This is a genomic window from Trueperaceae bacterium, assembly GCA_019454765.1.
Classification (GTDB): domain Bacteria; phylum Deinococcota; class Deinococci; order Deinococcales; family Trueperaceae; genus JAAYYF01.
The window spans coordinates 20,027-74,815 of the sequence record JACFNR010000009.1 but is presented as its reverse complement, the minus strand read 5'-3'; the positions used below and the strand labels follow the sequence as shown (position 1 = coordinate 74,815).

Sequence of the window (54,789 nt, the reverse complement as noted above, 5' to 3'; positions counted from 1 at the left end):
CTGGGCGCGGCCCAGGCGGACCCGAGCGGCGCCATCCGCGCCCTCAAGGACGAGATCGCCGCGCTCGCGGAGGCGGCGAACATGGCGAGCGCCGCGGCCGAACGCGCCGCCCACGAGGCGGAGCGAGCGGCGGACGCCCTGGCGGCCAAGAGGCTCGCGGCGGAGGAGGCGCGGGTCGCCGCCGACGCGGCCGCGAGCGCCGTGGCCGCGGCCACCGCCGCCGGCGGCTTCGCCGACGCCGCCGAGGCGCGCGCGGCGCTGCGCGACCAGCGGGCGCTGGAGGCGTTGGCCGCCCGCGTGGCGGAGCACGAGCGGGAGAGCGAGGCGGTGGCGCGCGGTGAGCGCGACGCCCGCGCCGAGCAGGCGGCCCTGCCGCCCCTGGTCGACGCCGAGGGGAGCGGCGCGCCCGCCGCCGTGACGCGCCTGGAGGCCGAACTCGCCGCGGCCCGCGCCCGGCAGGGCGAGGTGGCGGGCGAGCTCGGGTCGGCGCTCCACCGCCTCGCGAGCGTCACGGAGCGGCTGGAGCGGAAGGGCGAGCTGCGCCGCGAGCTCGAGGCGGCCCGCGCCAAGCACGAGTTGCACCGCCAACTGGCGCTCGACCTCCGCGGCGACCGCTTCCAGGAGTACCTGATGACCCAGGTGCAGCAGCGGTTGGCGCGCCGCGCCTCGGCCACCCTGAGGCTCGTGACCGACGGCCGCTTCGACCTGCACCTGCTGGACGGCGACTACCTGGTGGCCGACGCCTGGGCGGGCGGGGAGCTGCGCAGCGCCCGCACCCTGTCGGGCGGCGAGAGCTTCGTGGCCAGCCTGGCGCTGGCGCTGGCGCTGTCCGACACGCTCGCCGGCAACGCGTCACTGGGCGCGCTCTTCCTCGACGAGGGCTTCGGGACGCTGGACCGCGCCACCCTCGACAGCGTAACGGCCGTGCTGGAGGCGTTGACGAAGGAGGGGCGCATGGTGGGTGTCATCACGCACGTGCCGGAGCTGAGCGAGAGGCTGCCCGCCCGGCTGGTCGTCAGCAAGGGTCCGGACGGCTCGACTGTCGCGTGGGACGCCTGAAGCGCGCCGCGCGCGAGCCGCCGCGCCGTCACTCCTTGGCGCCCTCCTTGTCGTTGAGCTGCTTGATCTCCTCGATGAAGCGCCCCACCGACTCGAAGTCGCCGTACACGCTCAGGAAGCGTATGTACGCCACGCTGTCGGTCTCCTGCAGGAACTCGAGCACGCGACGCCCGATCTCCTCGCTGGCGATCTCCGGCGTGCCCGTCTCGTCCTCGAACGAGTAGGCGAACTCCCGCAACTGCTTCTCGCCCACCGGCCGCTTGTTGCAGGCGATGCGGAGCTTGCCGAGCAGCTTGTCGGGGTTGAACGCCTCGAGCCTACCCGAGCGCTTCCGCACCAGCAGCGCCTCGAACTGCGCCCGCTCGTAGGTGGTGAAGCGCCGCGAGCACGCAACGCACTCGCGCCGGCGCCTTATGGCGGCGCCCTCGTCGGACGGCCGCGAGTTGATCACGCGCGTGTCCTCGGCGGAACAGTACGGGCAGCGCACGGGGGCTCAGGGCTGGCGGCGCGGCCCGGGCGGCCACGCCCCGTCGTCGCGCGGCGCCGGGCCGTCGCCGTCGGCGACGGCCAGCCCCTCGAGGCGGCGCAGGTCGCCGTACAGTTCGTCGGCCGGCTCCACCCCCGAGGCGTACGCCTGATCCCAGCCGGCGCCCTCCTCGTCGGCCACCAGGTGACGCAGGGCCGGACCCTCCGGCAGGCCCAGGTCGGCGGCCCACAGCTCCGAGTCGTCGTCGTAGTCGCCCGAGTCATCCAGGTCGTCGTCCGCCTCGGGCAGCGAGCCGCCGGCCCCACGCAGGTCGACCGCGCCGGCGCCCAAGGCGGCGAGGCGATCGTCGGCGCCGCGCCGGCCCGCGCCGTTGGCACCGTAACCCTCGCTCGGGGCGTCCTCCCAGCGGACTTCGCCGCCCGCCCGGCGCCTGCCCGGCCGCCGCAGGCCCGGCGCGCCCACCAGCGCGGCGTCGTCGAGCTCCTCCTCGTCCGCCCACTCGGCCCAACCGTCCTCGGTCTGCCTGACGCTGAGATCGAGCGCGGCGCGCACCTCGGGCAGCAGGTTCTCGGCGATGCGGGGCGGCTGCGGCAGCTCCACGTCGAGCACCTGACCGCTGACGCCGGTGGAGTCTGGCGAACCCAGGTAACGCACCGCCCGCACCAACGCCTGGTCGTGGCGCGGGTCCGACGGCGACCGGGAGGGAAGCACCAGGTTCACGCGCGGGTGGGCGAAGCGGTCGCGGAAACCGTGGACCATCTCCCTGAGGGCGCCGCGGACGGCGTGCATCTGCACCGCCCCCAGCGTGGGCGGCGCCACCACGACCACCCAACCGCCCGGCAGGAGCCGCGCGGCGGCCTTGAGCGCCAGGTAGGTCGAGCGGACGTTCTCCGCGACGAGCTCGAGGAACTCGCCCTCGGCCAGGTCCTCGAACGGGGTTGTGCTGACCTGCGACGCCAGGTGGACGACGCCGCCGAGGGCGCCGAAGATCTCCATGACCTTGTGGTACGCGCCGAGCACGTCCATCTGCGTGGTCATGTCGGTCTGGATGGGGATGGCCTGGCCCCCCAGCTCCTCGACCTCGGCGGCCGTCTTGGCCGCGAGGTCCACGTCGCGGTCGGCGCACACGACGTGGTACTGCGACCGACCGTACGCCAACGCCACGGCCCTGCCATAACCCCCGCCGACGTTCGTGACGAGGACGACCTTGGCGCTCTCCATTCCCGTAGGATACGACGCACCGGGGGTACCCTCAACAGGTGCGGGCGACAGCGCACCGCCGTGGAAGGAGGCCCGATGTTCAAGAGACGAGACGCCAAGCCGCCGGAGACCCGGGAGCTGTTCACGTACATCCACCAGGGCACCGTGGTGGAAGGGAAGCTCACCGCCGAGGGGCGGGTGCGCGTCCACGGCACGGTGCGCGGCGACGTGACGGTGAGGGGCGTCCTCGAGGTCGCCGAGTCGGGGGTCGTCGAGTGCGACGACCTCAGGGCCGACCACGTCAAGATCATCGGCCGGGTCACGGCCGGCCACCTCGAGGCGACGGGCAAGGTGGAGATCTGGAAGGGCGGCGAGCTGGTGGGCGACGTGCGCGCCGCCGCCCTCGACATCGAGGACGGGGCGCGCTTCACGGGCCGCAGCGAGATGACCGCGGCGCCCGCCACCCCGGCCGCCGCGCCGGCGGGCCGGGCGCCGACCGACCCGCCGAGCGACCCCACGCCCGTGGACGCGGCCACCGCGAGCACCTCGGCGGATCGGCCCACGGGCGCCGCCACGGCCGCGACCACTCCTAGGGCCGACGCGCCGGCGGCGCACACGCCGGCCGAGCTGGCCGCCCTCATCGTCGAGCCGTGAGGCCCGCCGGGGCGCGCTGACGCGCTCGGACAAGCGCATCCGCTCGGGGGGCGCGACCTGGCTGCTATCATGCGGCGTGCCCGTCCGTTGTCTCACCACTGCAACCCGTCGCGGCGCGAAGGGCGCGCGGCCCTGGAGCGGCGATGGCGCTTGAGCGTTGGTTCCGTAGGAGCCGCCCCACCAAGACCGAGGACGACAACAGCCCCGCGGGCCTGTGGCTCAAGTGCGAGAACTGCCACGCCCAGATCTACCGCAAGGACCTGGTAGCCAACACCTACATCTGCCCCGAGTGCGGGCACCATTACCGCATGCCGGTCGAGGCGCGCACGGCGCTGCTCATCGACGAGGGGACCTTCGAGCAGTGGTCGGGCGGCATCGTGCCCGAGAACCCGCTCGACTTCGAGGACGCCCAGCCGTACGTGGAGCGCCTCGAGAAGGCTCAGCAGAAGCAGGGGCGGCCCGACGCCATCGTCACCGGCTCGGGCGAGATGGGCGGCCGGCCGGTGGCGCTGGTGGTGATGGACTTCTTCTTCATGGCCGGCTCGATGGGCTCGGTGGTTGGCGAGGAGATCGCCCGGGCGGCCGAGCGGGCGGCGGCCGAGGAGCGCGCCCTCGTGGCGGTGACCGCCTCGGGCGGGGCGCGCATGCAGGAGGGCGCCCTGTCGCTCATGCAGATGGCCAAGACGACCATGGCCCTGCAGGCGCTCGCCAAGCGCCGCCTACCCTACGTCAGCGTCCTCAGCGACCCCACCACCGGGGGCGTGACGGCGTCGTTCGCCACGCTGGGCGACGTCATCTTCGCCGAGCCCGGCGCGCTCATCTCGTTCGCGGGCCCGCGCGTCATCCAGCAGACCATCAGGCAGGACCTCCCCGACGGCTTCCAGCGCGCCGAGTTCCTGCTTCAGAAGGGGATGGTCGACGACGTCGTCGACCGCCGCGCCTTGAAGGGGCGCCTGGTCGAGGTCCTGACGCTCCTCGCGGGCGGCCTGCCGCTGCCCGCCCAAGAGGTGAGCCGTGTCGCTGCCGTTTGAGAAGCCGATCGACGACCTGGAGCTCAAGATCCGCGACATGCGGACCTACGCCGAGGAGCAGCAGCTCGACCTCGGCAGCGAGATCGAGGCGTTGCAGAGCCGGCTCGACCGCCTGAAGCGCGATACCTACGCCGGCCTGTCGCGCTGGCAGCGGGTGCAGGTCGCGCGGGCGCCCGGCCGACCGACGGGCCTCGACTACCTCCAGCACGCCTTCGAGGGCTTCACGGAGCTGCACGGCGACCGGACCCTGGGCGACGACCCCGCCATCGTGGCCGGCCTGGCGCGGCTCGGGGGCGTGAGCGTGGCGGTGATAGCCCAGCAGAAGGGGCGCGACACCAAGGAGAACATCCACCGCAACTTCGGCATGAGCCACCCGAGCGGCTACCGCAAGGCCATGCGCATCTTCGACCTGGCCGACAAGTTCCGCCTGCCGGTCGTGACGCTCATCGACACGCCCGGCGCCTACCCCGGGTTGGCGGCGGAGGAGCAGGGGCAGGCGTGGGTGATCGCCGAGAGCATCCGGCGCATGAGCCTCCTGACCGTGCCGGCCGTCAGCGTGGTCATCGGTGAGGGGGGCTCCGGCGGCGCGCTCGCCATAGGCGTGGCCAACCGCGTCCTCATCCTCGAGAACGCCATCTACTCGGTGATCAGCCCGGAGTCGTGCGCCGCCATCCTGTGGCGCGACGCGGGTGAGGCCGAGAAGGCCGCCGAGGCGCTGCGCCTGACCGCGCGCGACCTGGTGGGGCTGGGCGTGGTGGACCGCGTGATAGACGAGCCGCTCGGGGCGGCCCACAACGACCGCGAGGCCGCCATCGGCCTCGTGAAGGACGCGCTGCTGGAGGAGCTGGAGCGGCTCGCGCCCCTCACCCCCGAGGAGCTGCTGGCCTCGCGCTACGAGCGCTTCCGGAGCCTCGGCCGCTTCCACGCCGCCTGAGCGGCCCCCGTCAGCCGACTCTCACTCTGGTTCGGGGTTGGCCGCAACGCGCAGCGCGGCCATGTTCTCGGCGACCGTGCCGTGGCCGCCGAACACGGCGCTGCCCGCCACCAGCACGTCGGCGCCCGCCGCCGCCAGGGCCGGCGCGGTCTTCACGCTCACGCCGCCGTCCACCTCGATGAGGCAGTTCGGGTTCATGCGGTCGCGCATGCGCTTGACCGTCTCGACGCGCCCGACGGAGGCGGGGATGAACGCCTGGCCCCCGAAGCCGGGGTTGACGCTCATGATCAGGGCCTGGTCGAGGTAGGGGAGCGCCAGCTCCAGCACGGCGAGGGGCGTGAGCGGGTTGAGGGCCAGGCCGACCTTGGCGCCCGTGTCGCGGACCTGGGCGAGGAGGCGGTGCAAGTGAACGCTCGCCTCCGCGTGGACCGTCACCCAGTCGGCGCCGGCGTCGACGAAGCTCGTAACGTACCGCTCCGGCGCCTCGATCATCAGGTGGACGTCGAGCGGCAGGTCGGTGTTGCGCTTGAGGGCCGCCACCACGGCGGGCCCGATGGTGATGTTGGGGACGAAGTGACCGTCCATGACGTCGACGTGAACGCGGTCGGCGCCGGCGGCGCCCACCGCCGCCACCGCCTCCGCCAGCCGCCCGAAGTCGGCGGAGAGGATGGAGGGGGCGAGTCTCACCTTGGGCACCCGGTGAGTATAGCCCCGCCGCTGCGCAAGGCGGAACGCGCAGCTGGCCGCGGGGCGCGGGTAGCATGCGGGGAACGGAGGAAGGCATGGACGACTCCGCAGCACGAACCTACGCCCACCCCGAGGTGCTGGTCGACACCGACTGGGTGGCGGCGAACCTGACCAGACCCGACCTGCGCGTCTTCGAGGTCGACGAGGACGTGCTCCTCTACCACCAGGGCCACGTGCCTGGCGCCCTCAAGCTCGACTGGCTGACCGAACTGCAGCGCGCCGACGTGCGCGACTTCGTGGGGCCCGCGGGCTTCGCCGCCCTGATGGAGGCCAAGGGCGTCGGCAACGACACCACCGTGATCCTGTACGGCGACAAGTCGAACTGGTGGGCCGCCTACGCCTTCTGGTTCTTCAAGTACTGCGGCCACCGAGACGTGCGGCTCATGAACGGCGGCCGCCAGAAGTGGGTGGCGGAGGGGCGGCCGCTGGAGACGGCGGTGCCGCCCGTGGCGCGCGGCAGCTACGCGCCGTCGTACCAGGACGCGTCGATCCGGGCGTTCGCGCCCGACGTGATGAAGCACCTCTTGAGCGTCGCCCGGGGGCGCGGCGCCCTCGTCGACGTGCGCTCCGAGGCCGAGTACACGGGGGAGCGGCTGCACATGCCGGACTACCCCCAGGAGGGCGCGCTGCGCGGCGGGCACATCCCCGGGGCGGTGAGCGTGCCGTGGTCGCTGGCCGCCAACGCCGACGGCACCTTCAAGAGCGCCGCCGAGCTGGCCGCCGTCTACGAGGGCGCCGGCGTCTCGCGTCACCACGACGTCGTGGCGTACTGCCGCATCGCGGAGCGCTCGAGCCACACCTGGTTCGTGCTCCGCTACCTGCTGGGCTACCCGCGGGTGCGCAACTACGACGGCTCGTGGACGGAGTGGGGCAACCTGGTCGGGGCGCCCATCACGCGGGGCCGCGAACCGTGAGGCGCGGGGGCCGACCTCGGCCCGCGCGCCCGCTCACGCCCTGTGACCTGCGCCTCGGGTCAGGCGACGACCGCCCGATCCGAGAGCACCTGCGCCACGACGCGCTCCAGGATGGCGAGCCCCTCGAGCAGCTCGTCCTCGCTGATGTTGAGCGGCGGCAGGAGGCGGATGACGTTGCCGTACGTCCCGGTTGACAGGAGGATGAGGCCCGCGGCGCGGGCGGCCTCCACCACGGCCGTCACGGTGCCCGCGTCCGGCGTGCGCCCGTCCGCGCCCACGAACTCGAGGCCGAGCATTATTCCCTGGCCGCGGACCTCGCCGATGGCCGGGTGCTTGCCCTGTAGGGCCACGAGGCGCCGCCGCGCCACCTCGCCGAGGCGCGCGGAGTGGGCGATGACGCCCTCGGCCTCCAGCGCGTCGAGGGTGGCGATGGCGGCCGCGCAGCTCGTCGGGTTCCCGCCGAAGGTCGTGCCCAGCATGCCCGGTTCGAGGGCGTCCATGATGTGGGCCTTGCCGATGGCGGCCGCGATCGGGAAGCCCGAGCCGAGCCCCTTGGCGGTGGCCACCAGGTCGGGCTCGAGGCCGTAGTGGTCGACCGCCCACATCTTGCCGGTGCGGCCGATGCCGGCCTGGACCTCGTCGTCTATCCACAGCGCGCCGATCTTGGTGGCGTAGTCGCGCAGCCCGGCCAGGAAGCTGCGCGGCGCGGGGATGAAGCCGCCCTCGCCGGCAACCGGCTCGATGAGGAAGGCGGCCACCTCGGACTCGCCGATCGAGTACTTGACCTGGTCCTTGAGGGCCCGCAGGGCGGCCTCGCCCGTCTCCTCCGGCGTGGCGGCGCCCCACGGGTTCCTGAAGTGGTAGGGGTACTCGGCGCGGTACACCTCGGCCGCCCGCAGCACGAAGCCCGTCTTGTAGGGGTTCGCCTTGTTGGTTAGCGACATGGCCATGTAGGTGCGGCCGTGGAACGCGTGGGTGAAGGCGACGATGCCGGCGCGCTTGGTGTAGGCGCGCGCGATCTTGACGGTGTTCTCGACCGCCTCCGCGCCGGAGTTCACGAGGAACGTCTTCTTGGGGGTGGGGCCGGGCGCGAGGCGGTTGAGTCGCTCGGCGAGCTCGACGTACGACGGGTGCATGCCGACGGCGAAGCACAGGTGTTGGAACTCGTCCACCGACTGCTTGACGGCAGCCAGCACCTTCGGGTGCGAGTGGCCGAGGTTCATGACGGCTATGCCGCTCGAGAAGTCGAGGTACTTCTTGCCGTCTGCGTCCCACACGTGGCTGCCCTTGGCGCGGACCGGGTAGATCGGGTGAACGCTCTGCGCGGCGGGGGTGACGGCCGCCTTGCGCCGTCTCGCCAGTTCCTGGTTGCTCCGTGTGTTGCTCACGTTCCGCCCTCCCTTGGGCTCGACTTGCGATGCGTAGGCGTAGTGGTTGGTGCCCCTCCGCATCGAAGGCCGGCGGGCCACGAACGCTTCGATTCGTAGCCATAACCGCCGTGTGTCCGAGGAATCGTAGCACGAAGCGAGCCTCGGCCCGGTCGCCGGCGGGCGCCGGCGCCCGCCCGCGGCCTGGCGCGCGCCGGGGGGCGGTAGCATCTGAGCCGTGACCGACCAGCCTCCACGCCGCCGCGGCCCGCTGGTGGTGCGGGCCGTGACGTCGGCCGACGCCGCGGCGGCCGAGCGCTGGGCGGCACGGCTCGACGCCCGCCTCGTGAGCGCGGCCCCCGGTGCGGCCCCCGGCACGGCCCCCGGCGCGGCCGGCCCACCCCCAGGGGCGAACGTGCTCGAGGTCGGCGCTGCCGGCCTGACGCTCGTGACGGCCGCCGGGCGGCGCGTCTCGGCGGCGGCCGGTCGCCTCGCCGGTGGTGCGCTGCCGGGCCGCGACCTGCTGGCGCGGGCCGCGCTGACCAACCGTCAGGGCGGACCCCCCACCGTGGTGGACGCCACCGCCGGGCTCGGAGCCGACGGCTTCCACCTCGCCGCGCTGGGGCACGCCGTGACGATGCTCGAGCGCGAGCCGCTCTTCGCCGCCCTGCTCGAGGACGCCCTCGACCGTGCGCGCGGCGGCGCCCTGGGTGCCGCCGCGCGCGCGGCCGCCGAGCGCGTGAGCCTCGTGCTCGTCGACGCCCGCGCCCACCTATCCGCCGCCCGCGGCGCCGAGGTCGTCTACCTCGACCCGATGTTCCCCGCCACCGGCGGCACGGCGCTGCCTCCCAAGGAGATGGCGGCCCTGCGGGCCGTGCTGGTGGCGCCCGCCGCGGTCGCCGCCGGCGAAGGAGCCGAGCTGCTGAGGGCGGCGCGCGCCGCCGCCACCCGGCGCGTGGTCGTCAAGCGCGCGCTGAGGGCGCCGCCGCTCGGGGAGGTGGCGCCCAGCGGTAGCCTTACGGGGCGGACCGTCCGCTACGACCTCTACGCCCCCGCCCCGGCCTGACCGGCGCGGGCGCCACCCGGAAGGGGAACGCATGCCAACCACCCGACCCGACGCACCAGGCGACCAGCAGGCGGCGCGAACCGTCGCCGTTGCGGGCGCCGGCACCATGGGCAGCGGCATCGCCACCATGCTGCTCGTGGCCGGCCACGCCGTGAGGCTCTTCGACACGAGCGACGCGGCCCTCGCCGCCGCTCGTGAACGCGCGCACAAGCGGGCGGCGGAGGCGGTGGCGGCGGGACGGCTGACGACCACGACGGACCTGGCCACCGCCGTCACGGGCGCCGACTTCGTGATCGAGGCGGTGCCGGAGCTCCTCGACCTCAAGCGCCGCCTGTTCGGCGAGCTCGACGACCTCGCGCCGCCCCACGCCGTCCTCGCCAGCAACACGAGCGAGCTGTCGATCACCGCCATCGCCGGCGCCACCAAGCGACCGGACCGCGTCATCGGCATGCACTGGTTCAACCCGCCCGAGCGCATGACGCTCGTCGAGGTCGTGCGCGCCGTGCAGACGAGCGACGAGACCGTGGCGACCACGCTGGCGTTGGCGGCCGGGTGCGGCAAGGAGACCGTCACCGTCAAGGACGGCCCAGGCTTCGTCACCACCCGCGCCCTCGCCGCGCTCCTCCTCGAGGCCATGCGGATGCTGGAGGAGGGCGTGGCCACGGCCGAGGACATCGACCGCGCCGTGAAGCTCGGCCTCAACCACCCCATGGGGCCGCTCGAGCTGGCCGACTACGTCGGGCTCGACACCATGCTCCTGATCGCGGAGTCCTTGCAGGGGGCGTTGGGGGAGCGCTTCCTGGCGACGCCGCGCCTGCGCAAGCTCGTCGAGGCGGGCCGCCTCGGCCGCAAGACGGGCCGCGGGTTCTACGACTACCCCGGCAGGGGGTGAAGGGCGCCGCCACCGGCCCCGGCCTGGCACCGCCAGAAGGGCACTCCCGTCGGCCGCCCGCTGGAAGCGGTGACCGACGGGAGGGTGACTGGCTGGCCCACAGAGACTCGAACTCCGACCGACCGGACCAAAACCGGGTGTCCTGCCATTAGACGATGGGCCAACGTGGCGCTAGGGGCGCCGCCCGTGACGTGCCGCCCTCGCCACCCCGCTGCTGGTCGGCGACCGCGCGTGGCGCGGGTGACGCGTTTGGCTGGCCCACTAGGACTCGAACCTAGACCGACGGAACCAGAATCCGTTGTCCTGCCATTAGACGATGGGCCACCGGGAGAGGCGGGCGGTCGCGCGTGGGCGGCGACCCGCAGCGCACCTGGGAGTGTATGAAACCCAGCGGGGCGCGTCAAGGGAGCATGGCCGCGCGCCACTCGTCAGCCGGGCGCCCGTACGGTATACTCCTCGGGCCTGCGGTGCCCGGGACTGTCGCCCGGCCCCGCGCCAGTCCGGAGAGGTGCCAGAGTGGTTGAATGGGACGGTCTCGAAAACCGTTGTGTGGCTCCGCTGCACCGTGGGTTCGAATCCCACCCTCTCCGCCAGACCGAGGGCCGCTGCTAAGCGGCCCTCTTCTCATGCCCGCGCCTGCGTGAGCTTCGCCGCCGCGCGGGCGCGCCTTGGCGCCACGAAAGGAACGACGCGATGGCCGTCACGATAGTCGATCACCCGCTCGTGCAGCACAAGCTCTCCATCCTGCGCGACAAGGAGACGAGCGTGCGCGAGTTCCGCGCCCTGTGCCAGGAGCTCACCATGCTGATGGCCTTCGACGCCATGCGCGACCTCGAGCTGGAGGACGCCACCGTCGAGACGCCGGTCGCCCTCGCCAAGGTCAAGCGGCTCGCCGGCAAGAAGCTGGCGCTCATCGGCATCCTCCGCGCCGGCCTCGTGATGGTCGACGGCATCCTCAGCCTCGTGCCCACGGCGCGCGTCGGGCACATCGGCCTCTACCGCGACCCGGAGACGCTCAAGCCCGTGCAGTACTACTCGAAGCTCCCCAGCGACGTGGGGGAGCGCGACGTGTTCGTCCTCGACCCGATGCTCGCCACCGGGGGCAGCGCGGCGGCGGCCATCCAGCTCCTGAAGGACAAGGGGGCCACGCGCGTGCGGCTCCTCTGCATCATCGCCGCCCCCGAGGGGGTCAAGACGGTCGAGGACGCCCACCCCGACGTCGACATCATCGTCGCGGCGCTCGACGAGCGCCTGAACGAGCACGGCTACATCGTTCCCGGCCTCGGAGACGCGGGCGACAGGCTCTACGGCACGCGCTGACCGGCGCGGCGTGGCGCTCAGCGGCACGTACCCCACGCTCATGAGCGCCATGCGGACGTGGGTAGACTGAGCGGCGTGCGACCCACCCTCCTCGTCTTCCTGCCCCTGGCCGCCGCCTCCTTCACGGTCGCGCTCGCGAGCGTGCTCTGGTTGGTGCCGCGCGTCCGCGACTTCGCCGCTCGCATTGGGGCGGTCCAGGCGGGCGGCGGCGCTCACGGCAGCGGCGTGAGGCAGCACGCCGGGGCGCTCCCCAACATCGGCGGCATCGCCATCCTCGGCGGCTTCCTCCTCGCCGTGCTCGCGGGCAGCCTCGTGGCGCCGCAGCTCATCGACGAGTACCGCGTCGAGCTGCTCGCCATCGCCCTCGGCGGCGCCCTCATGACCCTCGTCGGCTTCATCGACGACATGTGGGAGGTGCCGCCGGCGCTGCGCCTGGCCACCCAGGTCGTGGCGGCCGGCATCCTCGTGGCGAACGGGGTGCGCATCGGCTTCGTGACCGACTACTTCGGGAGCGCCTCGTTCCTGTTCATCCCCGAGACGCTCGCCGTGGCCGTGACCGTCCTGTGGGTGGTGGGCTTCACGAACGCCTTCAACTTCATCGACGGCCTGGACGGCCTGTCGAGCGGCATCGCGGCCATCTCCAGCATGAGCCTGCTGGCGGTGGCGCTCCAGTTCGACGACCGGGGCGCCGCCGTCCTCATACTGGCGGCGCTGGCGGGTTCCGCGCTCGGCTTCCTGCGCTACAACTTCGGGCCGGCCACCATCATCATGGGCGACTCCGGCGCCTACCTCCTCGGCTACGTTCTCGCCGCGGTGAGCGTGCTTGGCGCGCTAAAGGTCACGGCCGCCATCTCGGTGGTGGCGCCCATCCTCGTGCTGGCGTTGCCCGTCGTCAACATCACCCAGGTCACCCTCAGGCGGCTGCGGCGCGGCTCGTCCCCGGCGCTCGCCTCCAACGACCACATCCACGACCTCATCCGCGTCCGTTCCGGCTCCAAGCGCCTCACCGTCGTCCTGCTGTGGGGCGCCACCCTCGTCCTCGGCGTGCTCGGCATGCTGCTCTCCAGCACGCCACCGGTGCTTACGCTCCTCACCCTGGTCGTCACGGTCGTGGCGATCGCCGTCGTGTCGCTCGTGCGGCTGGCGGAGGTGCGGCACGCCGGGAACCCCGTGTGACGGGGCGGCACCCCGCGCCGTTGCCGGCCAGTGGCGGCGCGCGGCCCCGCGTGGTGGCAGCGTTCGGCACGCGGCCTGAGGCCAACAAGATGGCGCCGGTGGTGGCCGCCCTGCGCGACCTCCCGGAGCTGACGCCGCTCACCCTCGTCACCGGCCAGCACCGCGAGCAGCTCGCGGACTCGCTGCGCACCTTCGGCCTGGCGCCCGACGCCGACCTTGGCGTGATGGCCGACCGCCAGACCCCGGCGGACCTCGTCGGCCGCATCGTGCCCGCCGCCGCCGCTGCCCTGCGCGCCCTAGCGGCCGACTACGTGCTCGTGCACGGCGACACGACCACCACGTTCGCCGTCGCCCTCGCCGCCTTCCTCGAGGGGATCCCGGTGGCCCACGTCGAGGCGGGGCTGCGCTCGTTCGACCTGACGCAACCGTTCCCCGAGGAGGCGAACCGGCGCCTCACCGACGTCGTCACGGACCTCGACCTGCCGCCGACGGCCCTCGCCAAGAGCCACCTCCTCGCCGAGGGCAAGGGCGAGGGCGCCATGGTGGTTACGGGCAACACGGCCGTCGACGCCGTGCGGTTCATGCGCCCCCTGGCCACGCTGCCGCCGCACCTGGGCCCCGGGCCGTTCGTGGCGGTGACGATGCACCGCCGCGAGAACCTCCCCGTCATGGCCGGCCTGGCGGCGGCCCTGGCGGACGTGGCCCGCGCCCACCCCCAGCTCACGTTCGTCTACCCGGTCCACCTCAACCCCGCGGTGCGGGAGGCGGTCACGCCCGCGCTGGCGCGGGTGCCCAACGTGCGCCTCGACGACCCGTACGACTACCTGAGCATGCTCGCGCTGCTCGCGGCCTCGGAACTGGTGATCACCGATTCCGGCGGGCTCCAGGAGGAGGGTGCGGCGCTCGGCGTGCCGGTCGCCGTGCTGCGCAACGTGACGGAGCGCCCGGAGGGCGTCGATGCCGGCGTGCTCAGGCTCCTCGGCAACGACCCGGCGGAGGTCCGGGCGGGACTCGACGCCCTGCTGGCGGACCCGGGAGCGCTGGCCGCCATGCGCGCCAGGCCCAACCCGTACGGCGACGGCCGCGCCGCCCAGCGGGTGGCGCAGGCGGTGGCCTGGCGCTTCGGCCTGGCGCCCCGCCCGGCCGACTGGGTCTACGGGGGCGACACGTGACCGCCGCCCATCACACGCTGCCGCTCCCGCGCGGCGCGCTCAGCTGGCGCGGGGCGGGCCTCGTCGGGGTGCTGAACGTCACCCCGGACAGCTTCTCGGAGAGCGGCCGGCAGCCGACCACCGCCGAGGCAGTGGCGGCCGGACTGCGCCTGCGCGACGAGGGCGCCCTCATCGTCGACGTGGGCGGCGAGTCCACCCGGCCCGGCGCGGCGAGCGTCCCGCTGGGCGAGGAGCTGGCCCGCGTCGTGGACGTGATCGAGGGGTTGACCGCCGCCGGCGTCGTCGTGAGCGTCGACACCCGCAAGCCCGAGGTCGCGGCGGCCGCGCTCGAAGCGGGGGCGCAGCTGGTGAACGACGTGGGCGGGCTCCGCGACGCGGCCATGCTGGAGGCGTGCGCCGCCGCCGGCGCCCCCGCCGTGGCCATGCACATGCAGGGCGAGCCCGCCACCATGCAGCGCGCGCCGCGCTACGCGGACGTCGTGAGCGAGGTCGAGGCCTTCCTGCTCGAGCGGGCCGCCGCGGCGCTGGCGGCCGGTGTCCCCGCCGTCGTCATCGACCCCGGCCTGGGGTTCGGCAAGGAGCTCGGGCACAACCTGGCGCTCGTCCGCGCGACGGGCAGGCTGGCGGCCCACGGCCACCCGGTCATGGTGGGCGCGTCGCGCAAGTCGTTCATCGGGCGCGTGACGGGCGTCGCCGAGCCGGCCGCGCGCCTGCCAGGCACGCTGGCCGTCCACCTGTGGGCCGCGGCTGCGGGCGCCGCCCTGCTCCGCGTGCACGACGTCGCGGCGCACGCGCAGGCGCTGGCGGCCTGGGCGGCCGTTCTCGGCGAGGGGGAGGCGGCGTGACGGCGAGGCGCGACCGCGACTCGGGGCGCGACCCCGACTCGGGGCGCGACCGCGCCTCGGGGCGCGACCGGATCGTCCTCGCCGGCATGGAGTTCTTCGGCGTCCACGGGGTGTACGACGAGGAGGAGCGGCTGGGCGCCCGCTTCGTGGTCGACGTCGAGTGCGAGCTCACCCTCACCGGCGACGACAGCATCAGGCGCACCGTCGACTACGGCCGCGTCTACCGGCTGGTCGAGCGCGCCGTGACCGGCCCGCGCTTCAAGCTGATCGAGGCGTTGGCGCACGCCATCGCCCTCGAGGTCCTCGGGACCGAGCCACTCGTCGACGTCGTGCGCGTGACCGTCCACAAGCCGCACGCCCCCCTGCCAGGCGTGTTCCGCGACGTGTACGTGCAGGTGGTCAGAGGCCGAGCCGCGACGTCGACCCCGCGACCGGGCGGCGAGCGGTGAGTTTACCTTCGGAGCCCACCGCGTACGTGGCGCTCGGCGCCAACCTTGGCGACAGGGCGGCGCAACTCCGCGCGGCCGCCGAGGAGCTCGAGCGCCTCGCGCCGGTGGCCGCGCGTTCCCGCATCTACGCCTGCCCCGCGGTCGGCGGGCCGCCCGGGCAACCCGACTACCTGAACGCGGTGGTTGCCCTCCGCGCCGGGGCGTGGCTGGGGCGCGAGGAGGCGCTGCTCGCCGAGCTCCTCGGCATCGAGGCGCGGCTCGGTCGGCTGCGGCGCGAACGGTGGGGGCCGCGGCTCATCGACCTCGACCTGCTCGACGTGGCCGGCGCCGTCCGCCTCGGCGGGCCCCTGCGCCTGCCGCACCCCCGCCTCGAGGAGCGCGCGTTCGTGCTCGCCCCCCTGCTCGACGTCGCGCCCGCCTGGCGCCACCCCCTCACGGGGCGGCGCGCCGTCGACGCCCTGCGCCGCCTGGACGACGCGCCGGAGCGGAGCGCCGAGTCGTGGTGAGCCCGGCGCCGGCACCGCCCCGCCGCCGCGCCCTCGCCGCCACCCCCGACCGCGGTCGCGCCCGGCCCGGGTAGACTGTTAGGTCGATGCGGCTGTTCGCCATCGCCGACCCCCACCTGCCCGGAGCTCAAGCCAAGACCATGGACGTGTTCGGGCCCCGCTGGGCCGGCCACCCCCAAGCGTTCTTCGACGGCTGGCGCGCCACCGTCGGCGAAGACGACCTGGTCCTGGTGCCGGGCGACATCTCGTGGGCCATGCGGTTCGAGGAGGCACTCGTCGACCTGGAGGCCCTCGCGGACCTGCCCGGTCGGAAGGTGCTGCTCCGCGGCAACCACGACTACTGGTGGCCGTCCATAAGCCGGCTGAGGCGCGCCCTGCCAGGGGGCATGTGGGCCTTGCAGAACGACGCCGTGGCCATCGACGGCGTGGTCGTCGCCGGCACGCGCGGCTGGGTCTGCCCCGGCAGCCACGGCTTCACGGAGCAGGACCTGAAGATCTACCAACGCGAGGTCGAGCGGCTCCGCCTGTCGCTGGAGCACGCCGCGAAGCTGGAGGGCGGTTACCGCGTGGTCATGCTCCACTTCCCACCCACCAACTCCCGCCTCGAACCCAACGAGTTGACGCGGCTGATAGGGGAGGCCGCGCCCGACGCCCTCGTGTTCGGGCACGTGCACGGCGACGAGCCCGACGGCATCCTCACGCGCCTCGACGACGTGGCGGTGCACTTCGTGGCCGCCGACGCCCTCGGGTTCAGGCCGCGCCTCGTGGCCGACCTGGGAGCCCGAGTGCGCCCGGGGGCCGAGTCGGGCGCCGGGAACGCCGCGTGAACCCCACCGCCTCCCCCCAGGTGCTCGTCGTCAACGCGGGCAGCTCGAGCCTCAAGACCAAGCTGCTGCCGGGCGGCGAGTCGCTCCTCGTGGAGCGCATCGGCGGGTCGAGCAGCGCCACCGCCTCCTTCGCGCTGCTCGAGCGGCCGCGCCTCGAGGACCACGCTGCCGCCTTCGAGTTCGCGCTGGCGGCGTTCGAGCGGCACGTGCCCGGTTTCGCGCCCGACGCCGTGGGCCACCGCGTGGTGCACGGCGGCACGCGCTTCGTGAGCGCCACCGCCGTGACACCCGAGGTCGAGCGCGGCATCGAGGAACTGGCGGCCCTGGCGCCCCTCCACAACCCCGGCAACCTCGCCGCGCTGCGCGCCGCGCTGCGCGCCATGCCCGACGTCAGGCACGTGGCCGTCTTCGACACGGCCTTCCACGCCACCTTGCCGCGCCGCGCCTACCTCTACGGCCTCCCGCTCGAGTACGCCACCAGCCACGGCGTGCGGCGCTACGGCTTCCACGGCCCGAGCCACGACTACGTCTCGCGCAAGGCGGCCCAGGCCCTCGGGCGCCGGCGCGAGGACCTCAGGCTCGTGACCCTCCACCTCGGCAACGGCGCCAGCGCCGCCGCCGTGGCCGGCGGCAGGTCCGTCGACACCACCATGGGCTTCACGCCCATGGAGGGGCTGTTGATGGGGACGCGCAGCGGCGACGTCGACCCCGGCGTGATCCTGCACCTGTTGCGGGGCGGGGCGTCCGTCGACGAGGTCGACGACCTGCTCAACAAGGGCTCGGGCCTGAAGGGCATGTCGGGCGTCTCCAACGACCTGCGCGACGTGAGCGCGGCCGCGGCGGCGGGCGCCGAGGGGGCCGCGGCCGCCCTCGAGGTGTTCGCCTACCGCGTGCGCAAGACGGTGGGCGCGTACGCCGCCGCCATGGGCGGGCTCGACGCGGTGGTGTTCACCGGCGGCATAGGCGAGAACTCCGCCTGGGCGCGCGCCGCGTGCCTGGCCGGGCTCGAGTTCCTGGGGGTCCTAGTGGACGCGGGTCGCAACGCGCGCGGCGAGACCTTGATCTCGCCACCCGGAGGCAAGGTCGCCGTCCTGACCATCAGGACGGACGAGGAAGCGATGATCGCGAGCGCAACGGTGGCGGTGCTGAACGGCGCGCCCACGGAACCCGGCGCTGAGGAGAACTGAATGATGACGTTAGGGCTCGACCTGGGAGGCACCAAGATCCTGGCGGCGGTCGTGCGCGAGGGCACGGTGGTCGACTCCGTGAGGGTCGACACGCCGCAGACCGGCTTCGCGGACGTGGTCCGGGCGCTGGCGGGCACCGCCGAGCAACTGCTGGCGCGGGGCCACGAGGTGGCCGGCATCGGCGTCGGCTCGCCCGGTCCACTCGACAAGGAGCGGCGCAAGGTGGTGTTCGCGCCCAACATCGCCGGGATGCACGACGCGCCACTGGTGGCGGAACTCGAGCGCCTCCTCGACCTCCCCATCGTCCTCGAGAACGACGCCAACGCCGCCGGCTACGCCGAGCACCTGTACGGGGCGGCGCGCGAGTTCTCGTCGAGCATCTACGTGACGGTCTCCACCGGCATCGGCGGCGGCATATTCGTGGGTGAGCAGGTTCTCAGGGGGGCCAACGGCATGGCCGGCGAGATCGGCCACATGACCATGCTGGTGGGCGGACCCATGGGCGGGGACGGGCACACGGGGAGCCTCGAGGCCATCGCTGCCGGGCGCTCCATGGCGCGCGACGCCGGCTACGCCTACGGCGTCGAGATGGACACGCGCGAGGTGTTCGCGCGGGCGCGGGCGGGCGAGCCGAAGGCCCTCGGCATCGTCGAGAACAGCGCGCTCTTCGTGGGGATAGGCCTCGCGAACCTCGTGAAGATCATCGACCCCGAGGCGTTCGTGATCGGCGGCGGCGTGGCGGAGGTCGGCCCCTTCTACCTCGGCAAGGTCCAGGCCGCCGCCGAGCACTACCTGGAGGGGTACCCCGTGCCGCGCTTCCTGGTCGCGAAACTGGGCGGCAACGCCGGCGTCATCGGGGCGGCCGCGGTGGCCGCGCGGGAACTCGAGGCGCGGAAGTGAGCGAGGTCCTGGAGCTGACGCTCGCCGCGCTGCTCATCTTCGGGCTGCGCATCGTCGACGTGTCGCTCGGCACCCTCCGCATCGGCTTCCTGGTGCGCGGCCAGCGACGCCTGGCGGGCCTCTTCGGCTTCTTCGAGTCGCTCGTGTGGCTGGTGGCGGCGGCGCAGGTGCTTGCCAACCTCGACTCGCCCGTCAAGTTCGTCGCCTACGCCGCCGGGTACGCCACGGGCACCATGCTCGGGGTGAGCATCGAGCGCTGGCTCGCTCTGGGCGACTCGATGATGCGGGTCGTGACGCCGGTGGGCTCCGCTCCCGTGGAGGAGGCGCTGCGCGCCGCGGGCTACTACGTCACCGAGCTGAACGCTCGCGGCCGCGACGGCGACGTCAGGGTGCTCTTCTCCGTCATCCCCCGCCGGCGGGTCCCCGCCGCCCTCAAGCTGCTGGCCGAGACGAACCCGAGCGCCTTCGTGACCTTCGAGAACACGACCCAGGCCAAGGCGGCGGTGACGCCCCAGAGCGTCAGGAAGTGAACGCGCCCACCGGGCGCCATGGGCCCTCTCAGGCGGGCGCCAGCCGGACGAGCGCGCCCTCCTCGTCGACCCAGGCCCGCACGGCCTGGCCGAGCAGGGCACCCAACCGGGTCGCCAAGGCGGGGTCGACCCGCTCCGGCGCCGGCGTGATCAGGACGGGCCGCGCCTCCAGGCCGAGCCTGGCGGTAGCTGCCAGCCGCTCCATGACCGCCGCCGTCGTCCAGTCGTCGCGGTAGAGGCGCTTGACCGCCAGCAACACTGCCCGGCGGCCGGTCGCGGCGTGACCGCCCGCGCGGCCGGCCCGCCGCACCGTGGTCGGGCCGTCGCCATCGAGCGAGTCGTAGAGGAGGTCGACGCTCTCGTCGAGCAGGTAGTGCTGCGTCACCATGGCGGTGGCGGCAGGCTCCGCCTCCTCGACGATGTCCTCGTCGGGGTCCGTCGGGTCGAGGCCGCGGTACAGGGCGAGGAGCTGGTGCGGCAGGCTGTTGAGGCGGTAGAACCGCTCCTCGAACCCGGCCGGGACCGCCAGCCCGCGCCAGCGCTCGCCGAGCTCGAGCAGGCGCGATAGCGCCGTCAGCTCCCACGCGGCGTCTACCTCCGCGCGGGTCAGGTGGCCGAGGGTGCCGCTGGGGATGGTGGCGTGACCGCGCTGCATGCCCCATGCTAGCCCCGCTCCGCCCCACCTCGGGCACCAGGGCCCGGGGCGGCGCGCGCGCCCCTCCGCCCGGGTCCGGGCGCCGCGCGAGTTTGCGCGTCTGCCACGTGTTTCGGCGCTCATCGGGCGCGTGGCTCGCGTGATAGAGTGCCCGGATGGCAGCGCGCCACACCCCCATAGACCAGGCGCATCGCCCCCGCGCCGTGGGCTGGTTGCTCGCCTCGGCCGTCGGCCTCGTGGCGTTGACGGTGATCGTCGCGTTCGACGCGGCACGGTACTTCTCCGTGCCGGAGCAGGCCTTGCCCAACCTCGTCGGCACGCCGTTCGACCAGGCCGCCAGGCAGCTGCGCGCACTCGGCTTCGAGCCCGTCACGTTCGTCGAACACGTCGAGGGCGTCGAGGCGGGAACCGTCACGTCCCAGTCGCCGCAACCCGGCGCCGTCGTGAAACGCCTCAGGACCGTCCACCTGGGCGTGAACACCCCACCCGCGGCCGCGGTGCTGCCCGACCTCGTCGGCGTGGCGGAGGCGGCCGCCGTGGCGCGCGCCGCCGAGCTGAACGTGCCGCTGGGCACGACCACTTACGCTCCCAGCGCCCACCCGGCCGGCACGGTCGTCGCCCAGTCCCCCGGCGGCGGGCAGCGCCTCGGCGAGGGGGGCTCGCTCGACCTGACCGTCAGCTCGGGTCCCGGGCGGGAGCCGGTGATCGTCCCCGACCTGGTCGGGACCGACCTCGACAAGGCCGTGCAGGAGCTGACGAAGCTCGGCTTCGGGCGCGTCGAGACGATCGCGTCCAGCGTCTCCTTCGCGCGGCCGGGCACCGTCGTGGCGACCGCGCCCGCGCCCGGCGCGGCGGTGCCGCCCGGCACGCCCGTGATGGTCCAGTACTCCCTGTCGACCTCCAGCGCCGTGAAGGTCCCGGAGGTGATCGGCATGCCCCAGTGGCGCGCCCAGCTCGCGCTGAGCGCGGCGCAGCTCGTCGTCGGCACCGTCACCTACGTGACCGACGCCGGACTGCCAGAGGGCGTCGTCGCCGCCGTGCCCGACGGCTACACGCTGCCGGGCACGCCGGTCTTCCTCACCGTCAACGGAGCGCCCCCGGCGGAGCCGTTCGACCTCTTCGGCGGCGGCAGGGGTGGCGTGGCGGGCCAGGGTTCTTCGCAAGGCTCGGCGTCCGGCCAGGGCCCGACGGGGACCGGCGGTGGCACGGCCGGCACGCCCTCCGACGGCAGCCGCCTCGTGCCGTTCACGTTCGACCCCACCAACATGGGGGTCAAGCGGCTGCTGGAGCAGCCCTACCAGCTCCGCCTCGTGGTCACCGACGACCAGGGGGAACGCGTGGCGCTCGACAGGCGTGTGGCCGCCGGCCAGAGCGTGACCACCAGCATCCTCGTCTACGGCGAGGGCGCGATGCTGCAGACCTACATCGACGACGTCTTCTTCCAGGCCTGGCGTCCCTGACGGCGAGGCAGCGGCACGCGGGCGCGGCGCGGCGCCGGAAGTTGTGGGATTTGCCGGAAGCGCCGGAGCGTCCTGCGCGCTATACTCCACAACATCTTGCGCCATTCGGGTGACGGCACGGAGCGCCAAGTGCAGGTCGCCGGATTCAGCCAACCCGCCCTGGAGGAGCGCCCGTGAGCGAACCCGAGATCTCCCACCTGGCCCGCCGCCTGGCCGAGCAGAACAACGTTGATTGGCAGCGCCTCACCGGTTCCGGCCCCAACGGCTCGGTGGTCGAGCGTGACGTGCTCGACTACCTCGCGCGCGTCATGGCCGGCGAGGAGGCGCTCGACCCGACCCCCGAGCCGCTCCCCGAGGGCATGGAGTCCTGGACCGAGGTCGGCGTCGACTCCGTTGGCAACTACTCGCGGGCGCCCGGCTCCGGGGACGCCGCCCGCGAGGCGAGCGGCGCCGCGCGGCTCGACCCCGGCAGGGTGACGGACCCGGGCACCGCCCCGGAGATCGGCGAGGACCTCTTCCTGCTCGACGACGATGACGAGCTGGCCGCCGTGCCCGCGACGGGCGCCGCGGGCGAAGGCGGCCACGGCCTCGCGGACGGCGTCGAGCCAGGTGGCGGCGAGGGCGGTCCCCTGGCCGACGGCGCCTGGGCCGCCCACTCCCATGCCGCCGACCCCCACGCCCTCGCCCACGAGCCCGGTGCGCACGAGCCCGGCGCTCACGACGGCGCCGCCCACGCGGCCGGCGCGTTCTCGGACGGTCGCGCCTTCGTGGCGCCCGACGACGACGATCTCCTGCTCGTCTCCGACGACGAGGCGTGGCACGCGCCGGAACCGGCGGTCCCCGCCGAGACGGAGGGCGCCGGCGCGTGGCAGGCCGAGCCGGCCGCGCCCGCCGCCTCGCAGGGCGAGGCGGGCGACCCCTGGCTCGGGGGCGACCTGCGGCTCGATGACGAACCCTACGCCCCAGCCGCGACGAGCGCGCCCGACCTCTGGGAGACAGACGACGAGGGCGACGCGACCACCGACCCTCACCCCGCCGGCGACGCACGGGACGCCCTCTGGGACGAGGCTCCGGCGCCAGCGAGCGCCGCCTCGGACGCCCCCCACGCCGCTGGTCTCGGGGGGCACGGGGACGAGACGGCCGTGGACGGCACGGACCTCGCGGGCCAGGGGGACGAAGCTGCCGCCGACGCCGCGGGTCTCGCGGGTCAGTGGGACGAGACTGCCGCCGACGCCGCGGGTCTCGCGGGTCAGTGGGACGAGACTGCCGCCGACGCCGCGGGCCTCGCGGGCCAGGGGGACGAAGCTGCCGCTAACGCCCGCGCGGTCGACCCCGATTCCGTGTGGCAGGCGGCGCCCGAGGAGGCCGACGCCCCGGTGGTGGGCGCGTCCTCCGGGTGGCGGGGAGCCGAGGCGGCGCCGGAGGAGAGCCTAGCTGGGGTGTCGGACGAGGCGGGGTTCGACCGCGCCGACATCGAGGCCGTCGATGGGCCCGAGCTCGACGCCATGGAGGAGACCGAGTTCGTGGCGGACGTCAGCGCCTTGGACGGTCACGACGCGGACGCCTTGGCCGAGGTCGACCCTGACGACGCCGGGCCGGCTCCCGTCGGCGCCGCGCCCGAGACGCTCGTCGCCGGCGCCCTGCCAGTCGTGAGGACGCCCACGCTCCTCAGGCGCAACCTCGACGTCAGCCCGCTCGCCGCGGCGCAACTGGCGTGCGGCCTCGAGCTGGGCAGGGAGGAGCCGCTGCCCGTGGCGCCGTTCCTGCTGCGGGCCGTGGCCAAGGCGGCTCGCGACGTGGGCCTCACGGGCGGCCACGTCGCACTGGCTGAGCTCGACGGCGAACTCAGGCTGCGCCGCGTCGACGACGCCGCGGCGCGCTCGTTCGTGGCCGTCGCCGAGGAGCTCGAGGCGCCCGGCACGGAGGAGGACGAGGTCGCGCTCGTGGCGGTCGACCTGAGCGCGTTCGAGCTCGACGAGGCCTTCCTCGACGTGGACGCCCCCACGGTGACGTTCGGGCGGATCCTCTACGATTCGGACGTCGGCGGCTACCGCAGCACCCTGGCGCTCACGGGTTCCATCCCGCTGACCCAGGGGAGCCGCCTGCTCGCGCGGGTGGCGGAGCTGCTGGCGGAGCCGGTCCGGCTGCTCGTCTGAGGCGGGGCGCCGCGCCCCGCGGCCCTGCATGACGGACGGGGAGTCCGCCCGGCTCGGCGCCGGCCTGGCGGCCGGTCCGCGCCTCGGCCTACCTCTAGCGTCAGTCGGCCGCGCCGGCGGTGACGGGCCCGGTCGGGATCAGCAGCCAGAGCAGCAGGTAGCCCAGGAACGTGGTGCCGAGCGACGGCGGCGCCGACAGCACGAAGAGCACGCGCACCGTGCGGACGTCGGCGCCGACGAGCTCGGCGATGCCGCCGCACACCCCACCGAGCACGCGCCCCTCGAGCCGTCGGCGGAGGCGCACGCCGTCGGCGGGGCCGCGCGCGCTCCGGCCGCGCCCATTCACCCTCGATCGCTCCGTCACCCTCGGACCACCTCCGCCCCCAGCGCGAGTATACGAGCGCGCGGGTTAGCCTGGTGCTCGTGACGTTCGGCATCCCGATTAGGCGCGCACCCTCGTGGTGAGCCTCCGCCGCCCCCGCCTGGCGGCGCTGCTGCCGGCCGCCGGCAGCGGCGTGCGCTTGGGGCTGGGCCCCAAGGCGTACGTGCAGCTGGGCGGGGTCACGCTGCTCGAGCACGCCGTGACCGCACTTGTGGACCTCGTCGACGAGGTGATCGTGGCCGTGCCGGCGGGCACGGAGGCGACGGCGCGGGAGCTGCTGGGCGACACCGCCACGGTGGTCGTCGGCGGGAGCAGCCGCCAGGCGACGGTGCGGGCGCTGCTGGCGGCCACGACCGCCGACGTGGTGCTCGTGCACGACGCCGCCAGGCCGTTCGTGCCCGCTGTGGTCGTGGAGCGCGTGGTGGCGGCCGTGGCGCGCGTGGGCGCTGCCACCGCCGCCCTGCCGGTCGCGGACACCATCGTCTCCGTCGCCGACGGCGCGGTGGTGCCGCGGGACGCCTTGAGGGCCGTGCAGACGCCGCAGGGGTTCCGGCGCGAGCTCCTGGCGCGGGCGCACGACGCGGCCATGACGGCGGGCGCCGAGGCCACCGACGACGCCGCCCTCGTGCGACTGCTCGGCGCGCCCGTCGCCCTGGTCGAGGGCAGCCCGCTCCTGCACAAGATCACGACCGAGGCCGACCTGGCGTTGGGGGAGGCGCTGCTGACGCTCTGGCGCGCACGGCGGGGCGCGCCCGGATGACCGCCAAGGTCTTTAGCGCCCGCGCGTCGGCTCACGCCAAGGTCAACCTGGGTCTCGCCGTGCTGGCGCGGCGCGGCGACGGCTTCCACGAGATCGAGACTGCCATGGCGCGCGTCGGGCTGGCCGACGACGTGACGGTGGCCGTGGCCGACGCCTCGCAGGACGTGGTGACGCTGCGGTTGAGCGTCGAGGGCGGCACGCCCGCCGCCGACCTGACGGACGGCGGCGCCAACCTGGCCCACCGCGCGGCCACCGACTACCTGGCGGCGCGGCGCGCGGCGGACCCGGCCGCGCCCGGGGCGGCCGTGACGGTGACACTACACAAGCGCGTGCCCGTTGGCGCCGGGCTGGGCGGCGGTTCCGCAGACGCGGGCGCCGTCCTGAGGCTCCTCGCCGAACTCTTACCCGGCAGCGTCGACGCCGCGGCCCTGGCGGCGCGGCTCGGCTCCGACGTCCCCTTCATGCTGGGCACCGCTCACGCCGCCCTCGCCAAGGGCCGGGGCGAGCGGCTCGCGAGCCTCGACCTCCCCCGGCTGCACCTGGTGCTCGCCAACCCCGGCTTCGCGGTCAGCGCGGGCGACGCCTACCAGGCCCTCATGGGGTTCACGCCGCGCCTGCGTCTGGAGCGCGCCCTGGAGCGGTTGGCGGCGGGGGAGGAGCCGGGCTGGCCCAACGGGTTGCAGCCGGGCGTCCTGCGGCTGCGACCGGAGGTAAGGGGCGTCTTGACGGCACTGCGAGAGGCTGGGCTGGCCGGCGTCCTGATGTCGGGCAGCGGGCCGACCTGCTTCGGCGTGGCCACGGGTGCCGAGCACGCGGCGCGCACGGCGGAGCTCCTGGCGGCGCGCCACCCGGGCTGGTGGGTGCTGGCCGACGCCACCCTGGCGGGCGCGACGACGGGTGGGGTCAGCGGCGCCTAGGGAAGTCGCGGGCGCGCTCGACGTCGTCCTGCACGAGCCAGTCCTCGCCGGCGAGGGACTCGACGTGGTGGCGCAACTCGTGGGTGAGGGTCTCCCACGCCTCGTCCTCCCAGTCGAAGTCGGGGTCGCCGTCCGCGATGGCGACGAACGAACCGTAGTAGATGGCCACGTGCCGCCCGAGTCCCTCGCCGGCGCCCAAGAAGTCCTCCGCTCCCGGATCCAGGTACTCTCCCATGCGGTAGACGTCGTCGTAGTCGGGCTCGACTCGCGCCTCCGGCAGCACGTGCACGCCGCCCAGCCCGCGGAGGAACTCCTGGGGGATCTCGTCGAGCATCTCGGCGACCATCTCGCGGAACTCCTCGAACGACATGATGCGATGACCCCCTTCGACGCTCAGCCCGCGAACGCGTCGAGCCGCACGGGCGCGTTGGCAGCGGCGCTGGCGTAGGCCGCCAGGATCAGGCGCACGGCCTCGCGGCCGTCCTCGCCGCTACAGACCACGGGCGCCTCCCCGCGCACCGCGGCGACGAACGCCAGGACGTGGCGCGTGTGCGACGGCGCGCCCGTGAACTCGAAGGTGGTGACGTCGGTGCGGTCCCAAGCGGTTCCCGGCGAGGCGCGGTAGACGTGGCGCAGGTTCTGCGGCCCGTAGCGGTTGGTGCACTCGAGGGCGCCCTCCGTGCCGTACACCCAGAAGCCCTCCTCCCAGCCCGTGGCCGTCCAGGCGGCCTCGATCAGGCCGAGGGAGCCGTCCGAGTAGGTCATGCTCACGTGCGCCGTGTCCTCGACCTCGACGGCGTACTTGAGGGTCGCCACGCGCGCGTATACCTCGGCCACGGTGCCGCCGAAGTAGCGGGCCAGGTCGGCGAGGTGGCAGCCGTTGTCGAGCAGGGTCCCGCCGCCCGAGGAGGCCTTGGTGGCGAACGACGGTCGCACGCCGACGCCGCCCCAGTCGTGCGCCTGCCTCAGCCGCACGTGCGTCACGCGGCCGATGGCGCCTGCCGCGATCAGCTCGCGCGCCTTGCTGCCGGGGCCGCTCGAGCGCAACTGATGGTTGACCATCAACACGACCCCGGCCTCCTTGCAGGCGGCGATCATCTCGTCTGCCAGCCGCAGGTCGAGCGCCATGGGCTTCTCGACGAGCACGCTGACGCCGGCGGCGGCCGCCGCTAGCGTGGCGGGGTGATGGACGGCGGTGGGGGCGGCGATGCTCACCACGTCGAAGCCACCGGCGGCGAACATCGCCTCGTAATCGGGGTAGGCCCGGGCGACGCCCCACGCCGCGGCGCGAGCAGCGAGGGCGGCCGGCGCCGGGTCGCAGAGCGCCACCACCTCCACTCCCGCCTCGACGTAGCCCGCGTGATGGTTGGCGGAGATGCCGCCCGCCCCGACGATGGCGGCGCGCAGGGGCCGGCTCGCGCTCGTCGTCACGTTTGGGAGCGCGTGGTGGCGTGCAGCACGGCCTCCTTGCCGGGGTTCGGCACGGGCTCCAACGCGGGCGTCTCGGGGCTGCCCGCGTCGGGCCGCCTGATGCGCGCCGCTGCGTAGGTGGCCGCGTTGGCGAGGACGCGCTGGACGTTGGCGTCGTGGTAGGTCGGGTAGGTCTCGTGGCCGGGGCGGAAGTAGACGACCGTGCCGTGCCCGCGCCGCCACGTGGCCAGGCTGCGGAACACCTCGCCACCTTGGAACCAGGAGAGCATGAGCAGCTCGTCGGGGTCGGGCACGTCGAACCGCTCGCCGTACATCTCCTCGCGCTCGAGCTCGAAGTGGTCGGGGAGCCCCGCCGTCAGCGGGTGGGCCGGCTGCAGGTTCCAGAGGCGCTCCTTCTCGTCGGCCTCGCGCCACTTGAGCGACGCGGTGGTGCCCAGCAGCCGCCGGAACGGCTTCGAGTAGTGGGCCGAGTGGAGCGCCACGAAGCCCATCCCTCCCAGGACGGCGCGCTGCACGCGGTCGACGACCTCGTCGGCCACCTCGTCGTGCGCCATGTGCCCCCACCAGAAGAGGACGTCGGTGGCGTCGATGACCTCGGCGCTCAGGCCGTGCTCCGGCTGCCGCAACGTTGCGACGGTGACATCGGCCCCGGCGAGGCGCCTCAGCGCCTCAGCCAGCACCGCGTGGATCCCGTCGGGGTACACGCGCTTCACGGCCTCGCTGCGCAGCTCGTGAAGGTACTCGTTGAATATCGTGACCCGCATGCGTTCGACCTCCCGGCCGCGCCGAACTGCCCTCAGTCGGTGACGGCGCCCACCGAGGCGCTCGACACCTGCTTGGCGTACTTCGCGAGCACGCCGCGCTGGTAGCGGGGCGCCGGCGGCGTCCAGGCGGCGCGGCGCCGCGCCAGCTCGTCGTCGGCGACCTCGAGCTGGATCAGGTTGTGCTCCGAGTCGATGGTGATGGTGTCGCCCTCGTGGACCAGGGCGATGGGTCCACCCACGGCCGCCTCCGGCGCCACGTGACCGACCACGAAGCCGTAGGTGCCGCCCGAGAAGCGCCCGTCGGTGATCAGGCCGACCGAGTCGCCCAGGCCGCGGCCGATGATGGCGCTGGTGGGGGAGAGCATCTCCCGCATGCCGGGTCCGCCCTTGGGTCCCTCGTAGCGGATCACGATGACGTCGCCGGCCCTGATCTGGTCGCTAAGGATGGCGGCGAGGCACTCCTCCTCGCTCTCGTAGATGCGAGCGGGCCCGCTGATGCGCGTGTGGCTCAGGCCGGTGGTCTTGGCGACGGCGCCCTCGGGCGCGAGGTTGCCGCGCAGGATGTTCAGGTGCCCGTGCGGGTAGAGCGGCCGGTCGAAGCCGTGCACGACGTCCTGGCCCGCCGGCGGCGTGCCCGACACGTCGGCGAGGTTCTCGGCCACCGTCTTGCCGGTGCAGGTGAGGCAGTCGCCGTGCAGCAACCCGGCGTCGAGGAGCATGCGCATGACGAGCGGGATGCCGCCCACGTCGTTGAGGTCCGTGGCCACGTAGCGCCCCGACGGCTTCAGGTCGCAGAGCACCGGCGTGGTGCGCCTGAGCTCCTCGAAGTCGTCGATGGTGAGCGGCACGTCCATGGCGTGGGCGATGGCGAGGAGGTGCAGGACGGCGTTGGTGCTGCCCCCCACCGCCATGATGACGCGGATGGCGTTCTCGAACGCCTCCTTGGTCATGATCTGGCGGGGCGTGATGTTCTTGCGGATCAGCTCGACGAGCGCCCGGCCGCTCTCCTCGGCGCTCACGCGCTTCTCGTCGTCGACCGCCGCCATGGTGCTCGAGTACGGCAGGCTCATGCCCATGGCCTCGATGGCCGACGACATGGTGTTGGCGGTGTACATGCCGCCGCACGAGCCGGGGCCGGGGCAGGCGGAGCGCTCGATGGCCTGGAAGGTCGGCAGGTCCATACGGCCGGCGGCGTGCGCGCCCACCGCCTCGAAGACGCTGACGATCGTGAGGTCCTGACCGTCGTGGTGGCCCGGCTTGATGGTGCCGCCGTAGACGAAGATGCTGGGGATGTCGAGGCGTGCCAGGGCGATGAGGGCGCCCGGCATGTTCTTGTCGCAGCCGCCCACCGCCAGCATGCCGTCCATGCTCTGGCCCCGCCCGACCGTCTCGATGCTGTCGGCGATGACCTCGCGCGACACCAGCGAGCACTTCATGCCCTCGGTGCCCATCGAGATCCCGTCGGAGATGGTGATGGTGCCGAACAGCTGGGGCATGCCGCCGGCCGCGCGGATGGCGGCCTCCGCCGCCAGCGACAGGTCGCCGAGGCCCGAGTTGCAGGGGGTGATGGTGCTGTGGCCGTTGGCTATCCCGATGATCGGCTTGTCGAAGTCGGCGTCCGTGAACCCGACGGCGCGCAGCATGGCGCGGTTCGGCGCGCGCTGGTCACCTTGAGTGGTGGCCGCGCTGTGGCGTTGGTGGGGTGGCTGGTTCTTCCCGGTCGGCATGAGCTGCTCCTCCGTAGCGGGCATTGTATAACCGCCCTCCTGGCGCGGGCGCCCGGTTCTGGTCCGAGGGCGCCGTGCTAGAGTCGCGGCACATGTCGGTCAAGTACGGGCTGCTGGGCATCCTTGCTCGCCGCTCGCAGCACGGCTACGAGCTCAGGCGCACGTTCGAGCGGGCGACGGGCGGCTTCTGGCGCCTCAACCCTGGGCAGATCTACCAGTCGCTCGACGCGCTCGAGGCCGAGGGGCTCGTGAGCCATCAGGTCGAGGCGCACGACTCCGCCCCCGACCGCAAGGTCTACGCGGTGACCGAGCCCGGCCGCCGCGCGCTGGCGGCGTGGCTCGAGGGCGGGGAGGCGCGCGTCAGGCCCCTCCGCGACGAGCTCTTCGTGCGCCTCGCCGTCATGACCGACCGGCCGCTGGAGGAGTCGCTGGCGCTCGTCGCGGCGCACAGGCGCAGCTACTCGCGCCACCTGCGCGAGCTGACGCGCGCCAGGAACGACCTGGCCGAGGTGGCGCCCGGGGCGGAGCAGACGCCGCCGGACCGCGGCGCCGAGATGGAGACCCTGCTGCTCGACGCGGCCATCTTCCACTGCGAGGCCGACCTGCGGTGGTTGGACCACTGTGAGACGACCCTCATGGCGGCCCGGCGGGGAGAGGCGAGTTGACCCGCCCCCACCTCCCGCCGCGTCCGGGCGCCCACGTCGCCCCCGCCCCGGCGGTGCGGCTCGAGGGGGTGAGCGCCGCCGGCAACGGCGCCGGCGGGCCCGGCATCACCCTGGCGCTCCGGCCGGGCGAGTTCGTGGCCGTGACGGGCCTGCCCGGGGCGGGGAAGAGCGCGCTGCTGCGGCTCATCGCCGGGCTCGAGCGACCGGCGAGCGGGACGGTGAGCGTGGCCGGCGTGGCCGTGGGTGCGCTGCGTGGCGCGGCCGTCGCGCGTTTCCGCTTCGCGCACCTGGGGATCGCGCTGCCCGACATGCCGCTCGTCGACGCGCTCGACCTGCGCGAGAACGTGGCGTTGCCGCTGCTGCTCGCCGGCGCTCCCCGCGGTGTCGCCCTCGAGCGCGCCGCGGAGGTGCTGCGGCTGGCCGGCGTGACCGGCGCGGCGCAGACCCTCGCGCCCGAGGAGGCGACCGCCGGGGCGCGTCAGCTCGCGCGCGTGGCGCGGGCCTGCGTCACCAGCGCCCAGGTGCTGCTGCTCGACGAGCCGACGGAGGGGCTCGAGCCGGCGGCGGCCGAGGGCGTGTTGCGGTGGCTGCGGCGGCTGGCGTCCGTCGAGGGGCGCACGGTGGTGGTCGCCACCTCGCGGGTGGCGGTCGCCGCTCACGCCGACCGCGAGGTCCGGCTGCGGTCCGGGGCGCTGGAGGCGGCGTGACGGGCGCGGCCGTCGCGGGCGCGCGCGAGGCGGGCACCGCGGCGGCCGGAGCGGCGCCGGCGTGACCCGGGCCGAGCGGGGGCGGTCGCTCGTCGCCCTGGCCTGGCTCGGGTGGCGCCAGCACGCGCGCCGGCCCGTCGGGTTGGCGCTCGCCCTCGCCACGGCCACGTTCGGCGCGGCGTTGGCGACGGCCGGCTGGGTGGCGCGGGCGGCGCTGGACCCAGAGACCGCCGTGGCCGGCGGGATCTCGCTGGTGGCGGTGGCGCTGGCGTCCACCGGCTGGTGGGCGGAGGTCGGTCGCGAGCGCGGCGCGGAGCGAGCCGTGCTGGCCGCGCTGGGTGCGGCGGCGGGGCCGCGGCGCTGGGCCGGCTCGCTCGCGCCGGCCGTCCTGCTGGTGGCCGGCGCCGCCATCGGCCTTCTCGCCGGCGCGCGCCTCGGGGGCTGGCTGCTGGCCCTGGCGCGGGTCGACGGCCAGGAGCACGGGGTGCGTGTCGCCCCGGGCGCGGCTCTCGCCGCCTGGTTGCTTGCGGCAGCGGCCACGACGTGGCTGCTGGCCCTCGCCCTGGAGCTGCTCTTCGTGGTGACCGCCGCGGCGGCGCGGAGGTCGCGCGCGGCGCCGCTTGCCGTGCGGGTCGCGACCGCCGAGCTGGCGCGCGCCAAGCGGCGCGCGGCGCTCACGGTCGCCGCGCTCGCCGTCACCCTGGCCGCCGTCATCGCGCTGCGCGCCGCCGCCCCGGCCACGGCGAGGGCCCTCCAGGCGCGCGTGGCCGACGCGGTCACGTGGGACGTGCGCGTGGCAGCGGCCGAGGCAGGGAGTCGGCTCACGCTCGACACGCTGAGCGAGGTGGAGGCCATCCCCGACGTGGCGGAGACGGCCGCGTTGAGGCGCGCCTCCGCGCTCTCGCTCGGGCGGGCGGTACCGCTCGTGGCCCTCGACCCCGGTCCGGTCGGCGGCGCCGGGCGCCTGCGGGTCGTCGATGGAGCGTCCGGTCACGCACCCGGCGCCGCACGACTGACGGAGGGCGACGTGGTCGCCCTGTCACCGCCCCTGGCACGGCGCCTCGGGGTGGGCGTGGGCGACGAGCTCCCCCTCACCACGGCGGCGGGCGAGCGCGGTTTCAGGGTGGTCGCGCTGGTCGAGGCGGCGGGGGGCGGCGACGCCGCCTACCTCGACCTCGAGGGATACGCCGCCGCGTTCGAGGACAGGACGCTCGACACGATCTTCGTGAGGTTGACGGCGGGCAGCGACGTGCCCACGGTGGTCGACCGCCTCGCGAGCCGGCCCGGCGGCGGCAGCGTCCTGACGGCGACCGAGTACAGCCTGGGCGTGCTCACGGCCGCCGCCGCGCGCCGGCGCGCGGCCTTGACGGTGGCGCTGGTGGCCGCCACAGCCTCGGCGGCGTTGCTACTGCTGGCCGTGGCGCGCCGCGGCCGGGCGCGCCGCGGCGAGCGGTCGCTGCTGGCGGCCCTCGGCGCGCCCAGGGCCGCCGGTGGCCTCACCCTCGGGAGCCTGGCGGTGGAGGTGACGCTTGCCGTGGCGGCCGCCTGCGCCGTGGCGCTCGTCCTGGCGGCCGCCCTGAGCGGTTACCTGGGTGCCGCCGCGCCCCCGGCCTGAGCCGCCCGCCGAGGAGCCGCCAGCCCTGCCACCACCGCTGCCGTGAAGGCGGCCGTGGTGCGGCTGCCGCCCAGGTCGGTGGTCGGGTCGTCCGCCAGCGCCGCCTGCACGGCCGCCTCCAGCGCGTCGGCGGCGTCGGGCTCGCCCAGCCCGAAGCGCAGCATCATCGCCGCCGACAGCATCGTGCCCACCGGGTTGGCTATCCCCTTGCCGGCGATGTCCGGGGCGCTGCCGTGAACGGGCTCGTAGAGCCCGACGGCGCCGCCCAGGCTGGCGGAGGGGAGCAGCCCGAGCGAGCCGGGGATGACGGCGGCAAGGTCCGAGAGGATGTCGCCGAACAGGTTGCCCATGACGAGCACGTCGAAGGCCCGCGGGTCGCGCACGATCTGCATGGCGGCGTTGTCGACGTAGAGATGATCGAGCCCGACCTCGGGGAACTCCCGCGCGTGCAGATCAACCACGACGTCGCGCCAGAACTGCGACACGTCGAGCACGTTCGCCTTGTCCACGTTAGTCACGTGGCCGCGGCGCTTCCGCGCCGTCTCGAACGCCACCCGCGCGATGCGCTCGACCTCGTGGCGCTCGTACACCATTGTGCTCACGCCGCGGTCCGCCTCGACGTAGGCGGGCTTGCCGAAGTAGATGCCGCCGGTCAGCTCGCGGATGATGAGGAGGTCCGTGCCGCGCGCCCGCTCCGGACGGAGGGGCGAGAGGCGTTCCAGGCCGTCGAACACCCGGACCGGCCGGAGGTTGGCGAACACCTCGAGGTGGCGCCGCAGGGCGAGGATGCCCGACTCGACGCGCTTCTCGCGCGGGAGCCTGTTCCAGGGGTGATCGCCGACCGGGCCGCCGGCCGAGCCCATGAGCACCGCGTCGGCCGCCGCCGCCGCGGCGCGCGTGACCTGCGGCAGTGGTTCGCCGTGGCTCTCGATGGCGCTGCCGCCGAATGGCAGGCGCTCGAACTCGAACTCGAGGCCGTGCCTCGCGCCCAGCGCCTCGAGCGCCACGAGCGTGGCGTCTATCACCTCGGGCCCGATGAAGTCGCCCGGCAGGACCGCGATCTTGTAGCTCACCGCGCCACCCTCTCCCCGTGCCCGAGGGCGCGCGCCGTGGCCTTGACGGCCTCGACGCCCTCCAGCAGCTCGCCGATGGGATCCCAGTAGCCGGTCAGCAGCGCCTCGCGGGCCGACTCCCGGAACCGTGCCGGGTAGGTGCGGCCGGCGGCGCGCACCTCCTGCGCGACCAAGTCGATGACGACCTCGGTGGTCGGGTCGGCGGAGACCGCGGCTGCCAACTCCTCGCGCCCCGCCTCGTCGACCACGGCGCAGACCAGCCCCAGGGTGGTGGCGTTACCGAAGAAGATCTCCGCGAACGAGCCCGCCACGATGCCCACGAAGCCCGCGCGCTGGATGGCCTGCGGGGCGTGCTCGCGGCTGGAGCCGCACCCGAAGTTCTCGCCCGTGATCATGATGCTCGCGCCCGCGAAGCGGGGGTCGTCGAGGGGGTGGTGCTTGCTGCTGCCGTCCTCGGCGAAACGCTCGTCGATGAACAGCGCCTCACCCATGCCGTCGAAGGTGACGGCCTTGAGGAAGCGGGCCGGGATGATGCGGTCGGTGTCGATGTCGTCGGCCGGCAGCGTCACGGCGGTGCCGCGCGCCTCGGTGATCTTGGCGAGAGCCATTCAGGCCACCCCCTTCCTGGCGCCGAACACCTCGCGGGCGTCGGCCACCACGCCCGTCACGGCGGCGGCGGCCACCATGACGGGACTCATGAGCACGGTGCGCCCGCTCGGCGAGCCCTGGCGCCCCTTGAAGTTGCGGTTGCTGGAGGAGGCGCAAAGCTGGTCCCCCTCGAGCTTGTCCGGGTTCATGGCGAGGCACATGCTGCAGCCCGCCTCGCGCCACTCGAAGCCGGCCTCCTTCAGCACCTTGTCGATGCCGAGCCGCTCGCACTCGAGCTTCACCAGGTGCGAGCCGGGCACCGCGATGGCCTTGACGCTCGGGTGCACCTTGTGCCCGGCGATCGCCTCGGCGACGAGGGCGAAGTCGGACACGCGCGCGTTGGTGCACGAGCCGAAGAAGGCGACGTCGACCTTGGTGCCCTTGATGGGCGCGCCACCCGTCAGCTTCATGTGCGCGAGTGCCTCCGCCACGGCGGCCCGGTCGTGTTCCGGCGACCCGTCGACGGTGGGCACGAGCTCGTCGATGGCTATGGCCTGGCCGGGGTTGAGGCCCCAGGTGACGGTCGGTGGCACGTCGGCGGCGTCGAAGACGACCACGTCGTCGTAACGGCAGCCCGGTTCGGAGGCCAGCGCGCGCCACCGAGCGACCGCCGCGTCCCACTCGGCGCCCACCGGCGAGTACGGGCGCCCCTCGAGGTAGGCGAACGTCGTGTCGTCCGGGTTCACGTAGCCGCAGCGCGCGCCGCCCTCGATCGACATGTTGCACACCGTCATGCGCTCCTCCATGCTCATGGCGTCGAAGGTCGTGCCGGCGTACTCGTACGCGTAGCCGATGCCCCCCTTGACGCCCAGCGTGCGGATGATGTGCAAGATCACGTCCTTGGCGTAGACGCCGGGTGGGAGGGCGCCGTTCACCTCGACGCGCCTCAGCTTCGGTTTGCTCATCGCGAGGGTCTGGGTCGCGAGCACGTCGCGCACCTGCGAGGTGCCGATGCCGAAGGCGATGGCGCCGAACGCGCCGTGGGTGCTCGTGTGGGAGTCGCCGCAGGCGATGGTCGTGCCCGGCTGCGTGATGCCCTGCTCGGGACCCACCATGTGGACGATCCCCTGCTTGCCGCCGCCCACGTCGAAGAACGTGATGTCGTTGGCGGCGGTGTTCTTGCGGAGTTCCGCGATCATGGCCGCCGCCAACGGGTCGGCGAACGGCTCGACGCGCGTGTGGGTGGGGACGATGTGGTCGACCGTCGCGAAGGTCCGCTCCGGCATGAGGACGCTGACGCCGAGGTCCTTGAGCATCCCGAACGCCTGGGGGCTCGTGACCTCGTGGATGAGGTGGGTGTCGATGAAGAACTGGTCCTGGCCGTTGCGCAACCGGCCCACCGTGTGGGACTCCCACACCTTGTCGAACAGGCTCCTGGGTTGACTCATGGGACCTTCCTGTCTGCTGCCCGCCGTGGTGGAAGAGGACGACCCCCAGCCGCGGGTGAGGCCGGGGGTCGTGAAGCTATCGGTCGCTGCGGCCTGCTGGGCCGCGTCAGCGCCTGCTCACGCCGCCCGCCGAGCTAGGAGCACCACGGCCCGCGCCTGGATCTGGGCCAGGCGCCGCCGCACGCACCGAACGCTCTGCCGACGCAAGCGGGTCATGCGGCGAAGTATATGAGCGGCGCCGGTGAGCGTCAAGTTGGGGGCGCCGCGGGAGGCGGCGCCGCGGCGCGCCCTCAACCGCGGCCGCTGCGGCCCAGTTGGGGCGGCGCGCCGCGCCCGCCGGCGGGCGGCGTGGGCGGCGTGGCCGCTCGCGGGCCCGAGGGCGCCACCGCGCCTTGCGCGTGGCCGCCCGTGCTGACGAGGCGCTCGAACTCCTTCTGGTCGACGGCGCGGGCCAGGCCCTGCTCGAAGCTGATGGCGCGCCGCAGGTGGAGTTCCGCGAGGCTGGCGTCCATGGTCACCATGCCCGCCTGCCCGCCCATCTGGATCTGGGCCGGGATCTGGTGCGTCTTGCCCTCGCGGATCAGGTTCCGCACCGCCGCCGTGGCCAGGAGGAACTCGTAGGCGAGCACGCGGCCGTCGCCGCTGGCGCGCGGGATGAGCTGCTGCGTCAGGATGGCCTGCAGGTTGTTGGCGAGCTGCACGCGCACCTGCGCCTGCTGCGCCTCTGGGAAGACGTCGATGATGCGATCGATGGCCTCGGACGCCGTGTTGGTGTGGAGGGTGCCCATCACGAGGTGACCGGTCTCGGCGGCCGTCACGGCGGCGCCGATCGTCTCGAAGTCGCGCATCTCGCCCACGAGGATGACGTCGGGGGCCTGACGCAGCACGCTGCGCAGCGCGGCCTGGAAGCCGGCGGTGTCCTCGCCCACCTCGCGCTGGTTCACGATCGAGGTCTTGTGCCGGTGGAAGAACTCGATGGGGTCCTCGATGGTGACGATGTGCTTGGCGTACTCCGTGTTGATGAGGTCCAGCATGGTGGCGAGAGTGGTCGACTTGCCGGAGCCCGTTGGGCCCGTCACCAGCACGAGCCCGCGCGGGTAGCGGGCCACCTCGGCCACCTCCTGCGGCAACCCGAGGTCAGAGAAGGTGAGCACCTCGTCGGCGATGGTGCGCATGACGCCGCCGACCGAGCCGCGCTGCATGAAGACGTTGACGCGGAAGCGCCCGTGGCCGGAGAGGCTGAAGGAGAAGTCGAGGTCCTTGCGCTCCTCGAAGTTCCGCTGCTTCTTCTCGTCCATGAGCGCGTACATGAGGCGCCGCGTCATTGTGGCGGTGAGCACCTCGTACTCGGTGGGGCGCCACTCGCCGTCGAGGCGCAGCATCGGGGGCAAGCCGACGGTGAGGAGCAGGTCGGAGGCGCGCCGCTCGATGGCCAGCTTGAGCAGGTCGACAATGTCCGCTTGGATCTGCGTGGAACGGATCTGGTCTGCCATCGTCTATCGTCCTCTCGGCCGGGCGCCCGTCGCGGCCGCCCCCGTTAGCGTCACTCGGCGGTGCGGGCCAGCACCTCTTCGAGCGTGGTGATCCCCTGGAACGCCTTGTTGATGCCGTCGTCGCGCAGCGACTTCATGCCGCGCTTGATGGCCAACTCGCGCAGTTCGAAGGTGGACGCCTCCTGCACGATCGCCTTCTCGATCTCGTCGTCGACCACCAGCAGCTCGTGGATGGCGTAACGACCGTTGTAGCCGCTGCCGCCGCACTTCTCGCACCCCACGCCGCGGAAGAGGCTCTTGCCGGCCGTCTCGCGCTCGGTGAGACCCAGCCGCCTGAGCACCTCGGGGTCCGGCGTCGACGCCACCTTGCACTCGCGGCACACGCGCCTGACGAGGCGCTGCGCCAAGACGCCGATGAGCGACGCCGACACGTTGAACGGCTCGATGCCCATCTCCTGCAGGCGCGTGATGGCGCCGGCGGAGTCGTTGGTGTGCAGCGTGGCGATGAGCAGGTGACCCGTGAGGGCGGCCTCCATCGAGATCTTGGCCGTCTCGTGGTCGCGGATCTCGCCGACCATGATGATGTCCGGGTCCTGGCGCAGGAACGAGCGCAGCGCCCGCGCGAAGTCGAGGCCCGCCTTGACGTTCACCTGCGTCTGGTTGATGCCGGGGATCTCGTACTCGACGGGGTCCTCGATGGTGGTGACGTTCACCTCCGGCGTGGCCAGCCGCTTGAGGATGGAGAAGGTCGTGAACGACTTGCCCGAACCCGTGGGGCCCGTGATGAGGAACATGCCGTACGGCTTCTGGATGACGTCCGTGAAGCGCTGGTAGTTGTAGTCCGCGAAGCCGAGCTGCTCGATCTCGGGGATGTCGGTCGCCTTGCGCAGGAGGCGCATGACCGACTTCTCGCCGTACACGGTGGGCAGGGTGGAGAGGCGCAGGTCGACCTCGACGTTCTTGTCGCGGAACCTGACGCGCCCGTCCTGCGGCAGGCGCCGCTCCGCGATGTTCAGCCCGCCCATGATCTTGATGCGCGACGACAGCGCCGGCGCGGTCACCTTCGGCATGGTCATGTACTCGCGCAGGGTGCCGTCCTTGCGCACGCGCACGATGACCTTGTCGGGGCGCGGCTCGATGTGGATGTCGGAGATGTCGTTGATGATCGCTTCGCGGATGATGTTGTTGACGACCTTGACGAGCGCGTTGTCGTCGATGGCGCTCGTGTCTTCCGACTCCTGCGCCGCCCCGGCGCCGACCTCCTCGACCACCGCCTTGGCGAGCTCCTCCATGTCGGTGCCCTCCCGGTAGAACCGGTTGAGCATGCGCGTGAGGGACTCCTCGGTGGCCACGGCCGGGCGGATCTCGCGGCCCGTGATCAGGTGGATGTCGTCGAGGGCGAACACGTGCCGCGGGTCCTTCATGGCCACGACGAGCACGTCGCCGTCGAGGCGCACGGGCATGGCCGAGTAGCGCCTGGCCGTCGGCTCGGGCACGAGGCTCACCGCGTAAGGGTCGATGCGCGTGTTCTCCTCGATGAACTCGAAGCCGAGCTGCATGGCGAGGCTGCGCGCCAGCATGTCGGGGCTGATCTTGCCCGACTGCACGAGGGTGTCCTCGAGGCGTCCCCCACCGGAGCGCTGCTTGTTGAGCGCCTCGTCCACGTCCGACTGCGTGACGTAGCCGAGGTCCACGAGGATCTCACCGAGCGGCTTGATGCGTCCGAGCCGCGCCTGCTCCTCCAGCGCCCGCCTCAGCTGCTCCCGCTTGAGGCGGCGGTTCTGGAGCAGCGTCTCGCCCAACCTGCCCTGGTCCTGGGCGTACATCTCGTCGATGCGCGCCTGCACCTCGGGTCCGGGGGTCGCCACGAACGACACCTCGCCGGGCACGATCGACTCGACGTCGGCCATGCGGCGCGGGTCGGCGATGGCCATCACGAGCGTCGAGCCGTCCATGCGGTACGGCACGGCCGAGAACTGCACGGCGTCGAGCCTGAGCAGGTTGGCCGCCAGCTTCTCCGTCGCCGGCTCGTCGGAGAGCTCGGCCACGAACGGCAGCCCGTACTGTTCGGCGAGGAGCCGCGTGAGCTGCTCCTCACTCAGGTGCGAGTGCGCCACCAGGATGCGGCCCAACAGGCCGCCGGTGCGCTGCTGCTCCTCGATGGCCTCGTTCAGTTGCGCGGCCGTCAGGAAGCCGGCGCTCACCGCCAGGTTGCCGAGGCGCTGCGACGGGTCGATCTCGAGGTCGACGGGCGGCTCGAGCCCCAGCTCCGGGTAGTAGGTGGCCAGCGCCCACTGCATCTCCTTCTGCAGCGCGAGGTACGGCTCGACGAGGCAACCGGAGGCGTCCTCCACCTCCTCGATGGCGAGCGCGTCGAGCGGGTCGACGAACGCGACACGGAGGCGGTCCTGGTCGATGGCGAACGGCACGGCGCGCAACTCAGCGGCCAGCTCGGCCGGCACCTTCGCCAGGGAGTCGGCCATGATGTCGACGCGCGGCAGGTTGACGAGCGGGATGCCGATCGACTCCTCCACGGCCCGCGCGATGCGCTGCTCGGAGAGGATGCCGAGGTTGACGAGGATGTCGGCGAGCCGACCCCCCACCTCCGCGTGGCGCGCGATGGCTTGCTGCAATGCGTCGTCGGTGACGAAGCCGCGCTCGAGCAGCACTGCCCCGAGCCTCTTGTCGCCGATCGATAGGACGGCCACGGTCATCTGTCCTCGCTCATCTCTCCTCGCTTCGCACAGCCCAACACCCATCTTTCCAGTCGCCTGGCGAGCCTGGTATGAGGAAGTTTACCCGGCGACAGTGGCGTCACCAGGACGGCGCTGAGTCCGGCGCGCTTGGCGCCGAGCACGTCGGTGAACAACTGGTCGCCCACCATGGCCGTCCGGTGGGCCGGCAGGTCGATGAGGCGCAGGCCGCGCTTGAACGCCCGGCCGAACGGCTTGCCGGCTAGCGCCAGCGCCGGAACGCCGGCCGCCTCGCTCACCGCCCTGACACGCCCCGTCTCGCCGTTGGATAGTATCGCCAGCCGCACGCCCGCCTCTCTCAGCCCATGGAACCAGGCGTAGACGCTCTCGTCCACGCGCTCGGCGGCCGCGGGGAGCAACGTGTCGTCGAGGTCGACGAGGAGCCCGTCCAGGCCGCGCTCCGCCAGCCAGCGCGGCGTGACCTCGTGCACCGAGGCGACCCTCTCGTCGGGTTGCAGCACCCGCGGAGGGTAGCACGCGCCGGCGCGGCGCGGCGGGGCGCCGTTCACGACGCCGCGTCCGCCGTCAGGTCATCGAGCGCCAGCTGCAGGACCTCGGTGAAGGTCTCCGGGTCGTCGAGCCACGGGTAGTGCCCCCCCGGCACAAGGCTGACGAGGCCGCTGGGGACGAGCGGCAACGCCGCCTCGACCTGCTCCGGGTACGAGGTGCCGTCGTTCACGCCCGCCAGGATCACCGTCTTGATGCCCGTGAGCTCGAGCTCGCCAAGGCGGTCGAGGACCTCGAGGTGCCACACCTCGTCGGAGGCGTCCTCCTCCTGCGGCCCGAGGAGCGCCTCCGCGTCGACGTGCTCGAGGCGCAGCCTGGCAGCGGGCGTGGGGAACTCGAGGGCGTCGAAGAGCGCCTTGGGGTTCACGAGGGCGAAGGCGGCGTCGGCGGTGGCGGCGGCGTCGCCGTCGGCCGCGCCCGCGGTCGACGCCGCCTCGATGCCGGCCGCCACCTCGGCGGCGGCGAGCAGCCGCCGCGCGAGGAGCGGCAGCGACAGCCACGGGTTGACCAGGACGAGGCCCGTCACCCGCTCCGGGTGAGCGAGCGCCGCCCGGACGGCGATGAGCGCTCCGAAGCCGTGGCCCAGTAGGACCGCGCTGCCCACCCCTAGGGCGTCGAGCACGGTCGCCACGTCGTCGGCCAGGGTTGCCGGGTCGGCGGCGGTGCCCGCCGCGGCGTACGACCGGCCGCCGCCGCGCACGTCGGCGTAGATCATGCGCCAGGCGCCCAGGTCGTCGCCCATCAGCTCCTTGAAGGAGTGGCTGGAGTAGCCCGGGCCGCCGTGCAGGTAGTAGACGGCGGGGGCGGCGACCGGCCCGACCTGCTCCGCGAACAGCTCCGCGCCGGGCGCCTCGACGTAGGTCGACTCGTCGACGAACTGTGGTGCGTCGTCCACGTCGGACCCCCTACGCCGCCGCCGCGCGCGCGGCGGCGAAGCCGAAGAAGCGCTCGGCGTTGGCGTCGAGCACGGCCTCGAGCTCCGTGGGGGTGGCCTCGACCACCTGGGCGAGCAGCGCGGCCGTGTGGCGGACGTTGGCGGGGACGTTCGGCTTGCCGCGGTGCGGAACGGGCGCGAGGTAGGGGCTGTCCGTCTCGACGAGGAGCCGGTCGAGGGGCACCCGCGCGGCCAGACTGCGCAGGTCCGCCGCGCTCTTGTAGGTCAGGTTCCCTGCGAACGACACCATCCAGCCGAGCTCCAGGCCGACCTCGAGCAGGCCGGTATGGCCGCCGAAGCAGTGCAGCATGCCCTTGCCGTAACCGCCGGCGCGGAGGGCGGCGGCCGCCGCGAGCGCGGCGCCCTCCTGACCCTGCTTGTCGCGCACGTGCAGGACGAGTGGCTTGTCCACGTCGCGGGCCAGCTCGAGCTGCCACTCGAACGCCGCCAGTTGCGACGCGGGCGTCTCGTCCTCCCAGTAGCGGTCGAAGCCGGTCTCGCCGATGGCCACCACGAGCGGGTGCCTGGCCAGCTCGGCCACGGCGGCGCGCACCGCCGGGTCGGCGGCGAGGCTCGCGTCGTTGGGGTGCACCCCCACCGCCGCGTAGACGTTGGGGTGTCGTTCGGCGGCGGCCACGGCGGCGCGGCTGCGCTCTGCGTCGGTGCCCACGGTGACGATGGCGGCGAGCGACTGATCGACGGCGGCGGCAGGGTCGTCACACCTGTCGAGATGGCAATGGCTGTCGGTCACGCCAGCACGTTACCGCCGCGAGGCGCCCGCGGGCGTGTCCCCGGCTCGCGGCGGCGCTCCGGGCCGCACCCGCCAGGATCCGCCACGCCCCCAGACGCCGGCGGAGCATGAGCGCCTCTCATCTGCGTTAGCGTCGTCACCCACGCGCGCGCCGTGGTCCGCGCCCTGGTGCGGCCGCCATCCTGAGTCCGGTGTGAGACTTCTGTAATAGGGCCGCTGCTACCTTCTGCTCAGCCACAAGGGGGCGCCCCTCCACCGCCAGGCGAGGGCGCTGATTCCGAGCAAGCAGAGAGGCCAGGTGAAGACCAGATGCTCCAGGAACGACCGCAAGGCAAGGACGTGCGCTACCTCAGCAACGAGGAACTCAGCGAGATCATCTCCCGCTGCGAGGGTGCCATCACCGACGGCAGCGCCCAGATCGACGACTACGAGGCGTTCGTCGTCTGCCAGAAGGAGCTGGCGCGCCGCACCTGGGCCTGAACGTGGCCGGGGGCGCGGTCTTGGACCCCCAGCAGCCGGGAAGAGCCGACTAACGCTTCTCACATCAAACGAGGGACGGGCGCGCTTAGCATTGACGGTGCTGATGCGCGCCCTCTCTCGTCTCGACAGTGGCGGTGCCGCCGGTGCCGTCAGGTCGGCCGGCGCCGCCTTCGCCCTGCTGGCGGCGCTCGCGCTGGCCGGCTGCGCCCCCGGCGTCGTGCGGGCCGACACCAACGGTAACGGCGCTTCCGGCGCCCAACCCGCGACGCTCGCCGCGCGCGCCGCGCCCGGCTCGCAGACCGGCATGGCGTCGTGGTACGGCCCCGGGTTCGCGGGTCGGCGCACCGCCAACGGCGAAGTGTTCGACCCCAGCCAGCTCACCGCCGCGCACCGCGAGCTGCCCTTCAACACCCTGGTCAGGGTCACGAACGAGACGAACGGGCGCAACGTCGTCGTCCGGATCAACGACCGCGGTCCGTTCAAGGGCGGCAGGATCATCGACCTCTCCCGCGCCGGCGCCGAGGCGATAGGCATGGTCGGGGCGGGCGTGGCGCGCGTGACGCTCGAGGTGCTCACGTTGCCCGCCGGCACCGTGCGCGTCGGTGTCTCCGGCGGGCTGCGGGGCTTCGAGGTCCTGTCGCGCACGCACGCCGTCGGCACGCTCCTGGCGCTCACGCCGCTCGAGGGTGGCGAGCCCGTCGTGGTGCGCGTGGTGGCGGGCGCGCTCCCCCTGGAGAGCCCTGCCGACCTGCTCGTCGGCTACGAGCTGTACGCCACCGTCGGTTCCGAGGCCGCCCTCAGCGGCGACTGACGCCGACCCAGCCTCGTCACGTCCTCACGCACCCGGCGGCGAGCTCGGCGGCGAGCGGTCCCAGCGCCTCGCCGCGGCCGAGGGCGCTCACGAGCGCGGAGCCCACTACCACGCCGTCGGCCACCGCCGCGACCTGGCGCGCGCTCGCCGCGCTCGCCACCCCGAAGCCGACGGCAACGGGCAGGTCGGTGACGGCCTTGGTGGCCGCCACGAGCTCCGCCACCTCGGCCGGCACGCCCTCCCTCACGCCGGTCACGCCCGTGACCGACACGGCGTACACGAAGCCGCGGCAGGCCGCGGTGACCAGCTCGAGGCGGGCCGGGGTAGAGGTGGGCGCCACCAGGAACACGGTGTCGAGGTCCACGGCGCGGGCGGCGGCTATCAGCGCCGGACCCTCGTCGGGCGGGAGGTCGGGCAGTATGAGGCCGTCTGCGCCGGCCGCCTTGGCGGCGCGGACGAAGCCGGCCTCCCCGCCCGCGAAGCAGTAGACGGGGTTGTAGTAGGTCATCACGAGGATGGGCTTGGCGGTCGTGCGCCTGAGTTCGGTCACCAACTCGAGGGTGCGGACCGGCCCGGCGCCGCCCGCGAGCGCCGCCTCGCTGGCGCGCTGGATGACGGGGCCGTCGCCGAGCGGGTCGGAGAAGGGCAGGCCGACCTCGAGCGCGTCGGCGTGCTCGAGCACGGTGCGCGCCGCGGCGAGGAAGCGCGCGTCGTCGGGGTACGACGCGGTGAGGAACGCCACGAAGGCCGCGCGCCCCTCGCTGCGGGCGCGGTCGAAGGCGGCGGCAACGCGGGTCACGCCGCCGCCCCCGCGCCGCCGAGGCGCAGCACCTCGGCGACGTCCTTGTCGCCCCGCCCGGAGAGGTTGACCACCAGCACCTGATCCTCGCGCATCCGCGGCGCGAGCTTGAGCGCGTGCGCCACCGCGTGGGCGCTCTCGAGCGCCGGCACGATGCCCTCGGCTCGTGCCAGGGCCCCGAAGGCCGCCAGCGCCTCGTCGTCGGTGACGGGCACGTAGGTGGCCAGGCCCTGCTGGAAGTAGTAGCTGTGCTCGGGGCCGACGCCGGGGTAGTCGAGGCCGGCCGACACGCTGTGGGGCGGCGAGATCTGACCGTCGTCGTCGGAGAGCAGGTACATGAGCGAGCCGTGCAGCACCCCCGTCTTGCCGCCGGCGAGCGAGGCGGCGTGCATGCCGCTCGCCACGCCGTGACCGCCGGCCTCCACCCCCACCAGCAGCGGCCGCTCCGCCGCGCTCAGGTAGGCGAAGGGGGCGAAGATGCCCACGGCGTTGCTGCCACCACCCACGCAGGCGACTATGGCGTCGGGCACGCGTCGCCCCTCGGCCGCCTCCAGCTGGGCGCTCACCTCCCGCCCGATGATGCTCTGGAAGTCGCGGACCATCATGGGGTAGGGGTGCGGGCCGACGACGGAGCCGAGGACGTAGTAGGTGCCCCTCACGTTGGTCACCCAGTCGCGGATCGCCTCGTTGGTGGCGTCCTTGAGGGTGCGCGTGCCGCTCGTGACGCTCACGACCTCGGCGCCAAGCAGCCGCATGCGGTAGACGTTGAGCGCCTGGCGCCGCACGTCCTCCTCGCCCATGTAGACGCGGCATTCGAGGCCGTACAGCGCCGCCGCCGTGGCGGTGGCGACGCCGTGCTGGCCGGCGCCCGTCTCGGCGATGACGCGACGCTTGCCCATGCGCCTGGCCAGCAGCACCTGGCCGATGGTGTTGTTGATCTTGTGGGCGCCGGTGTGGTTGAGGTCTTCGCGCTTCAGGTAGACGCGCGCGCCGCCCAGCTGCTCGGTCAGGTTGCGGGCGAAGTAGAGGAGGCTGGGCCTGCCGACGTAGTCGCGCAGCGCGGCCCCGTAGTCGGCGACGAAGGCCGGGTCGACGCGGGCGGCCGCGTAGGCGACCGTCAGCTCGTCGAGGGCGGGGATGAGGGTCTCGGGCACGTAGCGGCCGCCGAAGTCGCCGAAGCGGCCGCGGGCGTCGGGTAGGGGGTAGTCGGGCGCCGGCTCGGGGCGAGCGGGCGGCCCGGCGTTCGGGTCGGTCGTGGGCATGTGAACTCCTGCACTTGGGGGCTGGTCGGTCGCGCCGGACCCGCGGCGGCTCGCCGCTCGCGCCGCGCGGGGTGCGGCCGGCGGGCGCCAGCGGGCGCGGGGCCGTCGTCGGGTTGGCTGTAGGGGAGCGGCCGGCCGTGGGGTCGGGCTCAGCCGCGCAGGTTCGCGCCGGGACCCGACCACCAGCGCTGATGGCGCCGCTTGAACGCGCGCGGGGTGCGGACGCGGGGCCTGGGGCGCATGCGGCAGTCTACGCGCGCTCGCGCGGCGTGGCAAGCGCCCCCGGTCACGCCACCAGCCAGTCGAGGTGGTCCGGGAGGAGCGGGGCCGCCGCGCACGAGTGCCGGTCGACGTCGAAGGCCGCGGTCAGCTCCGCGGCCGCCAGCTCGGCCGGCGCCGGCAGCACGCCGAGCAGGTGGGCGAGGAGGCCGAGCACGCGCGCGGCCCGCACGCCGCGCTCCCGCAGGGCGTGCAGGGTGAGGTCGCCCCGCCGCTTCGCCAACCGCTCGCCCGCCCCGTCCAGCAGGAGCGGCGTGTGGCAGAAGCCTGGCGCCGTCAGCCCCAGCGCCTCGTAGAGCGCCAGCTGCGCCGCCGCGCTCGCCAGCAGGTCGGCGCCCCGCACCACCTCCGTCACCCCCATGGCGGCGTCGTCGACCGTGACGGCCAGCTGATAGGCCCAGAGCCCGTCCGCGCGCCTCACCACGAAGTCGCCGAAGCTCAGCGTCAGGTCGACGACGGTGGGGCCGAGGCAGGCGTCTGTGAACGAGACTGCGGCGTGAGGCACCATGAAGCGCCTGCTGGGCCTGGCGCCGGCCGCCCGCCTGGCGGGGGCCAGCCGGGCGTTGAGACGGCGCTCCGCCTCGCCGTAGACGCGCTCGCCGCCGGGACCCGGCGAGGCGTGGGGCGCGCCGGCCGCGTCGGCCTGGTCCTTGCGCGACAGGTAGCACTCGAACACCCTACCGGCGGCCTCGAGTCGCTCCAGGGCCGCCTCGTACAGGGCGCCCCGCTCCGACTGGCGGTACGGCCCGTGAGGACCCCCGACGTCCGGCCCCTCGTCCCAGTCGAGGCCCAGCCACCGGAGCTCGGCCAAGTTGCCCGTCACGGCCTCCGGGCGGGTACGGGGCCCGTCGATGTCCTCCACGCGCAGCACGAACGCGCCGCCGAACGAGCGCGCCCGCAGCCACGCCACGAGCGCGGTGCGGGCGTTGCCCAGGTGAAGGTAGCCGGTGGGGGAGGGCGCGAAACGACCCCGGTACCCGCCGTCGCGGCGGTGGTGGCTCAGGCGAGCCCGGCGCGCCGCATCGCCTCGAGCATGGCGCTGCCCATGTCCGACGGGGTGGCCGCCACCACCACGCCCGCGCCCTCGAGGGCCGCGATCTTGTCGGCCGCCGTGCCCATGCCGCCCGAGATGATGGCGCCTGCGTGCCCCATGCGCTTGCCCGGCGGGGCCGTGGTGCCGGCGATGAAGGACGCCACCGGCTTGCGCATGTTGGCCTTGATCCAGGCGGCCGCGTCCTCCTCGGCGCTGCCGCCGATCTCGCCGATCATGATGACGCCCTCGGTGGCGGGGTCGGCGTTGAAGAGCTCGAGTACGTCGATGAAGTTCGTGCCGTTGACCGGGTCGCCGCCGATGCCTACCGCCGTGGTCTGACCCAGACCCGCGTCGGTCAGCTGCTTGACGGCCTCGTAGGTCAGCGTGCCCGACCGGCTGACGACCCCGATGCGGCCGTGCTGGTGGATGTAGCCGGGCATGATGCCGATCTTGCACTGGTGCGGGGTGATGACGCCGGGGCAGTTGGGCCCGACGAGCCGCACGGGCTTGCCCTCCAGGTAACGCTTGACCCTCACCATGTCCATGATCGGGATGCCCTCGGTGATGGTCACGATGAGCTTCACGCCGGCCTCGGCCGCCTCCATGATGGCGTCGGCCGCGAACGGCGGCGGCACGAACACCACGGTGGCGTTCGCTCCCGTGGCGGCCACGGCCGCCGAGACGGTGTCGAAGCTCGGCACGTCGACCGCGTAACGGTCCGGCCTGCCGGGCACGCCCGAGTGGTCCGTCTCGCCCTCGAAGCGCACGCTCTGGCCGCCCTTGCCGGGGCGCACGGCCCCCACCACGTTGGTGCCGTAGGCGATGGCCTTGTCGGTGTGGAAGCTGCCCGCCTCGCCCAGGCCCTGGACGATGAGGCGCGTGTTCAGGTCGACCAGGACGCTCACTTGGCACCCCCGGCAAGCTCGACGATCTTGCGGGCGCCGTCCTTCATGTCGGAGGCGCTGATCACGTTGAGGCCAGACTCGTCGATGATCTTCTTGCCCAGCGCCACGTTGGTGCCCTCGAGCCGCACGACGAGCGGCACCTTGAGGCCCACCTGGTGCACGGCCTCCACGACGCCGTTGGCGATCGTGTCGCACTTCATGATGCCCCCGAAGATGTTGACGAAGATCCCCTTGACGCTCGCGTCGCGCGTGATGATCTTGAAGGCGGCGGTGACGTTCTCGGTGGTGGCGCCGCCCCCGACGTCGAGGAAGTTGGCGGGCTCGCCGCCCACCTGCTTGATGGTGTCCATCGTGGCCATGGCCAGGCCGGCGCCGTTCACCAGGCAACCGACCGTGCCCTCGAGCTTGATGAACGACAGCCCGAACTTGCCGGCCTCTACCTCGGCGGGGTCCTCCTCGGTCAGGTCGCGCATCTCCAGCAGGTCCTTGTGACGGAAGAGCGCGTTGTTGTCGAAGCTCATCTTGCCGTCGAGGGCCATGACCTGCCCACCCTTGGTCACGACCAGCGGGTTGATCTCGACCATGTCGGTGTCGAGGTCCGTGGCGAGGGCCGCGAGGGCGCGGATGAACCGGGCGCCGTTCTTGTGCGCCTCGCCCGTCAAGCCGAGGGCGAACGCCATGCGGCGCGCCTGGAAGTCTAGCAGGCCCGTGGCCGGGTCCACGCTCTCGCGCAGGATCTTCTCCGGGGTGGCGTGCGCCACCTCCTCGATGTCCATCCCGCCCTCGGTGGACGCCATGACGACGTTGCGGCCGGTGCTGCGGTCGAGGACGACGGAGAGGTAGAGCTCGCGGGCGATGTCGATGCCCTGCTCGACGTAGAGGCGGTTGACCTGCTTGCCGCCTGGGCCCGTCTGCACGGTGACCAGGGTGGAACCGAGCATGGTCTTGGCGAGCTCGCGCACGCGCTCCTCGGCGGCCTTGACCCCGCCGGCGACGCCGGCGGTGACGACGTTCACGCCGGCCACCTCGGGGTGCTCGACGAAGCGCCCCTTGCCGCGGCCGCCCGCGTGGATCTGCGACTTCACAACCACCACCGGGTTGCCGCTCGCCTCGACGATGGGACGGACGGCCTCGACGGCCTCGTCTACGGTGCGCGCCACGCGGCCGATGGGCACGGCGAGGCCGCGCCGCTGCATCAGCTCCTTGGCTTGGTACTCGTGGATCTTCAAGACAACCTCCAGGACGCTAGTCTTAGCCGCGCCAGGCTACCGTGGACCGTTCGGGCCGCGCGGCGCGGAGCTAGGCCCAAGGTACACCCCGCGCGGCCCCGGAGCGCGCCGGGGCGTCGGCGCGAACGGATCAGGCCGGGGCCGCCCCGCGCGAGATGTGGCGGATGTCCGCGTGCGCGGCCGCGCCCCCTGGCTACAGTCGGAGCATGGTGCGGACAGCCATCTTGACGGTGACGCGGCCCAACGCCCCAAGCGACGGCGAGGACCAGACGGCGCGAGCGCTGAGGCAGGTGCTGAAGGGCGGGCCGTTCGTGGAGGTCGACTACCAGAGCGTCCCGGACGAGCAGGCGCTCATCCGCGCCAAGCTGCGCGTCTGGTGCGACCAGGGGGGCGTGGACCTCGTCCTGACCACGGGCGGCGTGGGCCTGGGCCTGCGCGACCGCACGCCGGAGGCCACCGCCGAGGTGATCGAGCGCGAGGTCAGGGGGTTGCCGGAGGCCATGCGCGCCGCCCTCGCCAGGGAGCAGCCGCTGGCCGTGCTGTCGCGCGCCCTGGCGGGCGTGAGGCGCAGCACGCTCATCGTCAACCTGCCCGCCACGCCGGACTCGGCGCGCACGGCGCTGGCGGCGGTGGTCACCGCGCTCGCGTTCGCGGTCGAGGAGGTTCGCGGGGAGCGCATCGTGCCGCCCGCCACCTGACGCGGGCCTTATGCTGGCGCGGTGACGATCCTCGCCTTCGTCGTCTTCCTGCTCACCTTCGCGGTGGCCGCGCTCGGCGTGGTGCTGCCGCTCCTCCCCGGCGTGCCGGTGGCGGCGCTGGGAGCGCTCGCGGCGGCCGCCATCATGGGCTTCGAGCGGTTCGGCGTGGTCGTGTTGGTGCAGGTCGGCCTCCTCGCCGTCCTGTCGCAGCTCCTCGACGTCCTCGGCACCTGGGTGGGCTCCAAGGCGTACGGCGCCGGTCGCGCCGGCACCTGGGGCGGCATCGTCGGTTCGTTCGTCGGCATCATCGCCTTCCCGCCGTGGGGGTTCCTCTTCGGCGCCGTCATCGGCGCGGTGCTGGCCGAGCTGCTCGTTGGGCGCACGCCCGCCGCCGCCCTGCGCTCCGGCCTCGGCGCCTTCGTCGGCACGTTGGGCGGCACGGTGGCGAAACTCGTCATAATGGTCGTCATCGGCGTCCTCGTGTTCCCGCGCTTCTTCGCGGGCTGAGCCGTGCGCGCCCGACGCTAGCGCCGACCCCATAGGAGCTGCATGGACCCGATCCTGATCCAGCTTGGCCCCCTCGCCATAAGGTGGTACGGCCTCCTCATCGCCCTGGGCGTGCTCGCCGGCTCCGCCCTGGCCCTGCGCTACGCCGAGCGCCGCGGCCTCGACCCCGAGAAGCTGCTCGACATGGCCGTGTGGCTGGTCATCGCCGGCATCGTCGGCGCGCGCCTGGTGTACGTGATCACCAGCCCCGCCGCCTTCTTCGGCCCGGGCGGCAACGTGGCCGACGTGTTCAAGGTCTGGCAGGGCGGCATCAGCATCCACGGCGGCGTGCTGGGGATCATGCTCGCCACCTGGCTCTACTCGCGCGCGCACCGCCTGAACATGTGGGCCTACCTCGACGTCATGTCGCCGGTCGCGGGCCTTGGCATCATCGGCGGACGCATCGGCAACTTCATGAACGGGACCGACACGGGCGGCCGCCTCACCGCCTGGCCCGTCGGGTTCACCTGGCCCGAACCGGGCACGGAGACCTTCGGCGCGTTCGGACGGCTGGTGTTCGGGCGCGACCTGTGGAGCGCCTTCCCGGGCGTCTGCTCCGACGGCTCCTACATCCCCCTCCACCAGTGCACCGCCGAGATCGTGCGCGGACCCGTCCACCTGACGCAGGCCTACGGGGTCGTCATCGGGGTGGTGGTGCTGCTGGTGACCCTCTGGGCGTTGCGCCGCGGGCGGGGACCCGGTTACGCCTTCTGGCAGATGGTCCTGTGGTACTCGGTGCTGCGCTCCGTGCTGGAGGAGACGTTCCGCGACAACCCGCTCGCGCCCCAGGTGGTGCTCCAGGACGGACTCGACAAGGCCGGCATCGGCCTCTTCACGATCACGCAGGTCGCCAGCGTCGCCATCGTCATCGTGGCCCTCCTCATGTTGAGGCGTAGCGCCGCCGCGCCGGCGCCGGCGCCCGCCGCGGCGGGGGCGGCGCCCGGTCCGCGAGGCCGTTCGGCGGGCGACCACAAGGGGACGACCGGCGGGAGGAAGCGCTCGTGAGCGGCGGGGCTGACCTCGCCGTGGTGGTGCTCGCCGCCGGCGAGGGCAAGCGCATGAACTCGCGGCTGCACAAGGTCCTCCACGAGGCGGCCGGCAAGCCGCTCCTCGAGCACATCCTGGCCGCCGCCGCGCCGCTGCGGCCCAGCCGCACCGTCGTCGTGGTCGGGTACTCGGGCGACGCCGTGCGCGAGCGGTTCGAGGGCCGCGACCTCACCTTCGTCACGCAGGACTTCGCGACCGGCTACGGCACGGGGCACGCCCTCCGCGAGGCGGGCCGCGGCCTGGCGGGCCACGACGGCAAGGTCCTCGTCCTGAACGGCGACGGTCCCCTCCTCACCAGCGCCACGCTCGGCGCCCTCGTCGGCACCCTGGGGGCGGAGCGCGGCATGGCGCTGCTCACCTGCGTCACCAAGGACCCGAGCGGGCTGGGTCGCATCGTGCGGGGGCCGGGCGGCGACCTCGTCGCCATCGTCGAGGAGAAGGACGCCACGGCGGAGCAGCGGGCGCTGCACGAGATCAACCCCGGCGTCTACCTGTTCGACTCCGACGTCTGGCGGCGCGCGGCGCAGCTCAAGAACGACAACGCGGCGGGTGAGTACTACATCACGGACCTGCCGCGCTCCTACCTCGCGGATGGTCTGCCCGTGCGGACGCTGCTCGCAGACGAGCGCGAGCTGCTCGGTGTGAACGACCGCGCCCAGCTGGCGGTCGCGGAAGCCATCTTGCGGGAACGCGTCAGGGCGCGTTGGCTCCGCGCCGGCGTCACGATGCTCGACCCCGCCACCACCTACATCGACGACGGCGTGACCCTCGGGCGCGACGTCGTGCTCGAGCAGGGCGTCGTCCTGCGGGGCCGCACCAGCGTGGGGGAAGGCGCGCGGGTCGGCGCCTACAGCGTCCTCGAGGACGCGACCGTCGCCGCCGAGGCGGTCGTGGCGCCGTTCACGGTGGTGGGCGCGCCCGGGCACGCGGCCGGCTAGGCGCATCTGCTACGCTGCCAGGCGGCATGTCGCTCCTCAGCAAACCCCCCGCGCTCCTCGCTCTCGAAGACGGCACCGTCTACTACGGTTACGCCTTCGGGGCGCATGGCAAGTCCGTTGGCGAGATCGTGTTCAACACGTCCATGACCGGCTACCAGGAGATCCTGACCGACCCCAGCTACAACGGCCAGATCGTCACCATGACCTACCCGCACGTCGGGAACTACGGCGTGAGCGTGTACGACATGGAGTCGAACCGCCCCTACGCCAGGGGCTTCATCGTGCGCGAGTTCTCGCGCGTGGCCTCCAACCACCGTGCCAACCAGGACCTCCAGGCGTTCATGGAGCAGCACGGCATCGTCGGCATCGAGGGGATCGACACGCGCGCCCTCACGCGGCGCCTCCGCTCCGGGGGCGTCGTCAAGGGGGTCATCTACCACGGTCACACGGACGACGCCCTGGAGGCCGAGCTGGTGGCCGAGGCGCGCGCGCACGAGGACATCGACGGGCGCGACATGACCCCCGAGGTCACCACGCCGCTGCCGTACGCGCGGCCGACGTTCCAGGACCACCCGCGGGTCGTGCTGGTCGACTTCGGCATCAAGCACTCGATCGTCTACAAGCTCGAGCAGTCAGGGGCCGAGGTGATCGTGGTGCCGGCCCAGACCACAGCCGCGCAGGTCATGGCGCTCAACCCGTACGGGCTGGTGCTGTCGAACGGCCCCGGCGACCCGGCGGGCCCGAAGTACGCCCACGACACCGTGTGGCAGCTGCTTGGCCTGCTACCGACCTACGGCATCTGCATGGGCCATCAGCTGCTCGGGCTGGCCGTCGGCGGCCGCACCTACAAGCTCGCCTACGGCCACCATGGCGCCAACACGCCGGTTAAGAACCTCGTCACCGGCGGCGTCGAGATCACCAGCCAGAACCACAACTACGTCGTCGACATCGACTCGATCCCGGGTGGACAGTTCGTGGCCACTCACGTCAACCTGAACGACGGGACCCTGGAGGGGATGGCGCACGCGCGTTACCCCGTCTTCAGCGTCCAGTACCACCCCGAGGCCAGCCCGGGGCCGCACGACGCCTCGTACCACTTCAGGCGGTTCATCGAGGAAGTGAACCTGTTCGAGGGCGCCACGGCGCTGCCGGCCGCGCGCGCCGCCGTCGGCTGAACGGAACGCGTTCGTGGGCGCCGCGGCGCCGGCGGCCGCGCGGCGCAGCCACCTCGCGCCTCGGCTACGCCGTGCGCGTCAGGCGAACAGCTCGTCGCTGTCCAGCCACAACGTGGTCGGGCCGGAGTTGACGAGCTCGACGTCCATCATGGCACCGAACTCGCCGGTCGCGACTTTCACGCCCTCGCCCCGCAGCGCCGCCACGAACGCGAGGTAGAGCGGTTCGGCCAGCTCGGGGCGGGCCGCGCCGCTGAAGCCGGGGCGGTTGCCGCCCCGCGCGTCGCCGTAGAGGGTGAACTGGCTCACCACCAGGCAGGCGCCCCCGACCTGCTCGAGGCTCAGGTTCATCTTGCCGCCGTCGTCCTCGAAGACGCGCAGCTTGCGCACCTTGTCTGCGAGGCGGGCCGCCAGCAGGGCGTCGTCCCCGGGCCGCACCCCGAGCAGCACGAGCAGACCCTTGCCGATCTCACCGACGGTGCGGCCCTCCACGCGCACGGCGGCGCGGTCGACGCGCTGCACCAGCGCGCGCATCAGCCGTCGTCCGTCCTGAGGCCGGCGGCCGTGGCGTCCAGGACCGGCAGCTCGGTGGCCGTCGCGTCCAGCCTGGCGCGCACGGCGCGCAGGGCCGACCACAGCACGTCCCGTTCGGCCGCGTCGAGGTTGCCGAGGGTCTTCACCTCCAGCATCTCGAGCAGGTCGAGGCTGCGCTTGGCGGCCTTGCGACCGGCGACCCCGTCGCGCCCCGCCAGCCGGAGGGGGCTGCTGTCGTCGCCGAGCGCGGCGTCGGCCGACGCCCGCAGAGCGTGGATGAGCCCCACCAGCCGCACGCCGGCCTCGCGCTGCGCCCGGTCGTTGCTCGCCTGCGGCGCTGCGAGGTCGCCGGCGGCCCCGCCATCCCCCGCGTTCAGAACAGCGCCCCTTGCTCGGCGGTGTCGAGGTGGAAGCCGTCGTCCTTCGGAGGGAGGTCGTCGAGCACGCGCTTCAGCTCCTTCATGTCGTTCCAGGTTATCCACTTGGGGGCCCCGCGCTCGCGGCTCGGGTTACGGAGCAGGTAGGCGGGGTGGAACAGCGGGAAGAGCCGGATGCCGTGCCAGTCGTACCACTTGCCGCGCGTGCGGCTGATGCCGTCCGTGGTCCTTAGGAAGTACTGCGTGGGGACGTTGCCGAGCGGCGCCACGATCTGAGGCCTGATGATCCTGAGCTGTTCGAGCAGCACCCACTCGCTCGCCGCGACCTCCTCCGGGCGCGGGTTGCGGTTGCCTGGCGGGCGGAACTTGACGATGTTCGTGATGTAGACGTCGCCGCGGTCGATGCCGACCGAGGCCAACACCTTGTCGAGCAGCTGTCCGGCGCGTCCGACGAACGGCCTGCCGCTCTCGTCCTCGTCCTCGCCCGGCGCCTCGCCCACGAGGACGAGGCGGGCGTCGGGGTCGCCCTCGCCGAACACGAGGTTCTCGGATAGTTCGTGCAGCACGGCTGGCCGCTCCGCGGCCGCGCGCTCGAGTTCCGTGAGCGTCACGGGCCTCGTTCTACCACGA

Annotated in this window: 55 protein-coding genes, 3 tRNA genes and 1 pseudogene; 32 read left to right on the top strand and 27 right to left on the bottom strand. The window is 73.4% G+C overall.

All coding sequences use genetic code 11. The features are described from left to right. The coding region (locus H3C53_04705) for an SMC family ATPase (GenBank protein ID MBW7915972.1) at positions 1 to 1,059 on the top strand (1,059 nt) is incomplete at its 5' end. A 28-nt stretch (positions 1,060 to 1,087) separates the two neighbouring features. On the opposite strand, the gene nrdR is transcribed toward H3C53_04705, so the two are convergent. Both nrdR and H3C53_04695 read right to left on the bottom strand, forming a co-directional pair. Then, a complete protein-coding gene (nrdR, locus tag H3C53_04700; GenBank protein MBW7915971.1) occupies positions 1,088 to 1,546 on the bottom strand; it encodes a transcriptional repressor NrdR in 459 nt (152 codons plus the stop codon). A gap of 6 nt (positions 1,547 to 1,552) precedes the next feature. Beyond that, the gene (locus H3C53_04695; GenBank protein MBW7915970.1) at positions 1,553 to 2,767 is read right to left on the bottom strand and encodes an SDR family NAD(P)-dependent oxidoreductase; all 1,215 of its coding nucleotides are present in this window, start codon (positions 2,765 to 2,767) and stop codon (positions 1,553 to 1,555) included. Between the two features lie 75 nt (positions 2,768 to 2,842). Between H3C53_04695 and H3C53_04690 the strand changes: the two genes are divergently transcribed. From H3C53_04690 to H3C53_04680, 3 genes are all read left to right on the top strand, one after another. Beyond that, the gene (locus H3C53_04690; protein ID MBW7915969.1) at positions 2,843 to 3,400 is read left to right on the top strand and encodes a polymer-forming cytoskeletal protein; all 558 of its coding nucleotides are present in this window, start codon (positions 2,843 to 2,845) and stop codon (positions 3,398 to 3,400) included. A gap of 143 nt (positions 3,401 to 3,543) precedes the next feature. After that, on the top strand, positions 3,544 to 4,431 hold the full coding sequence (locus tag H3C53_04685) for an acetyl-CoA carboxylase carboxyltransferase subunit beta (protein MBW7915968.1): 888 nt from the start codon (positions 3,544 to 3,546) through the stop codon (positions 4,429 to 4,431). Next, positions 4,415 to 5,365 carry an acetyl-CoA carboxylase carboxyltransferase subunit alpha gene (locus H3C53_04680; GenBank protein ID MBW7915967.1) on the top strand — a complete coding sequence of 317 codons (951 nt, stop codon included), beginning with the start codon at positions 4,415 to 4,417 and terminating at the stop codon, positions 5,363 to 5,365. The genes H3C53_04685 and H3C53_04680 overlap by 17 nt, the downstream gene beginning before the upstream one ends. 21 nt (positions 5,366 to 5,386) lie before the next feature. Here H3C53_04680 and H3C53_04675 read toward each other — a convergent pair whose 3' ends face one another. Continuing rightward, positions 5,387 to 6,061: a ribulose-phosphate 3-epimerase gene (locus H3C53_04675; GenBank protein MBW7915966.1), complete on the bottom strand. Its 675-nt coding sequence runs from the start codon at positions 6,059 to 6,061 to the stop codon at positions 5,387 to 5,389. Positions 6,062 to 6,147: 86 nt separating this feature from the next. Here H3C53_04675 and H3C53_04670 point away from each other — a divergent pair, with 86 nt between their 5' ends. Further along, positions 6,148 to 7,026 carry a sulfurtransferase gene (locus H3C53_04670; protein ID MBW7915965.1) on the top strand — a complete coding sequence of 293 codons (879 nt, stop codon included), beginning with the start codon at positions 6,148 to 6,150 and terminating at the stop codon, positions 7,024 to 7,026. Positions 7,027 to 7,085: 59 nt separating this feature from the next. Here H3C53_04670 and H3C53_04665 read toward each other — a convergent pair whose 3' ends face one another. Further along, positions 7,086 to 8,477 (bottom strand): aspartate aminotransferase family protein, encoded by a 1,392-nt coding sequence (locus tag H3C53_04665; GenBank protein MBW7915964.1) that lies wholly within the window; start codon positions 8,475 to 8,477, stop codon positions 7,086 to 7,088. Between the two features lie 154 nt (positions 8,478 to 8,631). Between H3C53_04665 and H3C53_04660 the strand changes: the two genes are divergently transcribed. Next, the gene (locus H3C53_04660; protein ID MBW7915963.1) at positions 8,632 to 9,459 is read left to right on the top strand and encodes a class I SAM-dependent methyltransferase; all 828 of its coding nucleotides are present in this window, start codon (positions 8,632 to 8,634) and stop codon (positions 9,457 to 9,459) included. 31 nt (positions 9,460 to 9,490) lie between these two features. Then, the gene (locus H3C53_04655; protein ID MBW7915962.1) at positions 9,491 to 10,351 is read left to right on the top strand and encodes a 3-hydroxyacyl-CoA dehydrogenase family protein; all 861 of its coding nucleotides are present in this window, start codon (positions 9,491 to 9,493) and stop codon (positions 10,349 to 10,351) included. An 89-nt stretch (positions 10,352 to 10,440) separates the two neighbouring features. Here H3C53_04655 and H3C53_04650 read toward each other — a convergent pair. Together H3C53_04650 and H3C53_04645 are read right to left on the bottom strand one after the other, a co-directional pair. Then, positions 10,441 to 10,514: transfer RNA gene (locus H3C53_04650), tRNA-Gln, on the bottom strand. 87 nt (positions 10,515 to 10,601) lie between these two features. Next, a tRNA-Gln gene (locus H3C53_04645) sits at positions 10,602 to 10,675 on the bottom strand. 178 nt (positions 10,676 to 10,853) lie between these two features. Here H3C53_04645 and H3C53_04640 point away from each other — a divergent pair. The 11 genes from H3C53_04640 (at position 10,854) to H3C53_04590 (ending at position 19,263) form a co-directional block, all read left to right on the top strand. Beyond that, positions 10,854 to 10,944, top strand: a tRNA-Ser gene (locus H3C53_04640). Positions 10,945 to 11,044: 100 nt separating this feature from the next. After that, a complete protein-coding gene (upp, locus tag H3C53_04635; GenBank protein MBW7915961.1) occupies positions 11,045 to 11,671 on the top strand; it encodes a uracil phosphoribosyltransferase in 627 nt (208 codons plus the stop codon). Positions 11,672 to 11,746: 75 nt separating this feature from the next. After that, on the top strand, positions 11,747 to 12,847 hold the full coding sequence (locus tag H3C53_04630; protein ID MBW7915960.1) for an undecaprenyl/decaprenyl-phosphate alpha-N-acetylglucosaminyl 1-phosphate transferase: 1,101 nt from the start codon (positions 11,747 to 11,749) through the stop codon (positions 12,845 to 12,847). A gap of 50 nt (positions 12,848 to 12,897) precedes the next feature. Continuing rightward, positions 12,898 to 14,019 (top strand): UDP-N-acetylglucosamine 2-epimerase (non-hydrolyzing), encoded by a 1,122-nt coding sequence (wecB, locus tag H3C53_04625; GenBank protein MBW7915959.1) that lies wholly within the window; start codon positions 12,898 to 12,900, stop codon positions 14,017 to 14,019. Further along, positions 13,995 to 14,864: a dihydropteroate synthase gene (folP, locus tag H3C53_04620; GenBank protein MBW7915958.1), complete on the top strand. Its 870-nt coding sequence runs from the start codon at positions 13,995 to 13,997 to the stop codon at positions 14,862 to 14,864. Before wecB ends, folP begins: the two co-directional genes overlap by 25 nt. Positions 14,865 to 14,950: 86 nt before the next feature. Beyond that, positions 14,951 to 15,313 carry a dihydroneopterin aldolase gene (gene folB, locus H3C53_04615; protein ID MBW7915957.1) on the top strand — a complete coding sequence of 121 codons (363 nt, stop codon included), beginning with the start codon at positions 14,951 to 14,953 and terminating at the stop codon, positions 15,311 to 15,313. Then, positions 15,310 to 15,819, top strand: a complete 510-nt coding sequence (gene folK, locus H3C53_04610; protein MBW7915956.1) for a 2-amino-4-hydroxy-6-hydroxymethyldihydropteridine diphosphokinase — start codon at positions 15,310 to 15,312, stop codon at positions 15,817 to 15,819. Before folB ends, folK begins: the two co-directional genes overlap by 4 nt. A gap of 86 nt (positions 15,820 to 15,905) precedes the next feature. After that, positions 15,906 to 16,646: a metallophosphoesterase gene (locus H3C53_04605; protein MBW7915955.1), complete on the top strand. Its 741-nt coding sequence runs from the start codon at positions 15,906 to 15,908 to the stop codon at positions 16,644 to 16,646. Next, positions 16,643 to 17,833, top strand: coding sequence for an acetate/propionate family kinase (locus tag H3C53_04600; GenBank protein ID MBW7915954.1), 1,191 nt, complete (start codon positions 16,643 to 16,645; stop codon positions 17,831 to 17,833). Before H3C53_04605 ends, H3C53_04600 begins: the two co-directional genes overlap by 4 nt. Then, positions 17,834 to 18,733, top strand: coding sequence for an ROK family protein (locus tag H3C53_04595; GenBank protein ID MBW7915953.1), 900 nt, complete (start codon positions 17,834 to 17,836; stop codon positions 18,731 to 18,733). Positions 18,734 to 18,741: 8 nt separating this feature from the next. Further along, positions 18,742 to 19,263, top strand: a complete 522-nt coding sequence (locus H3C53_04590; GenBank protein ID MBW7915952.1) for a DUF2179 domain-containing protein — start codon at positions 18,742 to 18,744, stop codon at positions 19,261 to 19,263. Between the two features lie 28 nt (positions 19,264 to 19,291). Here the strand turns inward: H3C53_04590 and H3C53_04585 are convergent, their stop codons facing one another. Then, positions 19,292 to 19,918 (bottom strand): hypothetical protein, encoded by a 627-nt coding sequence (locus H3C53_04585; GenBank protein MBW7915951.1) that lies wholly within the window; start codon positions 19,916 to 19,918, stop codon positions 19,292 to 19,294. 155 nt (positions 19,919 to 20,073) lie between these two features. On the opposite strand from H3C53_04585, the gene H3C53_04580 reads away from it, so the two are divergent. Together H3C53_04580 and H3C53_04575 are read left to right on the top strand one after the other, a co-directional pair. After that, positions 20,074 to 21,378: a PASTA domain-containing protein gene (locus H3C53_04580; protein ID MBW7915950.1), complete on the top strand. Its 1,305-nt coding sequence runs from the start codon at positions 20,074 to 20,076 to the stop codon at positions 21,376 to 21,378. A gap of 173 nt (positions 21,379 to 21,551) precedes the next feature. After that, positions 21,552 to 21,731, top strand: a pseudogene (locus H3C53_04575) (E3 binding domain-containing protein). A gap of 1,903 nt (positions 21,732 to 23,634) precedes the next feature. Here H3C53_04575 and H3C53_04570 read toward each other — a convergent pair. After that, a complete protein-coding gene (locus tag H3C53_04570) occupies positions 23,635 to 23,838 on the bottom strand; it encodes a PspC domain-containing protein (GenBank protein ID MBW7915949.1) in 204 nt (67 codons plus the stop codon). Between the two features lie 154 nt (positions 23,839 to 23,992). Here H3C53_04570 and ispD point away from each other — a divergent pair, with 154 nt between their 5' ends. Together ispD and ispE are read left to right on the top strand one after the other, a co-directional pair. Further along, entirely contained in the window at positions 23,993 to 24,676 is a 684-nt protein-coding gene (gene ispD, locus H3C53_04565; GenBank protein MBW7915948.1) for a 2-C-methyl-D-erythritol 4-phosphate cytidylyltransferase, read from the top strand. Then, entirely contained in the window at positions 24,673 to 25,593 is a 921-nt protein-coding gene (ispE, locus tag H3C53_04560; GenBank protein MBW7915947.1) for a 4-(cytidine 5'-diphospho)-2-C-methyl-D-erythritol kinase, read from the top strand. The genes ispD and ispE overlap by 4 nt, the downstream gene beginning before the upstream one ends. On the opposite strand, the gene H3C53_04555 is transcribed toward ispE, so the two are convergent. Genes H3C53_04555 through ilvD form a run of 4 tightly spaced genes read right to left on the bottom strand, consistent with a single transcriptional unit; the run spans position 25,580 to position 29,515 of the window. Beyond that, positions 25,580 to 25,963: a metallopeptidase family protein gene (locus H3C53_04555; protein MBW7915946.1), complete on the bottom strand. Its 384-nt coding sequence runs from the start codon at positions 25,961 to 25,963 to the stop codon at positions 25,580 to 25,582. The genes ispE and H3C53_04555 overlap by 14 nt on opposite strands. Positions 25,964 to 25,986: 23 nt before the next feature. After that, a complete protein-coding gene (locus tag H3C53_04550; protein MBW7915945.1) occupies positions 25,987 to 27,024 on the bottom strand; it encodes a Gfo/Idh/MocA family oxidoreductase in 1,038 nt (345 codons plus the stop codon). After that, complete coding sequence (locus H3C53_04545; protein ID MBW7915944.1) at positions 27,021 to 27,788, bottom strand: ThuA domain-containing protein; 768 nt, start codon at positions 27,786 to 27,788, stop codon at positions 27,021 to 27,023. The genes H3C53_04550 and H3C53_04545 overlap by 4 nt, the downstream gene beginning before the upstream one ends. A gap of 32 nt (positions 27,789 to 27,820) precedes the next feature. Continuing rightward, positions 27,821 to 29,515: a dihydroxy-acid dehydratase gene (ilvD, locus tag H3C53_04540; protein MBW7915943.1), complete on the bottom strand. Its 1,695-nt coding sequence runs from the start codon at positions 29,513 to 29,515 to the stop codon at positions 27,821 to 27,823. Between the two features lie 92 nt (positions 29,516 to 29,607). Here ilvD and H3C53_04535 point away from each other — a divergent pair, with 92 nt between their 5' ends. The 3 genes from H3C53_04535 (at position 29,608) to H3C53_04525 (ending at position 32,502) form a co-directional block, all read left to right on the top strand. Next, positions 29,608 to 30,180 carry a PadR family transcriptional regulator gene (locus tag H3C53_04535; GenBank protein ID MBW7915942.1) on the top strand — a complete coding sequence of 191 codons (573 nt, stop codon included), beginning with the start codon at positions 29,608 to 29,610 and terminating at the stop codon, positions 30,178 to 30,180. Next, a complete protein-coding gene (locus H3C53_04530) occupies positions 30,177 to 30,887 on the top strand; it encodes an ABC transporter ATP-binding protein (GenBank protein ID MBW7915941.1) in 711 nt (236 codons plus the stop codon). Before H3C53_04535 ends, H3C53_04530 begins: the two co-directional genes overlap by 4 nt. A gap of 61 nt (positions 30,888 to 30,948) precedes the next feature. Continuing rightward, on the top strand, positions 30,949 to 32,502 hold the full coding sequence (locus H3C53_04525; protein ID MBW7915940.1) for a hypothetical protein: 1,554 nt from the start codon (positions 30,949 to 30,951) through the stop codon (positions 32,500 to 32,502). Here the strand turns inward: H3C53_04525 and leuB are convergent. From leuB to H3C53_04485, 8 genes are all read right to left on the bottom strand, one after another. Then, entirely contained in the window at positions 32,472 to 33,575 is a 1,104-nt protein-coding gene (gene leuB, locus H3C53_04520; protein ID MBW7915939.1) for a 3-isopropylmalate dehydrogenase, read from the bottom strand. The genes H3C53_04525 and leuB overlap by 31 nt on opposite strands. Further along, a complete protein-coding gene (gene leuD / locus H3C53_04515; protein MBW7915938.1) occupies positions 33,572 to 34,183 on the bottom strand; it encodes a 3-isopropylmalate dehydratase small subunit in 612 nt (203 codons plus the stop codon). The genes leuB and leuD overlap by 4 nt, the downstream gene beginning before the upstream one ends. Continuing rightward, the gene (gene leuC / locus H3C53_04510; GenBank protein MBW7915937.1) at positions 34,184 to 35,611 is read right to left on the bottom strand and encodes a 3-isopropylmalate dehydratase large subunit; all 1,428 of its coding nucleotides are present in this window, start codon (positions 35,609 to 35,611) and stop codon (positions 34,184 to 34,186) included. It abuts the gene before it with no gap. 290 nt (positions 35,612 to 35,901) lie between these two features. Continuing rightward, positions 35,902 to 37,104 (bottom strand): type IV pilus twitching motility protein PilT, encoded by a 1,203-nt coding sequence (locus H3C53_04505; GenBank protein MBW7915936.1) that lies wholly within the window; start codon positions 37,102 to 37,104, stop codon positions 35,902 to 35,904. A 50-nt stretch (positions 37,105 to 37,154) separates the two neighbouring features. Further along, positions 37,155 to 39,812, bottom strand: a complete 2,658-nt coding sequence (gene tadA, locus H3C53_04500) for a Flp pilus assembly complex ATPase component TadA (protein MBW7915935.1) — start codon at positions 39,810 to 39,812, stop codon at positions 37,155 to 37,157. A gap of 2 nt (positions 39,813 to 39,814) precedes the next feature. Further along, positions 39,815 to 40,366 (bottom strand): YqeG family HAD IIIA-type phosphatase, encoded by a 552-nt coding sequence (locus tag H3C53_04495; GenBank protein ID MBW7915934.1) that lies wholly within the window; start codon positions 40,364 to 40,366, stop codon positions 39,815 to 39,817. Next, entirely contained in the window at positions 40,363 to 41,259 is an 897-nt protein-coding gene (locus tag H3C53_04490; GenBank protein MBW7915933.1) for an alpha/beta hydrolase, read from the bottom strand. Before H3C53_04490 ends, H3C53_04495 begins: the two co-directional genes overlap by 4 nt. A gap of 10 nt (positions 41,260 to 41,269) precedes the next feature. Next, positions 41,270 to 42,049, bottom strand: coding sequence for a TatD family hydrolase (locus tag H3C53_04485; GenBank protein MBW7915932.1), 780 nt, complete (start codon positions 42,047 to 42,049; stop codon positions 41,270 to 41,272). Between the two features lie 309 nt (positions 42,050 to 42,358). Between H3C53_04485 and H3C53_04480 the strand changes: the two genes are divergently transcribed. Next, entirely contained in the window at positions 42,359 to 42,529 is a 171-nt protein-coding gene (locus H3C53_04480; GenBank protein ID MBW7915931.1) for a hypothetical protein, read from the top strand. 103 nt (positions 42,530 to 42,632) lie between these two features. Further along, the gene (locus H3C53_04475; GenBank protein MBW7915930.1) at positions 42,633 to 43,340 is read left to right on the top strand and encodes a septal ring lytic transglycosylase RlpA family protein; all 708 of its coding nucleotides are present in this window, start codon (positions 42,633 to 42,635) and stop codon (positions 43,338 to 43,340) included. Positions 43,341 to 43,356: 16 nt separating this feature from the next. Here H3C53_04475 and H3C53_04470 read toward each other — a convergent pair whose 3' ends face one another. The 4 genes from H3C53_04470 to sucC form a co-directional block, all read right to left on the bottom strand. Next, complete coding sequence (locus tag H3C53_04470; protein ID MBW7915929.1) at positions 43,357 to 44,952, bottom strand: tryptophan synthase subunit alpha; 1,596 nt, start codon at positions 44,950 to 44,952, stop codon at positions 43,357 to 43,359. A gap of 735 nt (positions 44,953 to 45,687) precedes the next feature. After that, complete coding sequence (gene gluQRS, locus H3C53_04465) at positions 45,688 to 46,683, bottom strand: tRNA glutamyl-Q(34) synthetase GluQRS (GenBank protein MBW7915928.1); 996 nt, start codon at positions 46,681 to 46,683, stop codon at positions 45,688 to 45,690. After that, on the bottom strand, positions 46,680 to 47,618 hold the full coding sequence (gene sucD / locus H3C53_04460) for a succinate--CoA ligase subunit alpha (GenBank protein MBW7915927.1): 939 nt from the start codon (positions 47,616 to 47,618) through the stop codon (positions 46,680 to 46,682). Before sucD ends, gluQRS begins: the two co-directional genes overlap by 4 nt. Next, the gene (sucC, locus tag H3C53_04455) at positions 47,615 to 48,847 is read right to left on the bottom strand and encodes an ADP-forming succinate--CoA ligase subunit beta (protein ID MBW7915926.1); all 1,233 of its coding nucleotides are present in this window, start codon (positions 48,845 to 48,847) and stop codon (positions 47,615 to 47,617) included. The genes sucD and sucC overlap by 4 nt, the downstream gene beginning before the upstream one ends. A 206-nt stretch (positions 48,848 to 49,053) precedes the next feature. Here sucC and H3C53_04450 point away from each other — a divergent pair, with 206 nt between their 5' ends. The 5 genes from H3C53_04450 to carA are packed head-to-tail and all read left to right on the top strand — an operon-like array spanning position 49,054 to position 53,251. Continuing rightward, positions 49,054 to 49,545, top strand: a complete 492-nt coding sequence (locus H3C53_04450) for a MogA/MoaB family molybdenum cofactor biosynthesis protein (GenBank protein ID MBW7915925.1) — start codon at positions 49,054 to 49,056, stop codon at positions 49,543 to 49,545. Between the two features lie 21 nt (positions 49,546 to 49,566). After that, a complete protein-coding gene (locus H3C53_04445; GenBank protein ID MBW7915924.1) occupies positions 49,567 to 50,052 on the top strand; it encodes a DUF456 family protein in 486 nt (161 codons plus the stop codon). 42 nt (positions 50,053 to 50,094) lie between these two features. Then, complete coding sequence (lgt, locus tag H3C53_04440; protein ID MBW7915923.1) at positions 50,095 to 51,096, top strand: prolipoprotein diacylglyceryl transferase; 1,002 nt, start codon at positions 50,095 to 50,097, stop codon at positions 51,094 to 51,096. Then, positions 51,093 to 52,076: an NTP transferase domain-containing protein gene (locus tag H3C53_04435; protein ID MBW7915922.1), complete on the top strand. Its 984-nt coding sequence runs from the start codon at positions 51,093 to 51,095 to the stop codon at positions 52,074 to 52,076. Before lgt ends, H3C53_04435 begins: the two co-directional genes overlap by 4 nt. Positions 52,077 to 52,102: 26 nt before the next feature. After that, positions 52,103 to 53,251: a glutamine-hydrolyzing carbamoyl-phosphate synthase small subunit gene (gene carA, locus H3C53_04430; protein MBW7915921.1), complete on the top strand. Its 1,149-nt coding sequence runs from the start codon at positions 52,103 to 52,105 to the stop codon at positions 53,249 to 53,251. A 78-nt stretch (positions 53,252 to 53,329) separates the two neighbouring features. On the opposite strand, the gene H3C53_04425 is transcribed toward carA, so the two are convergent. From H3C53_04425 to H3C53_04415, 3 genes are all read right to left on the bottom strand, one after another. Further along, positions 53,330 to 53,782, bottom strand: a complete 453-nt coding sequence (locus H3C53_04425; protein ID MBW7915920.1) for a D-tyrosyl-tRNA(Tyr) deacylase — start codon at positions 53,780 to 53,782, stop codon at positions 53,330 to 53,332. After that, a complete protein-coding gene (locus H3C53_04420; GenBank protein ID MBW7915919.1) occupies positions 53,782 to 54,078 on the bottom strand; it encodes a DUF1844 domain-containing protein in 297 nt (98 codons plus the stop codon). The genes H3C53_04425 and H3C53_04420 overlap by 1 nt, the downstream gene beginning before the upstream one ends. A 77-nt stretch (positions 54,079 to 54,155) precedes the next feature. Beyond that, positions 54,156 to 54,770, bottom strand: a complete 615-nt coding sequence (locus H3C53_04415) for a uracil-DNA glycosylase (GenBank protein MBW7915918.1) — start codon at positions 54,768 to 54,770, stop codon at positions 54,156 to 54,158. Positions 54,771 to 54,789: the final 19 nt, after the last annotated feature.

What these genes read in the sequence shown, in the direction of transcription:
- H3C53_04695 (MBW7915970.1), bottom strand. Translation starts at nt 2,767, where the DNA reads ATGGAGAGCGCCAAGGTCGTCCTCGTCACGAACGTCGGCGGGGGTTAT.
- H3C53_04690 (MBW7915969.1), top strand. Translation starts at nt 2,843, where the DNA reads ATGTTCAAGAGACGAGACGCCAAGCCGCCGGAGACCCGGGAGCTGTTC.
- H3C53_04685 (MBW7915968.1), top strand. Translation starts at nt 3,544, where the DNA reads ATGGCGCTTGAGCGTTGGTTCCGTAGGAGCCGCCCCACCAAGACCGAG.
- H3C53_04670 (MBW7915965.1), top strand. Translation starts at nt 6,148, where the DNA reads ATGGACGACTCCGCAGCACGAACCTACGCCCACCCCGAGGTGCTGGTC.
- H3C53_04665 (MBW7915964.1), bottom strand. Translation starts at nt 8,477, where the DNA reads ATGCGGAGGGGCACCAACCACTACGCCTACGCATCGCAAGTCGAGCCC.
- H3C53_04655 (MBW7915962.1), top strand. Translation starts at nt 9,491, where the DNA reads ATGCCAACCACCCGACCCGACGCACCAGGCGACCAGCAGGCGGCGCGA.
- upp (MBW7915961.1), top strand. Translation starts at nt 11,045, where the DNA reads ATGGCCGTCACGATAGTCGATCACCCGCTCGTGCAGCACAAGCTCTCC.
- folB (MBW7915957.1), top strand. Translation starts at nt 14,951, where the DNA reads ATGGAGTTCTTCGGCGTCCACGGGGTGTACGACGAGGAGGAGCGGCTG.
- H3C53_04605 (MBW7915955.1), top strand. Translation starts at nt 15,906, where the DNA reads ATGCGGCTGTTCGCCATCGCCGACCCCCACCTGCCCGGAGCTCAAGCC.
- H3C53_04595 (MBW7915953.1), top strand. Translation starts at nt 17,834, where the DNA reads ATGATGACGTTAGGGCTCGACCTGGGAGGCACCAAGATCCTGGCGGCG.
- H3C53_04585 (MBW7915951.1), bottom strand. Translation starts at nt 19,918, where the DNA reads ATGCAGCGCGGTCACGCCACCATCCCCAGCGGCACCCTCGGCCACCTG.
- H3C53_04580 (MBW7915950.1), top strand. Translation starts at nt 20,074, where the DNA reads ATGGCAGCGCGCCACACCCCCATAGACCAGGCGCATCGCCCCCGCGCC.
- ispE (MBW7915947.1), top strand. Translation starts at nt 24,673, where the DNA reads ATGACCGCCAAGGTCTTTAGCGCCCGCGCGTCGGCTCACGCCAAGGTC.
- H3C53_04555 (MBW7915946.1), bottom strand. Translation starts at nt 25,963, where the DNA reads ATGTCGTTCGAGGAGTTCCGCGAGATGGTCGCCGAGATGCTCGACGAG.
- H3C53_04545 (MBW7915944.1), bottom strand. Translation starts at nt 27,788, where the DNA reads ATGCGGGTCACGATATTCAACGAGTACCTTCACGAGCTGCGCAGCGAG.
- ilvD (MBW7915943.1), bottom strand. Translation starts at nt 29,515, where the DNA reads ATGCCGACCGGGAAGAACCAGCCACCCCACCAACGCCACAGCGCGGCC.
- H3C53_04535 (MBW7915942.1), top strand. Translation starts at nt 29,608, where the DNA reads ATGTCGGTCAAGTACGGGCTGCTGGGCATCCTTGCTCGCCGCTCGCAG.
- leuD (MBW7915938.1), bottom strand. Translation starts at nt 34,183, where the DNA reads ATGGCTCTCGCCAAGATCACCGAGGCGCGCGGCACCGCCGTGACGCTG.
- leuC (MBW7915937.1), bottom strand. Translation starts at nt 35,611, where the DNA reads ATGAGTCAACCCAGGAGCCTGTTCGACAAGGTGTGGGAGTCCCACACG.
- H3C53_04505 (MBW7915936.1), bottom strand. Translation starts at nt 37,104, where the DNA reads ATGGCAGACCAGATCCGTTCCACGCAGATCCAAGCGGACATTGTCGAC.
- H3C53_04480 (MBW7915931.1), top strand. Translation starts at nt 42,359, where the DNA reads ATGCTCCAGGAACGACCGCAAGGCAAGGACGTGCGCTACCTCAGCAAC.
- H3C53_04475 (MBW7915930.1), top strand. Translation starts at nt 42,633, where the DNA reads ATGCGCGCCCTCTCTCGTCTCGACAGTGGCGGTGCCGCCGGTGCCGTC.
- H3C53_04470 (MBW7915929.1), bottom strand. Translation starts at nt 44,952, where the DNA reads ATGCCGCGTCTACATGGGCGAGGAGGACGTGCGGCGCCAGGCGCTCAA.
- H3C53_04450 (MBW7915925.1), top strand. Translation starts at nt 49,054, where the DNA reads ATGGTGCGGACAGCCATCTTGACGGTGACGCGGCCCAACGCCCCAAGC.
- lgt (MBW7915923.1), top strand. Translation starts at nt 50,095, where the DNA reads ATGGACCCGATCCTGATCCAGCTTGGCCCCCTCGCCATAAGGTGGTAC.
- carA (MBW7915921.1), top strand. Translation starts at nt 52,103, where the DNA reads ATGTCGCTCCTCAGCAAACCCCCCGCGCTCCTCGCTCTCGAAGACGGC.
- H3C53_04425 (MBW7915920.1), bottom strand. Translation starts at nt 53,782, where the DNA reads ATGCGCGCGCTGGTGCAGCGCGTCGACCGCGCCGCCGTGCGCGTGGAG.